Annotated in this window: 54 protein-coding genes, 3 tRNA genes, 1 pseudogene and 1 riboswitch (2 of these 59 cut by a window edge); of the genes and pseudogenes, 33 read left to right on the top strand and 25 right to left on the bottom strand. The window is 72.3% G+C overall.

What is annotated here, in order from left to right:
* Positions 1 to 745, top strand: partial view of a transglycosylase domain-containing protein gene (locus N8I86_RS15810; protein ID WP_404830811.1) — the final stretch only. It extends 1,556 nt beyond the left edge of the window; only the last 745 of its 2,301 coding nucleotides appear in the window; its start codon lies beyond the left edge, outside the window; the stop codon is at positions 743 to 745.
* 15 nt (positions 746 to 760) lie between these two features.
* Here N8I86_RS15810 and N8I86_RS15805 read toward each other — a convergent pair whose 3' ends face one another.
* The 3 genes from N8I86_RS15805 to N8I86_RS15795 all read right to left on the bottom strand — a co-directional run bounded on the left by N8I86_RS15805 (position 761) and on the right by N8I86_RS15795 (position 2,008).
* On the bottom strand, positions 761 to 1,081 hold the full coding sequence (locus N8I86_RS15805; RefSeq protein WP_073900323.1) for a DMT family transporter: 321 nt from the start codon (positions 1,079 to 1,081) through the stop codon (positions 761 to 763).
* 37 nt (positions 1,082 to 1,118) lie between these two features.
* Positions 1,119 to 1,187: riboswitch (guanidine-III (ykkC-III) riboswitch) on the bottom strand.
* 88 nt (positions 1,188 to 1,275) lie between these two features.
* On the bottom strand, positions 1,276 to 1,578 hold the full coding sequence (locus N8I86_RS15800) for a GroES family chaperonin (RefSeq protein ID WP_143638545.1): 303 nt from the start codon (positions 1,576 to 1,578) through the stop codon (positions 1,276 to 1,278).
* Positions 1,579 to 1,678: 100 nt separating this feature from the next.
* Positions 1,679 to 2,008 carry a DUF3618 domain-containing protein gene (locus N8I86_RS15795; protein WP_073900328.1) on the bottom strand — a complete coding sequence of 110 codons (330 nt, stop codon included), beginning with the start codon at positions 2,006 to 2,008 and terminating at the stop codon, positions 1,679 to 1,681.
* Positions 2,009 to 2,101: 93 nt separating this feature from the next.
* On the opposite strand from N8I86_RS15795, the gene bcp reads away from it, so the two are divergent.
* The 4 genes and pseudogenes from bcp (at position 2,102) to N8I86_RS15775 (ending at position 3,719) form a co-directional block, all read left to right on the top strand.
* Positions 2,102 to 2,569 (top strand): thioredoxin-dependent thiol peroxidase, encoded by a 468-nt coding sequence (gene bcp / locus N8I86_RS15790; protein WP_073900331.1) that lies wholly within the window; start codon positions 2,102 to 2,104, stop codon positions 2,567 to 2,569.
* A gap of 123 nt (positions 2,570 to 2,692) precedes the next feature.
* A pseudogene (locus N8I86_RS15785) lies at positions 2,693 to 2,971 on the top strand (HNH endonuclease); the annotation flags it as partial.
* On the top strand, positions 2,968 to 3,630 hold the full coding sequence (locus N8I86_RS15780; RefSeq protein WP_263278056.1) for an HNH endonuclease: 663 nt from the start codon (positions 2,968 to 2,970) through the stop codon (positions 3,628 to 3,630). The pseudogene N8I86_RS15785 and the gene N8I86_RS15780, both read left to right, overlap by 4 nt.
* A 15-nt stretch (positions 3,631 to 3,645) precedes the next feature.
* Positions 3,646 to 3,719 (top strand) — tRNA-Leu (locus N8I86_RS15775).
* A 57-nt stretch (positions 3,720 to 3,776) separates the two neighbouring features.
* On the opposite strand, the gene rdgB is transcribed toward N8I86_RS15775, so the two are convergent.
* Together rdgB and N8I86_RS15765 are read right to left on the bottom strand one after the other, a co-directional pair.
* Positions 3,777 to 4,379, bottom strand: coding sequence for an RdgB/HAM1 family non-canonical purine NTP pyrophosphatase (rdgB, locus tag N8I86_RS15770; protein ID WP_073900334.1), 603 nt, complete (start codon positions 4,377 to 4,379; stop codon positions 3,777 to 3,779).
* A gap of 87 nt (positions 4,380 to 4,466) precedes the next feature.
* Entirely contained in the window at positions 4,467 to 5,855 is a 1,389-nt protein-coding gene (locus N8I86_RS15765; RefSeq protein WP_263278055.1) for an SGNH/GDSL hydrolase family protein, read from the bottom strand.
* 166 nt (positions 5,856 to 6,021) lie between these two features.
* On the opposite strand from N8I86_RS15765, the gene N8I86_RS15760 reads away from it, so the two are divergent.
* Positions 6,022 to 7,401, top strand: coding sequence for a DUF445 domain-containing protein (locus N8I86_RS15760; RefSeq protein ID WP_073900336.1), 1,380 nt, complete (start codon positions 6,022 to 6,024; stop codon positions 7,399 to 7,401).
* A 635-nt stretch (positions 7,402 to 8,036) separates the two neighbouring features.
* Positions 8,037 to 9,584 carry an MFS transporter gene (locus N8I86_RS15755; protein WP_073900339.1) on the top strand — a complete coding sequence of 516 codons (1,548 nt, stop codon included), beginning with the start codon at positions 8,037 to 8,039 and terminating at the stop codon, positions 9,582 to 9,584.
* Between the two features lie 78 nt (positions 9,585 to 9,662).
* On the opposite strand, the gene N8I86_RS15750 is transcribed toward N8I86_RS15755, so the two are convergent.
* Positions 9,663 to 10,187: a hypothetical protein gene (locus tag N8I86_RS15750; RefSeq protein ID WP_263278054.1), complete on the bottom strand. Its 525-nt coding sequence runs from the start codon at positions 10,185 to 10,187 to the stop codon at positions 9,663 to 9,665.
* A 152-nt stretch (positions 10,188 to 10,339) separates the two neighbouring features.
* On the opposite strand from N8I86_RS15750, the gene N8I86_RS15745 reads away from it, so the two are divergent.
* A complete protein-coding gene (locus tag N8I86_RS15745) occupies positions 10,340 to 11,296 on the top strand; it encodes a GlxA family transcriptional regulator (protein WP_123437693.1) in 957 nt (318 codons plus the stop codon).
* Positions 11,297 to 11,506: 210 nt separating this feature from the next.
* On the opposite strand, the gene N8I86_RS15740 is transcribed toward N8I86_RS15745, so the two are convergent.
* Entirely contained in the window at positions 11,507 to 11,809 is a 303-nt protein-coding gene (locus tag N8I86_RS15740; RefSeq protein WP_093477380.1) for a hypothetical protein, read from the bottom strand.
* A gap of 227 nt (positions 11,810 to 12,036) precedes the next feature.
* Here N8I86_RS15740 and N8I86_RS15735 point away from each other — a divergent pair, with 227 nt between their 5' ends.
* The gene (locus N8I86_RS15735; protein ID WP_073900349.1) at positions 12,037 to 12,522 is read left to right on the top strand and encodes a DUF2267 domain-containing protein; all 486 of its coding nucleotides are present in this window, start codon (positions 12,037 to 12,039) and stop codon (positions 12,520 to 12,522) included.
* A 134-nt stretch (positions 12,523 to 12,656) separates the two neighbouring features.
* On the opposite strand, the gene N8I86_RS15730 is transcribed toward N8I86_RS15735, so the two are convergent.
* The 4 genes from N8I86_RS15730 to N8I86_RS15715 form a co-directional block, all read right to left on the bottom strand.
* Positions 12,657 to 13,316: a lamin tail domain-containing protein gene (locus N8I86_RS15730; protein ID WP_317633607.1), complete on the bottom strand. Its 660-nt coding sequence runs from the start codon at positions 13,314 to 13,316 to the stop codon at positions 12,657 to 12,659.
* Between the two features lie 384 nt (positions 13,317 to 13,700).
* Positions 13,701 to 14,243: an MOSC domain-containing protein gene (locus tag N8I86_RS15725; protein ID WP_073900354.1), complete on the bottom strand. Its 543-nt coding sequence runs from the start codon at positions 14,241 to 14,243 to the stop codon at positions 13,701 to 13,703.
* Between the two features lie 76 nt (positions 14,244 to 14,319).
* Positions 14,320 to 17,469: a DEAD/DEAH box helicase gene (locus N8I86_RS15720; RefSeq protein ID WP_263278053.1), complete on the bottom strand. Its 3,150-nt coding sequence runs from the start codon at positions 17,467 to 17,469 to the stop codon at positions 14,320 to 14,322.
* Between the two features lie 234 nt (positions 17,470 to 17,703).
* Entirely contained in the window at positions 17,704 to 18,714 is a 1,011-nt protein-coding gene (locus N8I86_RS15715; RefSeq protein WP_263278052.1) for a hypothetical protein, read from the bottom strand.
* Positions 18,715 to 18,832: 118 nt separating this feature from the next.
* Between N8I86_RS15715 and N8I86_RS15710 the strand changes: the two genes are divergently transcribed.
* A complete protein-coding gene (locus tag N8I86_RS15710) occupies positions 18,833 to 19,645 on the top strand; it encodes a class E sortase (RefSeq protein ID WP_263278051.1) in 813 nt (270 codons plus the stop codon).
* Positions 19,646 to 19,684: 39 nt separating this feature from the next.
* Here the strand turns inward: N8I86_RS15710 and N8I86_RS15705 are convergent, their stop codons facing one another.
* Positions 19,685 to 21,079, bottom strand: a complete 1,395-nt coding sequence (locus N8I86_RS15705) for an MFS transporter (protein WP_263278050.1) — start codon at positions 21,077 to 21,079, stop codon at positions 19,685 to 19,687.
* A 182-nt stretch (positions 21,080 to 21,261) separates the two neighbouring features.
* Between N8I86_RS15705 and N8I86_RS15700 the strand changes: the two genes are divergently transcribed.
* On the top strand, positions 21,262 to 21,789 hold the full coding sequence (locus tag N8I86_RS15700; protein WP_263278049.1) for a winged helix-turn-helix transcriptional regulator: 528 nt from the start codon (positions 21,262 to 21,264) through the stop codon (positions 21,787 to 21,789).
* A gap of 309 nt (positions 21,790 to 22,098) precedes the next feature.
* Here N8I86_RS15700 and N8I86_RS15695 read toward each other — a convergent pair whose 3' ends face one another.
* Entirely contained in the window at positions 22,099 to 22,929 is an 831-nt protein-coding gene (locus N8I86_RS15695; RefSeq protein WP_263278048.1) for a serine hydrolase domain-containing protein, read from the bottom strand.
* Between the two features lie 160 nt (positions 22,930 to 23,089).
* Here N8I86_RS15695 and N8I86_RS15690 point away from each other — a divergent pair, with 160 nt between their 5' ends.
* The 3 genes from N8I86_RS15690 to N8I86_RS15680 all read left to right on the top strand — a co-directional run bounded on the left by N8I86_RS15690 (position 23,090) and on the right by N8I86_RS15680 (position 25,183).
* A complete protein-coding gene (locus N8I86_RS15690; RefSeq protein WP_073900367.1) occupies positions 23,090 to 23,401 on the top strand; it encodes a DUF6412 domain-containing protein in 312 nt (103 codons plus the stop codon).
* 87 nt (positions 23,402 to 23,488) lie between these two features.
* Entirely contained in the window at positions 23,489 to 24,196 is a 708-nt protein-coding gene (gene yidC / locus N8I86_RS15685; RefSeq protein WP_263278047.1) for a membrane protein insertase YidC, read from the top strand.
* Between the two features lie 129 nt (positions 24,197 to 24,325).
* Positions 24,326 to 25,183: a fumarylacetoacetate hydrolase family protein gene (locus N8I86_RS15680; RefSeq protein WP_123439682.1), complete on the top strand. Its 858-nt coding sequence runs from the start codon at positions 24,326 to 24,328 to the stop codon at positions 25,181 to 25,183.
* Between the two features lie 93 nt (positions 25,184 to 25,276).
* On the opposite strand, the gene N8I86_RS15675 is transcribed toward N8I86_RS15680, so the two are convergent.
* The 3 genes from N8I86_RS15675 to N8I86_RS15665 form a co-directional block, all read right to left on the bottom strand.
* Positions 25,277 to 26,140 (bottom strand): LLM class F420-dependent oxidoreductase, encoded by an 864-nt coding sequence (locus tag N8I86_RS15675; protein ID WP_263278046.1) that lies wholly within the window; start codon positions 26,138 to 26,140, stop codon positions 25,277 to 25,279.
* 108 nt (positions 26,141 to 26,248) lie between these two features.
* Positions 26,249 to 26,743, bottom strand: a complete 495-nt coding sequence (locus N8I86_RS15670; protein ID WP_263278045.1) for a heme-degrading domain-containing protein — start codon at positions 26,741 to 26,743, stop codon at positions 26,249 to 26,251.
* Positions 26,743 to 27,816: a Gfo/Idh/MocA family oxidoreductase gene (locus N8I86_RS15665; protein ID WP_073900375.1), complete on the bottom strand. Its 1,074-nt coding sequence runs from the start codon at positions 27,814 to 27,816 to the stop codon at positions 26,743 to 26,745. Before N8I86_RS15665 ends, N8I86_RS15670 begins: the two co-directional genes overlap by 1 nt.
* Positions 27,817 to 27,864: 48 nt before the next feature.
* Here N8I86_RS15665 and N8I86_RS15660 point away from each other — a divergent pair, with 48 nt between their 5' ends.
* The 14 genes from N8I86_RS15660 (at position 27,865) to N8I86_RS15590 (ending at position 41,547) form a co-directional block, all read left to right on the top strand.
* Positions 27,865 to 29,529, top strand: coding sequence for an ROK family transcriptional regulator (locus tag N8I86_RS15660; RefSeq protein ID WP_404830810.1), 1,665 nt, complete (start codon positions 27,865 to 27,867; stop codon positions 29,527 to 29,529).
* A gap of 149 nt (positions 29,530 to 29,678) precedes the next feature.
* Positions 29,679 to 30,545, top strand: a complete 867-nt coding sequence (locus N8I86_RS15650; protein WP_263278044.1) for a hypothetical protein — start codon at positions 29,679 to 29,681, stop codon at positions 30,543 to 30,545.
* A gap of 795 nt (positions 30,546 to 31,340) precedes the next feature.
* Positions 31,341 to 32,096 (top strand): GntR family transcriptional regulator, encoded by a 756-nt coding sequence (locus N8I86_RS15645; protein ID WP_263278043.1) that lies wholly within the window; start codon positions 31,341 to 31,343, stop codon positions 32,094 to 32,096.
* Between the two features lie 132 nt (positions 32,097 to 32,228).
* Positions 32,229 to 33,353, top strand: coding sequence for a TIGR03364 family FAD-dependent oxidoreductase (locus tag N8I86_RS15640; protein WP_263278042.1), 1,125 nt, complete (start codon positions 32,229 to 32,231; stop codon positions 33,351 to 33,353).
* Positions 33,354 to 33,358: 5 nt separating this feature from the next.
* Positions 33,359 to 34,057, top strand: coding sequence for a phosphonatase-like hydrolase (locus N8I86_RS15635; protein ID WP_073900386.1), 699 nt, complete (start codon positions 33,359 to 33,361; stop codon positions 34,055 to 34,057).
* Between the two features lies 1 nt (position 34,058).
* Positions 34,059 to 35,123 (top strand): ABC transporter ATP-binding protein, encoded by a 1,065-nt coding sequence (locus tag N8I86_RS15630; RefSeq protein WP_263278041.1) that lies wholly within the window; start codon positions 34,059 to 34,061, stop codon positions 35,121 to 35,123.
* Between the two features lie 91 nt (positions 35,124 to 35,214).
* Positions 35,215 to 35,985, top strand: coding sequence for a 2-aminoethylphosphonate ABC transporter permease subunit (locus N8I86_RS15625; RefSeq protein WP_263280111.1), 771 nt, complete (start codon positions 35,215 to 35,217; stop codon positions 35,983 to 35,985).
* A complete protein-coding gene (locus N8I86_RS15620; RefSeq protein ID WP_263278040.1) occupies positions 35,972 to 36,769 on the top strand; it encodes an ABC transporter permease in 798 nt (265 codons plus the stop codon). Before N8I86_RS15625 ends, N8I86_RS15620 begins: the two co-directional genes overlap by 14 nt.
* A gap of 43 nt (positions 36,770 to 36,812) precedes the next feature.
* Positions 36,813 to 37,874, top strand: coding sequence for a 2-aminoethylphosphonate ABC transporter substrate-binding protein (locus N8I86_RS15615; RefSeq protein ID WP_263278039.1), 1,062 nt, complete (start codon positions 36,813 to 36,815; stop codon positions 37,872 to 37,874).
* A gap of 183 nt (positions 37,875 to 38,057) precedes the next feature.
* A complete protein-coding gene (locus N8I86_RS15610; RefSeq protein ID WP_256339883.1) occupies positions 38,058 to 38,216 on the top strand; it encodes a hypothetical protein in 159 nt (52 codons plus the stop codon).
* Positions 38,217 to 38,293: 77 nt separating this feature from the next.
* Positions 38,294 to 39,073, top strand: coding sequence for an HAD-IIA family hydrolase (locus N8I86_RS15605; protein ID WP_073900388.1), 780 nt, complete (start codon positions 38,294 to 38,296; stop codon positions 39,071 to 39,073).
* A 118-nt stretch (positions 39,074 to 39,191) separates the two neighbouring features.
* A complete protein-coding gene (locus N8I86_RS15600) occupies positions 39,192 to 39,758 on the top strand; it encodes a hypothetical protein (RefSeq protein ID WP_263278038.1) in 567 nt (188 codons plus the stop codon).
* A gap of 7 nt (positions 39,759 to 39,765) precedes the next feature.
* Positions 39,766 to 40,434: a class F sortase gene (locus N8I86_RS15595; protein ID WP_073900392.1), complete on the top strand. Its 669-nt coding sequence runs from the start codon at positions 39,766 to 39,768 to the stop codon at positions 40,432 to 40,434.
* 81 nt (positions 40,435 to 40,515) lie between these two features.
* Positions 40,516 to 41,547, top strand: a complete 1,032-nt coding sequence (locus N8I86_RS15590; protein WP_263278037.1) for a glycoside hydrolase family 6 protein — start codon at positions 40,516 to 40,518, stop codon at positions 41,545 to 41,547.
* Between the two features lie 49 nt (positions 41,548 to 41,596).
* On the opposite strand, the gene N8I86_RS15585 is transcribed toward N8I86_RS15590, so the two are convergent.
* From N8I86_RS15585 to N8I86_RS15570, 4 genes are all read right to left on the bottom strand, one after another.
* A complete protein-coding gene (locus N8I86_RS15585) occupies positions 41,597 to 43,534 on the bottom strand; it encodes a radical copper oxidase GlxA (RefSeq protein WP_263278036.1) in 1,938 nt (645 codons plus the stop codon).
* Complete coding sequence (locus N8I86_RS15580) at positions 43,531 to 45,534, bottom strand: glycosyltransferase family 2 protein (protein WP_263278035.1); 2,004 nt, start codon at positions 45,532 to 45,534, stop codon at positions 43,531 to 43,533. Before N8I86_RS15580 ends, N8I86_RS15585 begins: the two co-directional genes overlap by 4 nt.
* Before the next feature lie 311 nt (positions 45,535 to 45,845).
* Positions 45,846 to 46,568, bottom strand: a complete 723-nt coding sequence (locus N8I86_RS15575; protein ID WP_073900401.1) for a FadR/GntR family transcriptional regulator — start codon at positions 46,566 to 46,568, stop codon at positions 45,846 to 45,848.
* 104 nt (positions 46,569 to 46,672) lie between these two features.
* Positions 46,673 to 46,746 (bottom strand) — tRNA-Lys (locus tag N8I86_RS15570).
* A gap of 185 nt (positions 46,747 to 46,931) precedes the next feature.
* Between N8I86_RS15570 and N8I86_RS15565 the strand changes: the two genes are divergently transcribed.
* The 5 genes from N8I86_RS15565 (at position 46,932) to N8I86_RS15545 (ending at position 52,446) form a co-directional block, all read left to right on the top strand.
* The gene (locus tag N8I86_RS15565; RefSeq protein ID WP_123437714.1) at positions 46,932 to 48,230 is read left to right on the top strand and encodes a peptidoglycan-binding protein; all 1,299 of its coding nucleotides are present in this window, start codon (positions 46,932 to 46,934) and stop codon (positions 48,228 to 48,230) included.
* An 80-nt stretch (positions 48,231 to 48,310) separates the two neighbouring features.
* Positions 48,311 to 49,444, top strand: a complete 1,134-nt coding sequence (locus tag N8I86_RS15560) for an SPFH domain-containing protein (protein ID WP_073900405.1) — start codon at positions 48,311 to 48,313, stop codon at positions 49,442 to 49,444.
* A 114-nt stretch (positions 49,445 to 49,558) separates the two neighbouring features.
* Positions 49,559 to 50,164 (top strand): lytic polysaccharide monooxygenase auxiliary activity family 9 protein, encoded by a 606-nt coding sequence (locus N8I86_RS15555; RefSeq protein WP_073900408.1) that lies wholly within the window; start codon positions 49,559 to 49,561, stop codon positions 50,162 to 50,164.
* A gap of 118 nt (positions 50,165 to 50,282) precedes the next feature.
* On the top strand, positions 50,283 to 50,750 hold the full coding sequence (locus N8I86_RS15550; protein WP_263278034.1) for a DUF3592 domain-containing protein: 468 nt from the start codon (positions 50,283 to 50,285) through the stop codon (positions 50,748 to 50,750).
* A 40-nt stretch (positions 50,751 to 50,790) separates the two neighbouring features.
* Positions 50,791 to 52,446 (top strand): AMP-binding protein, encoded by a 1,656-nt coding sequence (locus N8I86_RS15545; protein WP_263278033.1) that lies wholly within the window; start codon positions 50,791 to 50,793, stop codon positions 52,444 to 52,446.
* Here the strand turns inward: N8I86_RS15545 and N8I86_RS15540 are convergent.
* From N8I86_RS15540 to ehuC, 5 genes are all read right to left on the bottom strand, one after another.
* Positions 52,412 to 52,485, bottom strand: a tRNA-Lys gene (locus tag N8I86_RS15540). The two genes, N8I86_RS15545 and N8I86_RS15540, sit on opposite strands and share 35 nt — an antisense overlap.
* Before the next feature lie 96 nt (positions 52,486 to 52,581).
* Positions 52,582 to 53,334 carry an IclR family transcriptional regulator gene (locus N8I86_RS15535; protein ID WP_073900414.1) on the bottom strand — a complete coding sequence of 251 codons (753 nt, stop codon included), beginning with the start codon at positions 53,332 to 53,334 and terminating at the stop codon, positions 52,582 to 52,584.
* Between the two features lie 309 nt (positions 53,335 to 53,643).
* Complete coding sequence (gene ehuA / locus N8I86_RS15530) at positions 53,644 to 54,423, bottom strand: ectoine/hydroxyectoine ABC transporter ATP-binding protein EhuA (RefSeq protein WP_107423843.1); 780 nt, start codon at positions 54,421 to 54,423, stop codon at positions 53,644 to 53,646.
* A 7-nt stretch (positions 54,424 to 54,430) separates the two neighbouring features.
* Positions 54,431 to 55,081 (bottom strand): ectoine/hydroxyectoine ABC transporter permease subunit EhuD, encoded by a 651-nt coding sequence (gene ehuD, locus N8I86_RS15525; RefSeq protein ID WP_073900418.1) that lies wholly within the window; start codon positions 55,079 to 55,081, stop codon positions 54,431 to 54,433.
* A protein-coding gene (ehuC, locus tag N8I86_RS15520; protein ID WP_073900419.1) for an ectoine/hydroxyectoine ABC transporter permease subunit EhuC crosses the window boundary here: on the bottom strand, positions 55,078 to 55,403 show its 3' end. It continues 394 nt past the right edge of the window; 326 of the gene's 720 nt are visible here — the last part of the coding sequence; its start codon lies beyond the right edge, outside the window; it ends in the stop codon at positions 55,078 to 55,080. Before ehuC ends, ehuD begins: the two co-directional genes overlap by 4 nt.

Here is a 55,403-nt window from a genome sequence, read left to right as displayed (position 1 = left end):
GGCCGCCGACACCACCACCTCCATCCTGCAGAGCGTGGTCGACAGCGGTACCGCCACCGCCGCCCAGGCCGCCGGCCGCCCGGCGGCCGGCAAGACCGGTACCGCGGAGGAGGACACCGCCGCCTGGTTCGCCGGCTACACCCCGGACCTGGCCACGGTCGTCTCCGTCATGGGCCAGGACCCGGTGACCGCCAAGCACCGGCCGCTGTACGGCGCCCTCGGCCAGGCCCGCATGAACGGCGGGGGCCCGCCCACCCAGATCTGGGCCCAGTACACGGGCGCGGCGCTGAAGGGCAAACCGGCCGCCGAGTTCGACCTCCGGCTGGAGCCGGGCGCCGACCGGACCGAGGAGCCCAGCGCCACCGGCTCCGCCACGCCGGGCACCGGCGGCCAGGACGGCGGCGGCACCACCGACGGCGGACAGAACGACGGCGGGCCGACCACCACCCCGACCGACGGCGGCACCACCGGCACCCCCACCGACGGCGGCCCGACCACCGACGGAGGCACCACCACCGACGGCGGCACCACGGCCGACGGAGGCACCACCACGGGCGGCGACACCACCGGCGGGGACACGGCGACCGGCGGCAACACCACGGGCGGAGACACCACCGGCGGAGGCACCACGACCGGCGGCGGCACCCCGGCGGCGGAACCGACGGGGCGGCACCCCGGGCGGCGGCACCACCGCCGGCACCGGCGGCCAGCCACTGACCGCCCGGCGGCCGTGAGGCACCTGTGAGCAGCGGCTGAGACGTCAGTGACCGCCGGTCGCCTTCAGCCCCACCACGGCGACCAGCAGCAGACACACGAAGAACACCCGGGCGGCGGTGACCGGCTCACCCAGCAGCACCATGCCGAGCACCGCCGCCCCGGCCGCCCCGATACCCACCCACACGCCGTAGGCGGTACCGATGGGCAGCGACTTCGCGGCGTACGACAGCAGCACCATGCTCGCGACGATCCCCGCACCGGTGAGCACACTGGGCAGCGGCCGGGTGAAACCGTCGGTGTACTTCATCCCGACCGACCAGCCGACTTCCAGCAGACCGGCGACGACAAGCAGAACCCAGGCCATGACAGGCACCTCCGAGACGGGCGACGACTCTTCCTCCGGTGCGTCGTCTTTGCCTTCGACCCGGTACGGCGCGTCTCGTCGGGCTCGCTTTCGAACATAGCAAAAGAACGGCGGAGGGGGCCGGTGACCATGGTCACCGGCCCCCTCCGCCGTCGAATCAAAGGTGGGACAGGGGGATCGAGGAGCGAGGGGGCTCAGAGATACAGCCCCGTGGAGTCCTCCGACCCCTCGAAACGGTCCGCGGCGACGGCGTGCAGATCACGCTCCCGCATGAGCACGTACGCCACGCCCCGCACCTCCACCTCGGCCCGGTCCTCCGGGTCGAACAGGACCCGGTCACCCGGCTCCACGGTGCGCACGTTCTGGCCGACCGCGACGACCTCGGCCCACGCCAGCCGCCGCCCGACCGCCGCGGTCGCGGGAATCAGGATGCCCCCGCCCGACCGCCGCTCGCCCTCACCGGTCTCCTGCTTGACCAGGACCCGGTCGTGCAGCATCCGGATCGGCAGCTTGTCGTGGTGGGGGGTGCTCTGCTGGTTTCTGTTGGCGCTCACGCCTCGAACCTACCTGCCTTCGACACGTCCGTACCGGGCCGGGTCAGCCCTTGCGCCGCCGGGCGCCCAGAGTGAGCAGCCCCACGACGCCGACCGCGAGCAGCGCCACCGGCACGACCCGCTCCAGTCTGGGTGCCCCGTCCTCGTCGACGAACTGCGCCCTGACCTCGCTCACCACCCGATTGACCTGAACATAGGCCCGCCCGACCGTGTGATCGATGTTGGCAGCGACCTTGGCCCTGGCATCCCCGACGATCGTCTTCGGATGCACCCGCATCCCGATCTCGTCGAGCGTCTCGGCCAGCACTTCGCGGCGGCGCCTGATGTCCGCCTCGATCTGCGCCGGTGTTCTCGTGTCCGACGTGTCCGCCACCGTACGGCCTCCGAAGTCTTCTGATGCTGTTCCGAACAGTCTGTCAGCTCATCCCCGCGCCGCATCGCAAGGCCCCCCGGTTACGCTGGCCCGATGAGCGAGCGACTCCAGCCGGGGGACGTGGCCCCCGCCTTCACCCTCCCCGACGCCGACGGCAACGAGGTCTCCCTGTCGGACCACAAGGGCCGCAAGGTCATCGTCTACTTCTACCCCGCCGCCCTCACTCCCGGCTGCACCAAGCAGGCCTGCGACTTCACCGACAACCTCGACGTCCTCGCGGGCGCCGGCTACGACGTCATCGGTATCTCTCCGGATGCCCCGGAGAAGCTGGCCAAATTCCGTGAGAAGGAGTCCCTGAAGGTCACCCTCCTCGCCGACCCGGACAAGAAGGCCACCGAGGCCTACGGCGCCTACGGCGAGAAGAAGAACTACGGCAAGACCTACATGGGCGTGATCCGCTCCACGATCGTCGTCGACGAGCAGGGCAAGGTGGAACGCGCCCTCTACAACGTCCGCGCGACGGGCCACGTAGCCAAGATCATCAAGGACCTCGGCATCTGAGGCCCAGCTTCCCCCCACGGCCCGCCCCGGCCCCCCGGCGCGGGCCGTCCGCCGTCCCTCCGGACGTGACTGTCCGATAACCGGTGCGTTACTCCGTACGGGCGGGAACGCCTGCCCGTCAGGGAGACACTCGATGGCGGCCAGTACGTATACCGGCCTCGGCGCGTTCCCGGTCGGCGACTCGAGCGGGCGATGTGTGAACTCGGCATCGAGGAGCGCTGCGCCGGCTGCGGCACGGAGCCGGTCTGGCGGGGGCGTCCGCTCCCGCTGGAGGTCGATCACATCGACGGCGACTGGCGTGACAACCGCATCGGCGGCCTTCGGTTGCTCTGCCCCAACTGCCATCCGACCACGGACGATTACCGCGGTCGGGCCAAGAGGCCCCGAGGCGGCGCCCGATGAGCGGTGGCGTGCGGTACACACGTGAACGGCTGGCCGAAGCCGCCGAGCGGTGCGCGAGCCTCGACGAGGTTGTTGCGTACTTCGGTACGCGTCCCTACGGCAAGGTGCGTCGCTACCTCGCGCGGCGATTCGCTCACTTCGGGATCGACATCTCGCACTTCGCCCGATCCGGCGGGCGCGCCCGCCCCGGACCCGACGAGTTGTGCAGGGCCGTCACCGAGTCGGTCTCCGTCGCCGAGACCCTGCGCCGCCTCGGCCGCCCGGACAACGGCACCCAACGCGCCCTGCTCCGCACATGGATCGCCGAGCACCGCCTTTCCACCGAGCACTTCCTCGGACAGGCCCACCAGCGCGGCAGGCGGCGCCCGGACCGGGTCAGGCGTCCGGAGGGCATCCTGGTGCAGCACGAGGGCCGGCGTCGGACGCGCACCTGTCTGCTCCGCCGTGCACTCCACGAGGTGGGGGTGCCGGAGGCGTGCGCCGAGTGCGGCCTCGGGCCCGAGTGGCGGCGAAGGCCGATGACGCTGGGGGTCGACCACATCAACGGCGACTGGAGCGACGACCGTCGCGGCAACCTTCGCCTGCTGTGCCCCAACTGCCACGCGACGACGACCACCTGGTGCCGAGGCGGCCCGCGACGGCGTACTCTCGCCCAGTAAAGTGGGGGGCTACGGGCGCTCGTACTCCAATTGGCAGAGAGGCAGGCCTTAGAAGCCTGATGTTGTCGGTTCAAGTCCGACCGGGCGCACAGGCGGAGAGGGTCCGGCACCTTTGAATCAAAGGTGCCGGGCCCTCTCTGTGATTCTCAGCCCAGCAGTTCCCGGACCGCCGGTACCAGGGCGCGGAACGCCTTGCCGCGGTGGCTGATCGCGTTCTTCTCGGCGGGGCTCAGCTCGGCGCAGGTGCGGGTCTCGCCCTCCGGCTGGAGGACCGGGTCGTAGCCGAAGCCGTTCGTGCCGGCCGGGGCGTGCCGCAGGGAGCCCCGCAGCCGGCCCTCGACCACCCGCTGCGTGCCGTCCGGCAGGGCGAGCGCGGCGGCGCAGGCGAAGTGCGCGGCCCGGTGTTCCTCCGCGATGTCGGAGAGCTGGGCGAGAAGCAGGTCGAGGTTGGCCTTGTCGTCGCCGTGCCGGCCGGCCCAGCGGGCGGAGAAGATGCCGGGGGCGCCGCCCAGGACGTCCACGCAGAGACCGGAGTCGTCGGCGACGGCGGGAAGGCCGGTCGCCCGGGCCAGGGCGTGGGCCTTCAGCAGGGCGTTCTCGGCGAAGGTGACGCCGGTCTCCTTGACGTCGGGGATCTCGGGGAAGGCGTCGGCGCCGACCAGTTCGTGGGGGAGCCCGGCGTCGGCGAGGATCGCCCTCAGCTCGGTGATCTTTCCGGCGTTTCGGGTGGCGAGGATCAGGCGGGTCATGCGGCCAGTATTCCTGGCCGCCCGTGCCCGGCGCCGCCCGCCCCGCCCCCGTCGGTTACCGCTCCCGTCGGCTGCAGCCCCCGTCGGTTACAGCTCCGCCTGGCCCGCGCCCCTGAGCGCGTACAGGTCGAACGTCTCGGCCATCTTGGCGAAGCCCAGGTCGCTGGGGTGCAGATGGTCGCCGGAGTCGTACACGGGGAGCAGGCGGTGGGGGGCGTAGGGGTCGCGCAGGGCCTGGTCGAAGTCGACGACGGCGTCGTACACCCCGCCGGCCCGGATCTGCGCGTTGACCTGCTGCCGTACCGCCTCCCGGGCCGCGGTGAAGCCGCGGTGGCCCTCGAACGGCATCAGGGTGGCGCCGACGACCTTGAGGCCGCGTGCGTGTGCCTGGCGGACGAGGGTGCGCAGGCCGGCGGTGATGCGGTCGGGGTCGGCGAGCCGGGGGTTGCGCAGGATGTCGTTGATGCCGAGGTCGACGACGACGACCTTGACGTTGGTGCGGGAGAGCGCGTCGCGGCCGAAGCGGCCCAGTCCGCTCTGGTTCTCCGCGGGCCGGCCGAATCCGTCGGCGAGGACCTGGTTGCCGCTGATGCCCTCGTTCACGACGCTGTAGCGCGGGAGTTGGCGTCCGCCGCCGAGCGCGGTGCGCAGCCGTCCGGCGAGGACGTCGGGCCAGCGGCGGTTGGCGCCGATGGTCGAGGTGACGCCGTCGGTGATGGAGTCACCGAAGACGACGACGGTTCCGTCGGCCTCGTTGCTGAGGACGTCCACGGCCGTCAGATAGCGCCAGTACGGCGTCTGTTGGGTGTACGGGGCTGCGGTCGGGTCCTCGGTGCGGTCACCGTCGGCCACGTAGGAGATCTGCCGGGCGTGCGGGTGGTAGGTGACCGGGCCGGACGCGGTGGGGGAGTACGTGGTGACCAGGAGGTCGCCGCCGTGCGGAACGGCGATGCGCACGGCGTCGCTGACGATCTGTCCGCCGGCGGGTATGACGACACCGGCGCTGCCGTTGAAGGTCAGGCGGCGCATCGTTTCCGCGGCGGCCGCGGCGGTTCCGTCGCCGGCCGCGAGGGCGAGCGAGGCGTGGCTGATGGTCAGCGGGGACTGTCCGTAGAGATTGGACAGGGTGATCCGGGCACCCGTACCTCCGGCGTCGGCGTGCACGACGTTGCGGACGGAACGGCCCGCCAGGCCGGTGCCCTCGGTGCCGGGTTCGCCGCCCACGGGCGCGGCGGCCCAGGAGCCGACCCAGGTGCCGGTGGAGGCGGGGGCGGCGGCGGAGTCGCGGTGGGTGCGGTTGCCGGCGAGGGCGCTGCCGGGGGTGCCGTCGTCGGCGGCGACGGTGAGGTAGATGACGGTGGACAGTGCGACGACGAGGGCGACGAGCGCGCCCAGGATCACACCGTGTCGGGCGGGGACGGCGGCTTCCGGCTGCTCCGCGGCGGGCCCCGCGCCCCCCTCATGACGCTTGGTCACGCTTGCGTTGTTCTCCTTGATAGATGGGAGCCCGAGGCTCCGATCCGATGGATCCATGATGCGTCATGGGCCAGGCCGGTCTGACAGGGCCCTGCCCAAAATCCCCTTCCCGAGAGACGCCGGGAACTCCTGTTTCGTTCCGGGAGTCGGTCAGGAAGGGACAATTGTGTGCGGGATCACCGAGCGGGTGGAGCTGATGGAACCTACGGAGACGGGAACACCGGGAGCGCGGGCACCGGAGGGTGCGCCTGCCGCGCCGGGACGGGCGGCGTCGTACCGGACCATGACGGCGTTCACCCCCGCGGACGAGGAGCGCCGGGCCGGGGTGCGGCGCATGAAACTCACGGCCACTGGGATGCTGCTGTTCGTGGCGCTGGTCTACGTCCTCGCGAAGCTGGCCGAGCACGAGGGCGCCGGGGCGTGGGCGGGCTATGTGGCCGCCGCCGCCGAGGCGGGCATGGTGGGTGCAATGGCGGACTGGTTCGCGGTGACGGCGCTGTTCCGGCATCCGCTGGGCCTGCCCATCCCGCACACCGCGATCATCCCCACGAAGAAGGACCAGCTGGGCGTCTCACTGGGTGAGTTCGTGGGGGAGAACTTCCTGTCGGGGGACGTCGTACGGCAGCGGCTGCGCGCGGTCGGCATCGGCAGCCGGCTCGGGGCGTGGCTGGCGGAGCCGGAGCACGCGGACCGGGTGACGGCCGAGCTGGCGACGGCCCTGCGGGGCGCGCTGACGGTGCTGCGGGACTCCGATGTGCAGGCGGTCGTCGGGGAGGCGATCACCCGGCGGGCGAACGCGCAGGAGATCGCGCCGGGCATCGGGAAGATGCTGGAGAAGGTCGTCGCCGACGGTGGTCACCGGCGGGTGGTGGACCTGGTGGTGGCCCGCGCCCACGACTGGCTGGTGCTGCACCGGGGTGACGTGATGGTCGCCGTGGAGGGCGGCGCGCCCGGCTGGACCCCGCGGTTCGTCGACAAGAAGGTCGGCGAGCGGGTCTACAAGGAGCTGCTGCGGTTCGTGACCGAGATGCGGGACATGCCGTCGCATCCGGCGCGGGGCGCGCTGGACCGGTTCCTCACGGACTTCGCCTCCGACCTGCAGTCCGACACGGACACCCGGGCGCGGGTGGAGCGGCTGAAGGGGGAGGTGCTGGGCCGCGGCGAGGTGCAGGACCTGATCGCGTCGGCGTGGACGGCCGTGCGGTCGATGATCGTTGCGGCGGCCGACGACGAGCGGAGCGAGCTGCGGCTGCGGGTGCGGGCCGCGCTGCTGTCGCTGGGCCGGCGGATGGCGACCGAGCCGAAGGTGCAGGGGAAGGTCGACAGCTGGGTGGAGGGTGCGGCGGTGCACGTCGTGACGACGTACCGCAAGGAGATCACCTCGCTGATCACGGACACGGTGGCGGGCTGGGACGCGGAGCACACCACCCGCAAGATCGAGGCCCACATCGGCCGCGACCTGCAGTTCATCCGCATCAACGGCACGGTGGTGGGATCGCTGGCGGGCCTGCTGATCTATGTGGTGTCACGGGCACTGGGAGCGTGAACCCTGCCGGGGGCTCGGCGGGGTGGGTGAGCTCGGCTCCGGGTGCGAGTTCGGCGGGGGTACGGTGCGGTGGTTCGCCGGGCCTTGTAGCCGGCTCGGTGTGGTGGCTTGCCCCGCCTGGCGGCCGGCTCGCCCGGTGACATGCCCCGCCTGGCGGCTTGCCCGGTGTGGTGGCTTGCCTGGCCTGGTGGCTGACCCCGCCATGGCTCGCTCCGCTTGTCGGCTCGCCACGGCGGGCCGGTTGCTTGCGCCACTGACCTGCCCGCCGCCTCGCCGGCCTGCCCGACCCAGTGGCCTGCTGGACCCGTCGGCCCGGGTGGGCCGTGCCCGCGCCGGCCTCTCGGCCGGGGTGGGGCGTCGACTGGGCCGCTGGGAGCCGCGGTGGGCTCCTGCCCCCATGCTGCCCCCCGGCGGGTCCCCGGGCCGCGGTACGGTCCGTCGCCGTACCGCCCGTGCTGCCGAATCGCTCGTGCCGCCGTACTGCCCGTGCCGCCGTACCGCCGTACCGCTCGCACCGCCGTACCGCCCGTGCCGCCGTACCGCCGTACCACCCGCACCGCCGCCGGAGGCCCGGGCGGCCTATATCGGCAGGGGCCGGGCACCCGGTATCCGTCCTTCGAGGAGGAAGGGAGCCCATGAGCACAGCTGAGGCCGAGTCCGGCCGGACCATCACCACCAACATTCCCGCACGGCTGGACCGACTGCCCTGGTCCCGGTGGCACTGGACGATCGTGATCGGCCTGGGCACCGTATGGATCCTGGACGGCCTGGAAGTCACGGTCGTCGGCAACATCGCGAGCCGGCTGGCCGAGCCGGGCAGCGGTCTGGCGATCTCCTCCGGGCAGATCACCGGTGTCGCCGCGGCGCTCTACGTGGCGGGAGCCTGCGTGGGCGCCCTGTTCTGGGGCCGCCTGACCGACCGCTTCGGCCGCAAGAAGCTCTTCATGATCACCCTGGCGGTGTATCTGGCGGCGACGGCCCTGACGGCCGTGTCCTGGGAAGCCTGGTGGTTCTTCCTGTTCCGCTTCCTGACCGGTTTCGGCATCGGCGGCGAGTACGCGGCGATCAACTCCGCGATCGACGAGCTGATCCCGGCCAACTACCGCGGCCGGGTCGACCTGATCATCAACGGCAGCTTCTGGCTGGGCGCGGTCGGCGGTTCCCTGCTCTCGATCGTCGCGCTCAACACCGGCCTGCTGGCGGCGAACGTCGGCTGGCGCCTGACCTTCGCCCTCGGCGCGGTCCTGGCCCTGGTCATCCTGCTCGTGCGACGGCACGTCCCCGAGAGTCCGCGCTGGCTGCTCATCCACGGCCGGGACCGGGAGGCGGAGGAGATCGTCTCCGGCATCGAACGGCAGGTGCGGGAGGAGAAGGGCGCGGCGCTGCCCGAGCCGCAGGGCGAGCTGGAGATCCACCAGCGCAAGAACGTGACCTTCCTGGAGATCGCCCGCACGGTGTTCGGCCAGTACCGCAAGCGCGCGGTGCTCGGCTTCTCCCTCTTCATCGGCCAGGCGTTCCTGTACAACGCGATCACCTTCGGCTTCGGCGCGATCCTGACCAAGTTCTTCGACGTGCCGTCCGACCACACCGGCTACTACTTCGCGGTGATCGCGGTCGGCAACTTCTGCGGCCCGCTGCTGCTGGGCAAGCTGTTCGACACGGTCGGCCGCCGGGTGATGATCTCCGGGACGTACCTGCTCTCCGGTCTGCTGCTGTTCGGCACGGCCTGGCTGTTCGACCGCGGCTCGCTGAGCGCGGGCACGCTGACGGCCTGCTGGTGCGCGGTGCTGTTCTTCGCGTCGGCGGGTGCGTCCAGCGCGTACCTGACGGTGTCGGAGATCTTCCCGATGGAGACGCGGGCGATGTCGATCGCCTTCTTCTACGCCCTCGGTACGGCGGCCGGCGGGATCAGCGGACCGCTGCTGTTCGCCGACCTCACGAGCACCGGCAAGGTCGGTGACACCGTCCTCGCCTTCTCGATCGGCGCGGCCCTGATGTGCCTGGCCGGTCTGGTCGCGGCGTTCCTCGCGGTGAAGGCCGAGCGCCGGTCCCTGGAGGACATCGCCCGCCCGCTGACGGCCGTGGCGGGCCGGGCCAGGGAGGCGACGAAGAACGCCCGGCCGTCCCGGCGTTCACCGGGCACGCAGGGCCCGACGGCCCCGCCGGCGGCGAGCCGGCCGTAACGCGCGACAAGGGAGCCGGACGGCCCCGATTCCTGGGCAGCGACGCCCGGGAATCGGGGCCGTCTCCGTTCGGGGCCGTCACGCGCCGGTCGTGGAGCCCGGCCGGACGATCATCAGGACCGTCACGGTGGCCCACAGCAGGTTGAACACCCCGGTGTACATGGCGAGTCGTGCGGTGTGCCGGACCGTGCCACCGCCCTCGACGAGCGTGGTCTGGGCGGGCAGCACGAGCGCGGCGAGGACCACGGCGGCGAGCGCGGTCAGCGCGATCGAGGTGATCAGCCAGGCGTCGCCGAGCACCCCCATCCGGCTCGCGGTGGCGAACCCGAAGACCGGTACGACGACCCCGACGACGGCGTACACCCGGCAGATCCGGTACAGCAGCCGAAGCGTCCCGGCGGGATCATCGGCGGCACCGGGGTCGTCGCTCGCGGGGATGACGGGCTCGGAGTCGTCGTCCGCGAGGGCTGCGGTGCCGGAGCCGGCGGGCGGCGCGGCGAGGACCCGGCGCGCGACGGGCGGGAACATGCTCGCAGCGACGGTCACGGGGCCGACGGCGACGATCGCGGCGAGGACGTGCACGGCGAGGAGGAACTTGGTCACGGCGGTGACGCTAGGCCCCGCGACGATCTTCGAGAAGTGGCGGAAGTGCCAGGCTCCGACGGATTCCCGCCAGCGACCCGACCACGTCCTCGTGCTGTCGGAACCGTGGGGGCACTGTTGGCGACAATCCGTCGCAGGCCTACGATCCCGCCATGCACACCGTGGCCGTACTGGCGCTGGACGGGGTCGTCCCGTTCGACCTCTCCGCTCCCATCGACACCTTCGGCTGGGCACGGCTGCCCGACGGCAGGGCGCCGTACCGGGTGCGGGTCTGCTCGGTGCGGGAGGAGGTGAGCGCGGGCGCCTTCACGGTCCGGGCGCCGTACGGCCTCGACGCGCTCGCCGACGCCGACACGATCATCCTGCCCGGGGTCGCCGAACCGCCCGGGACGCTGCCGCCCGGCGTCGCGGAGGCGCTGCGCGCGGCGGCGGCCGGCGGCACCCGTATCGCCTCGATCTGCGTGGGCGCGTTCCTCTTCGCCGCGACGGGGCTGCTGGACGGGCTGCGCGCGACGACGCACTGGATCGCCGCCCCGGAACTGGCCGCGCGCCACCCGGCGGTGACCGTCGACCCGAACGTCCTCTACGTCGACAACGGCCAGTTCCTCACCTCGGCGGGCGCCGCGGCGGCGATGGACATGTGCCTGCACATGATCCGCAGGGACTTCGGCTCCGCGGTCGCCGCGCACGCGGCCCGCATGTCGGTGATGCCACTGGAACGGGAGGGCGGGCAGGCCCAGTTCATCGTGCACGACCTGCCCCCGGCCCCGGCCGGCGCGACCCTGGAGCCCCTGCTGCACTGGCTGGAGGACCACTGCGACCGCGATCTGACGCTGGACGAGATCGCGGCGCGGGCGGGCATGAGCAGCCGTACCCTCAACCGCCGCTTCCGGGAGCAGACCGGCACGACACCGCTGCAGTGGCTGCACCGGGCGCGGGTACGGCGGGCCCAGTACCTGCTGGAGACGACCCCGTACTCGGTGGAACGCATCGCGGGGCAGGCGGGTTTCGGCTCCCCGACGGCCTTCCGGGAACGGTTCCGGAGGGTGGTGGGGACGAGCCCGCAGGCCTACCGCAGGGCGTTCCGGGCGGGGGAGAGGGTGTCGTAGAAGCGGAAGCCTGCGCCTGCGCCTGCGCCTGCGCCTGCGCCTGCGCCTGCGCCTGAGTCTGAGCCTGCGCTTGAGCTTGCGCCTGAGCGGGGCCGGAGCTGAAGCCGTACCGGAGCGGACCCGGAGTCGGAGCGGACCCGGAGTCGGAGCCGAGCCGGAGTCGGAGCCGAGCCGGAGTCGGAGCCGAGCCGGAGGCGGCCGGCCCGGCGCTCAGGCCTTGCGGTCGGCGACGGCCCAGGAGGCCAGGGCCACGGCGCCGGCGACACCGAGCACGGACGGCCAGGCGCCGACCTTCTTGGCCAGCGGATGGGAGCCGGCGAACCCGGCGACGTACGCGGCGGTCAGCGCGCCCGCCGCCTTCCCGCCGGCCCGCGCGCGCCACTGCTGGGCGGCGGTGGCGCCGGCCACGGCCAGGACGACCCCGCCCAGCTGCCGCTTCTTCGTCCAGCGGGCGACGCCGTAACCGCCGACGAGCCCGGTCGCGGCGACGACCGCACTGGGAACCCTGGCCATGACTGCCTCCTGTGTCCCTGAATCAACCCCGAGGTCTGCCCCGAGGCTAACGCGCGGACAGCGCACCGCCCGGACCCGGGTCCAGGTCCGACGAGTGTGCCGTTTTTCGCCACACAGGCCGCATCGCGCCACATGCCGCGCATGGGCCGAACTCTCGCCCATGACCACCGCGTTACGGGGTACCGGGCTTGCGGTGTCCCGACGTGTCCCGAGGAGGAGCCACCACGATGACCGTGACGACCCCGCAGCCGAGAGCGACCATTCCCGCCCCGTCCGCGTCCCTGCGCCCCGCGGCCCACGAGACGCCCGAGGGCGCCGGCTGGGTGAAGCTGGCGGATGCGGTGCGCGAGGCGGGCCAGTACGCGACGAGAGCCGAGGCCGAACGCGTCACCCGCGTCGTCCTGCGCGCCCTGGGCGCCCACGTCACCGGCGACGAGCGGGTGGCGCTGGCGCAGGCCCTGCCGCGTGAGGCGGCCCAGGTGATGGTGTCCCAGATCCCGGCCGCGCACGCCGTGTCGGCCCGCGAGTTCGTCGAGTCGGTGGCGACCCGGATCGAGGGCTCGACCCCGGCGACGGCCCGCTGGGACGCCGGTTCGGTCCTGAGCGTGCTGGCGGACCGGATCGGCGAGCCGCTGACGACGCGCGTGCTGGCCCAGCTCCCGCAGGGCTTCGCCCTCCTGTTCGGCCGGGCGGATCTCGCGGCGACGGCGTAGCGCCCGCGGCCCAGGGTCTCTCCGTGGGGCGCACAGGCCGACGGCGTACCGGTCGGGAGGATGACCGGTACGCCGTCTGACCAGGGGAAGAGGCGTGCCGGGTCACTGGTCACCGGCGCGCCGAGGGGTGAGGCTCAGCGGTGGTCGCCGTGCCGCCGGCCGTCGTGGCCCGGGCCCCGGCGGTCGCCGTCACGGTGGTCACGGTTGTCGCCCCGGTGGTCGCGGTTGTCGTGTCCCCAGCGGTCGTGGTCGCGGTTGTCGTGGCCCCAGCGGTCGTGGTCGCCGTTGTCGTGGCCCCAGCGGTCGTCGCCCCGGTGGCCACGGTCGTCGTGGCCCCAGGAGACGGAGTCGACGAGCCGTCCGCGGTCGTTGCGCAGGGTGGCTGTGCCGCTGCGGTCGTCCAGAACGTCCCGGCGGCGGTCCTGGTACAGGTCGTTGCCGCCGTCCCGGCCGATGCCGGTGTGGACGCGGACGGTCGAGCGGCCGTCCAGGCGGTAGTGGCGGAAGGTGTAGATCCGGCCGTTCTCGGTGGACAGGGTCCAGCCGTCGAGGTTCACGGCGCGGCGGTCCTGGTTGGTGAGCTGCACCCACTCGCGGTTCAGGACGAGGTTGGAGCGGTTGTCGCGGCCCGGGGAGCGGTACTGCACGTCACTGATGACCACGTGCTCGCCGAACGAGCGGCCGTGGTCGTGGTCGGCGGCCGACGCCGGCAGCGCCGCCGCGCCCACGAGAGCGGCCGCCGCGGCAGCACCGGCGGCGACACGGCGCGCGATCACAGAAACAGAAACGGACACGAGGTCCCCCTTTGCAGGGTCGTGCACACCCCGTCGGCCACGGCCCAGAACCGTGACCAGGGGTGCGGTGTACGGGTGGCGGCCGGTCGGCCGCACAGCCACACCCTGGGCCCGGGCCGCGCCGTGCGCCGGGCGCCACGCGGCGCCTGTTACATTCCCTGGACAAATTCACAACTCTCGCCTGTACGACACATTCATCCCGTAAACGGACGAATAGTGACGCGGCGTCATCTGCGGCGAGCGCGTGAACAAGGGGAACGGCGGAGCCAGGCGCCCCCGGTCCCGACCGCCGCCGGTACGGCACCCCTCACCCGAAAGTGAGTAACAGCCGCAGCCGTCGCACGAGGCGGCGAGCCCAGCCGAACCGGACCCGCGAGGGCGGCGCTAGACCCGTTCGAGCGGCCGAAGCGGCCCGTCGGGAAGCTCGATGCCGATCCCGTCCCCGGGACGCACGCGGCCCCCCACCCGCACGACCCCCATGACGCCGGCCTTGTACGACACGCGCCCGTCCTCCCCCCGCCCCACGACCTGCTTCATCAACCCGCGCTGGAAGGCGTCGATCTGCGCACAGGGGTTCCGCAGCCCTGTCACCTCTACGACGGCCTCGTCCCCGATCCGCAGCAGCGCCCCCGTGGGCAGCCCGAGCAGATCGATCCCCCGGGTGGTGATGTTCTCCCCGAGCTCCCCGGGCCCCACCTCGAACCCGGCCTCCGCGACCTCCGCGAAGAGCTCCTCATGCATGAGGTGCACCTGGCGCAGGTTCGGCTGAGTCGGATCCTGCCGCACCCGAAACCGATGCCGGACGGTCACCCCGGCATGCACGTCCCCCTCCACCCCGAGCCCGGCGAGCAACGTGACGCTCTCCCGACTGGGCTTGGTGAAGGAGTACTCCTCGTTACAGCTGACCGCGACGACTGTCCCACTCATGCCTGACCCCGCTCGACCTCTTACGACGAAGACCCGCAGCGACCCTATGTGGATGTGACCTGCGCGGGTAGCCGTGCTAGCCCGCGGCGATGGCTGCGTACGTCCACACATCGGCGGGCAGCTCGTGCTTCAGGCGCCATGTGATCGCCATCGGTTTGCTGCCGGTGTGACCCTCGTAGGTGGCCGGACCGAGAAGTATCCACGGCTGGGACTTGCCTATGTCGGTGCTCTTGTAGCGCCGCATGAACAGCAGGGCTCGGCTGTCACGATCATTGTGTCGCCGGTAGCGCAGGCCGGTGGGGGAGTCGGCGGCCGTCGCATTCTGCGATTCCCAGTGGAAGAGGGTCGGGCTCAGCGCGTAGTCCTTGTACCGGATCGTGGGGGAGAAGTCCTTTTCGTTCTTGTCCAACGTGATGAGGAGGGCATCGGTTTCCAGTTCCTCGACCCACTGCACACCCTGCGCGAAGGAGCGGGGCATCTGCCCGCCGAAACGCGCTACGCCGAGGGCCGCCAGGATTTCGGAGCGGTTGTAGGAGCTGTGGACCTTCAACGGCACCTGGCTGAGGCGGCCGGAGAGAGGGATGGGGATGTGGTCGGCCTGCTCGACGACATGCGCAATCACCTGACGCAGTTCGTCTCTGAGAACGTGTTGGGAACGCAGCGACTCCAGGCCCTCCTGGAAGCTGTGGAAGCCACCCGCGTTGTCCCACAGGTTGAAGAACAGCATGCGGGCGTACGACTGGTCGGCGGGCTCCAGCAGTTCATAGGGCGGAGCGTCGTCCTGGAGGAGCCGGAGGTAGGCCTCCGCGCGCTCCGGGTCGTCTACGTGGAGAAATGCATGCACTCTCTTCGAGAGTCCAGCCTCCCCCGCAGAGGCGGGTTCATCGATCAGGTGAGCGCGGCGCAGTACCGTCGTCCAGCTGTTCTCGCTCTTGTACAGCTCCTTGATTTCCCGCCGGCTCTCCCTGAGGTAGTCGGCGAGGCGCGGGGTGCCGTAGGCCTTGACCTCCTTCACCAGCGTCTTCACGGTGGCGCCCACCTGGGTGCGAATGTTGTCGATGACGAGCTTCTTCGACTTGCCCTCCAAGATGATCTGGCAGCCAGAGGGCAGTTGGGGGAAGTCGTGCTCGATGTGATCGAGGAGGCGGTTCCGCGACAGATTGGTCAGGGCGCGGAACTGTTCTTCGAAGCGGAACTCTGCTCTGTGCTGCCCGATGAAGTCGAGCACCGTGAGAACGGGCTTCGTTTCGGTCCGGCGCAGCCCTCTGCCCAATTGCTGAAGGAAGACGGTGGCGCTGTTCGTGGGGCGGAGAAGTAGCAAGGTGTCGACGTCGGGGATGTCGAGTCCTTCGTTGAACAAGTCAACGGAGAAGATCACTTGGAGTCTTCCGTCCCGAAGGTCCGACAGGGCTTGCGCGCGGACACCGGCGGGCGAGTCGCTGTCGAGGGCCGCCGCGTGGAAGCCCGCCTGCCGGAAGAAGTCCGCCATGAAGTGGGCGTGTGCCTTGGTCACGCAGAAGCCCAGGGCGCGCATGGCTCCCGGACGGGAGACCTTGTCACGGACCTGCTTCACCACGATCCGGGCGCGGGCGTGGTTTCCCGTGTAGAGGTTCCCCAGGTCCTGATCCGCGTACGCGCCCTTCTGCCAGGCAAGGTTCGTCAGGTCCGTGCCGTCGGGGATGCCGAAATAGTGGAAGGGACACAGCAGGTCGTTGTCCAGGGCCTCCCAGAGTCGCATCTCCGCGGCGATCCGGCCCTCGAAGAACTCGTCCTGGACGTTGAGCCCGTCCATCCGTTCAGGGGTGGCCGTCAGACCGAGCAACTCCGTCGGCGTGAAGTGGTCGATGACCCGTCGATAGGTGACGGCCGTGGCGTGGTGGAACTCGTCGATGACGATGATGTCGAAGTGATCACGGGTCAACTGCTCAAGGCGCTGAACGTTGAGCGACTGGACGCTGGCGAACACGTGGTTCCACTCGAGTGGATCCTGCCCGGCATGCAGGAGTTCACCGAACGACGCATCGTCCAGCACCTCACGGAACGTACGTAGGGACTGCTTCAGGATCTCCTTGCGGTGCGCCACGAACAGCAGCCTCGGCCGATCCCCGTCCGACTGGTTGCACAGACTGCGATAGTCCAGGGCAGCCATCACGGTCTTTCCCGTTCCGGTTGCCGCGACCAGGAGATTCCGGTGCCGTCCGCGCAACTCCCGCTCGACGGTAAGGCGCTCCAGCATGTCGCGCTGATGAGGAAACGGGCGCACCTCCAGGCCGGAGAGACTGATCCTCAGGTCGCTGCCGGCGCTGGCTCCGCTCGCGTGGGTGAGCGCTTCGTCAAGCCGTGTTCCGTCGGTGTCGGGGTCGTACGCCTCGAAGGCAGTGTCGTTCCAGTACGCCTCGAAAGTTGCCTCGAACTTGCTCAGCACCGCGGGAGTCGCCACGGAGGACAGGCGTACGTTCCACTCCAGGCCGTCGAGAAGCGCCGCCTTCGACAGGTTGGAGCTACCTACGTAAGCGGTGTCGAAGCCTGTTCTGCGCTTGAACAGCCAAGCCTTGGCGTGCAGTCGGGTGGAACGGGTCTCGTAGTTCACCTTGACTGTGGCACCGAAATCGCGCACCAGACGGTCGAGCGCATGACGTTCGGTGGCGCCGATGTAGGTGGTCGTGATGACACGGATCGGCACGCCTCTCTCCCTGGCAGCGCGCAGGGAGTCCTCCAGCACGCGAATGCCGTACCACTTCACGAAGGCGCAGAGGAGATCGATACGGTCCGCGGTGGCGAGCTCAGCCCTGAGTTCGGCTCCCAGGCTCAGATCTTCAGGGGAGTTTGTGAGAAGAGACGTCTCGGAGAGGGGTGTCAGAGGGCGCAGAGCGTAGACGCCCGGAGCCTCCTGCCTCGCAAGAGCCAGCAGTTGCCGTGGGCCTTCGAGAAGGGATCCGGACGCTTCGGCGTCGTTCGTCGCTGAAGGATGGGTGGAGGCCAGCGCTCCGAGGATCCGGTTCGCGAACTCGACTCGTTCCCCAGCGGGCAGCTCGGCCAGCTTCTGGCCGACCGCGTCACCGATGTAGCGGCCCAGGACATGGGGGGAAGACTCCGGACTGACCTCGGCGTCAACGGCTTTCCAGCCGGCGGCCTCGAACCGTTCCAGCTCGTCGCGTACGTCTCGGGTGATCAGCTTCTCGTAGACGCCCGCGATCGGCTCCGGCGACCCCACCTGTTCTGCCACAGCTGCTCCCCCTGATCCCTCATGAAGCTCGCCACCGCCTTGCGCGCCGATGTGGATCAGTTCTAACAGCAGCTACCGACAACCGAAGGGCCGGTAGGGAAATCCCGGCCGCTGCGGCGCTCTTGGCGTCTACAGCGGGTTGTGGGGCCGCCTGGCTCTCCGCCTGGTGATGCCTTCGGAGCCCCTTCGAGGGTGCTCCAGGCCAGACACGCGAGCGGGGCGGCCCCCAGGGCACTACCCCCCGTGGCACACCTCATACCCCTCCGCAGACCCGCACCAGCACTCCGCCCCCCGCTGTGGGGGCCAGGTGACCGCTCGGCCCCGGGCCGCGAGGGTCGTCGCGTACTGGGGGAGGAGCGTGGGGTCCGTCGGGGAGGAGCTTTCCGAGGCCGCGAACGCCTCGTACGACGGGACCGTGCCCGTCACGATGCCCAGGTTCCCCGTGCCCGAGGAGGACAGCTCGCGCAGCGAGGACTCTATGGTCGACAGGTGCTCCTCGTGGGAGGGGTACTCCGTGGCGAGGGCCGGGTACGCCGACAGGAGTTCCGCCAGTTCCGCCGCCGGCCAGTGCAGCATCGCCACCGGGAACGGGCGGGACAGCGCCTGCCGGTAGGCGCCCAGTTCGGCGCGGAGGCGGGTGATCTCCGCCGCCAGTTCCGCCGGGTTCTCCGAGCCCAGCGACCAGACCCGCTTCGGGTCGTGGAGTTCGTCCAGCGGGACCGGGGCCGAGTGGAGGGTGTCCGCCAGCGTGTCCCAGTCGTCGTGCTCCAGGCCCTGCATGCGGCGGACGCGGTGGCGGCCGTAGAGCAGGGGGCGGGTCGCGGCCGGGGGTTCCGCCACGTCCGCCAGCAGGAGCCGCGCTCCCTCCGTGAACGTCTCCGCCGCCGCCTCCAGCTCGTCGTGCGACTCCAGGGCCTCGGCGACGATCACCCAGGGGGCCGGGTCGCGCGGGGCGGTCAGCCGGATGCCGTCGATGATCGCCCTCGCCTCCGCCTCGTGGCCGTACTCCCACAGGTTGGCGGCCTTCAGGGCGCGGACCAGGGCGGGGTCGGCCAGGGCGTCGGCGGACGACAGCAGGCGGTCGTAGAGCGCGGTGGCCGCGGGGCGGTCGCCGGACAGCTCCAGATGGGCCGCTGCCCGCAGGAGCAGGGCCTCCGCGTCCTCGGGGGACAGTCCGGCGGTCCGCTCCAGGCGTGCCGCCTCGGCGGTGTGGTCGACGTTCTCGGCAGGCGTGTCGGGGCGCATGGGGGACACCGTACTGCCGAGCGGTGACAGGAGGGAGTACACCCCTCGTCGGCCGGCTCTCTGGTCAGTTCGGCGCGGTGCGCCTATCGTGCGGGCGGCTCCGGGGGAGGTGGCGCTGATGCGGGGTTCGCCGCGCGTACGGGTCGTGGGGCACGGCGAGCGGCGCAGGCGTGCCCGGCGCAGGCGGGCCCTGTGGGGCGGGGCCGAGGTGCTGGTCACCGTCGGGGTGCTGCTCCTGCTGCTGGTCGTGCACCAGTTGTGGTGGACCAACCGGGAGGCGCGGCGCGGTGCCGAACGGAAGGTGGAGGCGCTGGAGCGGGAGTGGCGGGACGGCCCCGGCGACGCGGGCGCCGGCACGGGAGCGGACAGCGGCACCGGTTCCGGTCCGGGCCCCGGTTCCGGTACGGCCTCCCCGTCCGCGTCCGCCTCCGGGGCACCGGCGCGGCAGCGGCCGTACACCACCGTCGTGCTGCCCCGGCGGTCCCAGGCCTACGCCGTCCTCGCCGTGCCGCGGCTGCGCCTGCGCGTCCCCGTCGCCGAGGGCGTCGGCAAGGCGGACGTCCTGAACAAGGGGTATGTCGGCCACTACCCCGGCACCCAGCAGCCGGGGCAGGCCGGGAACTTCGCGGTCGCGGGGCACCGGAACACGCACGGCGAGCCGTTCCGGTACCTGCCCCGGCTGCGGCGCGGGGACGTCGTGGAGGTGGAGACGCGGTCGGCGACGTACACGTACGACGTCGACCAGGTGCTGCCGCAGACCACGGCGAGGGATTCGGGGGTCGTCCGGCCCGTGCCGCGCTCCCTCGTCCGGCCCGGCCGCGGGTACCGCGAGCCCGGCTACTACATCACGCTGACCACCTGCACCCCCGAGTTCACCTCGCGGTACCGGATGGTGGTGTGGGGGAGACTCGTGTCCATGCGGCCGAGGTGAGCGAGTGCCGGGCGGACGCCGTGAGCACCGCCCGTCGGTCTACTCCCCCCGCTCCCGCAGCACCAGCACCGCCCCCGCACCCACCGCCGCTAGGACCGCCGACACCAGCAGGGCGGTGTTCGTGCCGTGGGCCAGGCTGCCGGAGGAAGTGGCGAGGGCGATGGTCAGGGCCACGCCCGCGCAGGAGCCGATGTAGCGGAAGGTCTGCTGGGCGCCCGAGCCCATCGCGGCCCGCTCGCGAGGCACCGATTCGACGGCGAGCAGCGGCAGCGCGCCGTTGAGCAGGCCGCTGCCCACGCCGCCGAGGATCAGTCCGGGCAGCAGGCGGGTCCAGGAGCCGGAGCCGATCGCGCCGAGCATCGTGATCACGGCGATCGTGTGCAGGGCGAAGCCGAGGGCCAGTTGGGCGCGCGGGGAGACGCGGCCGGCCAGGTGCCTGACCTGGAGTGCCACCGCGAAGCTCAGTCCGGACCACAGCAGGAACAGCCAGGCCGTGGCGAGCGGGGACAGCCGCAGCGTCTGCTGGAGCAGGGCCGGCAGGAAGCTGAACATGCCGATCACCGCGAGGCCCGTGAACAGGCCGCCCGCCGACGACGCCAGGAAACGGGGCCGGCGCAGCAGACCGAGGTCGATCATCGGGGTGCCGGCCCAGCGCTCGATGGCGACGAAGGCGGCCACCAGCACTACGGCCGCCCCGATCAGCAGGGCCACCGGCGCGCGCAGCCAGCCGTCCCGGCCGAGGGTCAGGGCCGCAATGAGGGAGACCAGCGCCGGCCCGAAGGTCAGCGCGCCGAGTATGTCGGGGCGTCCGCCGCGGGCCGCGCGGGACTCGGCGAGCGCACGGGTGCCGAGCGCGGCCACCGCGAGGGCGGCGGCGCCCAGGACGGCGTACGCCACCCGCCAGTTCGGCAGGGCGCCCGCGACCAGGGGACCGACCGCGATGCCGCCGCTGACGAAGGCGCCCCACACCCCCGTGGCGTGCAGCCGGCCGCGCGGGCTCGGGAAGGCGTGCACGATCAGGCCGAGGCTGCTCGCGAGGATCGCCGCGCTCGCCGCGCCCTGTGCGATACGGGCGAGGGTGAACTGCCAGGTCGTCGTGGTGAACGCGCCGAGTGCGGTGGTCAGGCCGAGCGCCAGGGTGCCGGCGAGGAAGATCCGGCGGCGGCCGTAGTCGTCGGCGAGGCTGCCGGCCACCAGCAGCAGGGCGGCGAGGCCCAGCGGGGTGCCGTTCAGCAGCCACGCCTGCGCGGAGAGCGGGGTGTGCAGGGCGGCCGCGGTGTCCGGCAGCGTGACCATCGGGGCCGTGTAGGTCATCAGGGTCACGGCGGTCGCGGCGCTGGTCAGGGCGAGGGTGGCGCGGGGGCGCCCGGGTGCGTCCCGGGCCGCGCCGGTCGTCCTGACGGCGGATGCGGTGTGGGAGCGGAGCCCGGTCATGGCCTGTCCTGTCCTTCCAGGGCCGGCGGCTCGCGGTCCGGTCGTGGGACCGGCCCGTCCGGCCGCCGCGGTGTCGTGGAGCGACTTACAGGTTCGTTCATTGAACCTACCTGCTCCGGCCACCGTAGCACCGTTGGTTCGGTCACTGAACCCACGAGCGGAAAGTGGTTACAGTGGACGGCATGGCACTGGGCAAGGACTACGCGACACAGGAGTGCTCGATCGCCCGCGCGCTCGAGATCGTCGGCGAGCGCTGGACACTGCTCGTCGTCCGGGACGCGCTGTACGGCGTGCGGCGGTACAACGACTTCCTGGTCCACCTCGGCATTCCGCGCGCCGTCCTGGCCGCCCGGCTTCAGACACTCACCGCCGAGGGCATCCTGGAGAAGCGCCGCTACCAGCAGTCGCCGCCGCGCGACGAGTACGTCCCCACCGGGCGCGCCCTCGCCCTCTGGCCCACCCTGCGCGCCCTCGGCCTGTGGGGGCGCGAGCACTTCGACGAGCCCCGGCTGCGCTGGTTCCGGCACGCGGACTGCGGCACGGAGCTCGGGCCGAACGGCGAATGCCCCGCCTGCGGGGTCGTCGTACCCGTCGCGGACGTGCTCATGGAGCCGGGGCCCGGGCTCGACCCCGACCCGGCCGACCCGGTCAGCCGGGCGTTGCTCAGGCCGAAGCGGCTGCTGGAGCCGCTGGACGTGGAAGCGGCGTGATCGCCCCGGCGGCAGCCGCCGCGTGCGCGTGCCCGTGCCCGTGTCCGTGCCCGTGCGCGTCCCGCGCCGCCGCGCTCGCCCCGGCGCCGGCCTTGCACGCCTGAGCCGCCGCGCTCTCCGACGGCGCCGCGCTCTCCGACGGCGCCGCGCTCTCCGACGGCGCCGCGCCCGCCGCGGCGCCGGCCGTGCATGTCTGCGCGTCGCCCGCCCCCGCGCCCACCCGCGCCCCTGCGCCCGCCCGCGCCCCCGCGCCCACCCGCGCCCCTGCGCCCGCCCGTGCTGACGACCCCGCCCCCGCCCGGCCCCGCATCACCGCGAGCCGGTGTCCCGGAGTGCGTCGATGCCGGCCCGGTCCGTCCGCTCCGGGTCCCCGCCCAGCCGGTGGACGACCGCCCATCCGCCGTCCGGCGCGGCCCCGGCGAACACGGAGGCGTGGCGGGTCGCGCCGTTGTGCCAGTACAGCCGCCCGGACCGCTGCCAGGACGGGGCGGGCGTACCCAGCCGGCGCTCGACGACGAGCCGGACGAGCAGGTCGGCGACCGCGCGCGGGGTCGCCCACAGGCCGCCCGCCGGAAGGATCGCCCCGGTCATGGTCCAGGGCCTGCGGGGGCGGCCGAGGAGCCCGGGAGCGAGCAGCCGGTCCGCCGCCGCCGGGCGCGCGCTGACCTCATGGACGTCCAGCGGGCGCAGGACGTGTGTGGCGAGCAGCTCCTCGTACGAGGTGCGGGCCGCGCGGGACAGTGCCTCGCCGAGCACGGCGTAGCCGAGGTTCGAGTACTCCTCCTCGCGCCCCGGGGGCCGTACCCGTACCGCGTCCAGGCGGCCGAGCAGCCGGTGCAGGGCCGCGCGGTCGAACGCCGCGTACGGATCCCGGCCGGTGGTGCCGGGCGGCAGGCGCGGCAGGCCGGAGGTGTGCTCGGCCAGGTGCCGCAGGGTGATGCCGGTGCCGGGCGCCGCGGGCAGCCAGCGCTCGACGGGATCGTCGGCGTCCAGCACTCCCGCGGCGGCCAGGCGCATGAGCGCGGTGCCGGTGAGCACCTTGGTGAACGAGCCGATCTCGACGAAACGGTCCACCGCGTGCCCGTCCAGGAGCCGGGGCGCGGCCGCGTCGGTCAGCACGCAGGTCGGTACACGGTGCACGGGGAAGTCCTTCGGCCGGAACGGGACGGATGGCGGCGGGGCGGGGCAGCGGCGGGGGCGGGCGCCGGCCGGTGGACCGGCGGCCGCCCGCCGGGTGTACATTCTCGCAGGTCAGGTATAAATGGGTAAGCACACATGGGCAGTTGAGGGGAGGGGACCGGTGATCCGCAGACTCGCGAGCTCCCGTCGCCTCGCTCCGCTGCTGCTCCTGCTGCTGCCGCTGTTCCTGCTCGACACCGGCAGCCTCGTCACGACCGTGGCGCTCGCCGCGACCACCGCGGCCGGTTCCGCGCTCGTCGTCTGCGCCCTGCTCGCCGCACGCTCCGCGCCCGCCGTGCCGCCCACCCGGGTGCGTACGGCCCTGCGCGACCGGGCCCGGCGTACGGCCTTCCTGCCCCAGCGCGATCCCGACGCGTCCGGCCGCCGGCGGCCCAGGGCACCCGGGCACGCCCTCCCGGCGACCGCCGCGTAGGGCACGCACCCCACGCGTGACCCCGCGCGGGTCGTCATGCCGAACTTTCCTGTCTCCGGCACGACGAGACCCCCGGAGGGCTCACCCATGTCCGTCTTCACCGTCTTCGCCCACCTGGTCGAGCGGCTCGCCGACCTGCTCGCCCCGCTCTTCCACGGCTCCGCGACCGCCGCCGCGATCGTGGTGTTCACCGCGCTCGTACGACTCCTCGTCCACCCCCTGTCCCGGGCGGCGGCGCGCGGCCAGCGGGCCCGCGCGGCACTCCAGCCCAAGATCGCCGCGCTGCGCGAGAAGTACGGCAAGGACCCGCAGCGGCTGCGGCAGGCGGTGCTCGAACTGCACGCCGAGGAACAGGTGTCGCCGCTGTCCGGCCTCCTGCCCGGACTGCTCCAGCTGCCCGCCTTCTTCCTGCTCTACCGCCTCTTCTCCGGCGGCGGCGCGAGCGACGGACTGCTCGCGCACCGGCTGCTCTCGGCACCGCTCGGCGGCCGGTGGGCCGACGCGCTGGGCGACGGCGGGGTGTTCGGGCCGGCCGGACTCGTCTACCTGGGGATCTTCGCCCTCGTCGCGGCCGTCGCCGCCGTCAACGTCCGGCGCGCGAAGCGGACGACGGCCACCGGCCCCGCCGCCACCGGCGACGAGCAGCTGCCGGGGCTGGGCGCCGTCAACCGCGTGATGCCGTTCCTGTCGTTCCTCACCCTCGTCACCGTCGCGGTCGTCCCCCTCGCGGCGGCGCTGTACGTCGTCACCAGCACGACGTGGAGCGCCCTGGAACGGGCCGCTCTTTACCGGTAGGGGCGACGGTTACGGTCCAGTACGTGAACAGGGTCTTGCCGAGTGGACGGGGGGATTGGAGGATCAGCCAAGTCCGCCGGTGGCTGCACCCATCGGCCGGACGCCCCGCGATCCAGGGAGATGGTGACCATGAAGCTGCTGCGAGTCGGCACGGCAGGGGCGGAGCGGCCCGCGCTGCTCGACGCCGAGGGGACCCTGCGCGACCTGTCGGGCCTCGTGGACGACGTCGACGGCGCGCTCCTCGCCGACGACGTGGCGCTCGGCCGGGTACGGGCGGCGGCCGAGGCCGGTGCGCTGCCCGTGCTGGACGCGGCGGGGCTGCGGATCGGCCCGCCGGTCGCCCGCATCGGCAAGATCGTGTGCATCGGGCTCAACTACCACGACCACGCCCGGGAGACGGGCGCCGAACCCCCCTCCGAGCCGGTCGTGTTCTTCAAGGCGCCGGACACGGTCGTCGGGCCGCACGACACCGTGCTGGTGCCGCGCGGCTCGGTGAAGACCGACTGGGAGGTCGAACTCGCCGTCGTCATCGGGCGTACGGCCCGCTATCTCGCGTCGGCCGAGGAGGGGCTCGCGCATGTCGCCGGGTACACCGTCGCGCACGACGTCTCCGAGCGGGAGTTCCAGATCGAGCGGGGCGGCACCTGGGACAAGGGCAAGAACTGCGAGACGTTCAACCCGCTCGGCCCGTGGCTGGTGACCGCGGACGAGGTGGCGGACCCGCAGCGGCTGCCGCTGAGGCTGTGGGTCAACGGCGAACTCAAGCAGGACGGGACGACGGCGGAGCAGATCTTCCCGGTGGGCGAAGTCGTCCGGTACGTCAGCCACTTCATGACCCTGTACCCCGGCGACGTCATCAACACGGGGACGCCGGCCGGCGTGGCCATGGGGCAGCCCGAGCCGAAGCCGTACCTGCGCTCCGGCGACGTGGTCGAGCTGGAGATCGAGGGCCTCGGCCGCCAGCGCCAGGAACTGAAGGACGCCTGACCGGAGTACGGGGGCGCCCGCGGGAGGGGGGCGGGCGCCGGTCCGCCGTGCTCCGCCGCCCGCCCCGTCCCGCGTTCCGCGGGAGGCCCCGGGTCACTCCAGGAGATCGGCCAGGCGGCGCCATTCCGCTCGCGGGAGGGAGTCGCGGGGGCTGTCCGTGATGACCTGGAGGGCCAGGTGGTCGGCGCCCGCAGACCGGAAGGTGTCGATGCGGTCGCGGACGCGGTTCTCGTCGCCCCAGGCGAAGACCGCGTCGACCAGCCGGTCGCTGCCGCCGCCGGAGATGTCCTCCTCGGTGAAGCCGAGGCGCAGGAAGTTGCCGGTGTAGTTCGGCAGGGCGAGGTACGTCGACAGGGCCTCGCGGGCGAGGGCGCGGGCGCGTGCCGGGTCGGTCTCCAGGACGACCATCAACTCCGGTGCGAGCAGCGCGTCTTCGCCGAGGATCCCGCGGGCCTGCGCGGTGTGCTCGGCGGTGACCAGGTACGGCACCGCACCCGCCGCCCGGTCCCGGGACAGCTCCAGGGTCTTCGGGCCGAGCGCGGCCAGCACCCGGCGTTCGGCGGGCACCCCGGCCTCGTCCAGCGCGTCCAGGTAGGCGACCAGCGCCGAGTACGGACGGCGGTACTGGTCGGCGAACTTGGCGTGGCTCACGCCCAGACCCAGCAGGAAGCGGCCGGGGTGAGCCGCCTCGACCTCCGCGAAGGCCGCCGCGCTCTCCCTGGCCTCGTACTGCCAGATGCTCTGGATGCTGGTGCCCACCACGAGCGTGCTGGTCGCCCGGAGCAGCGGAACGGCGTGCCGGGCGGCGCTGCTGCCGCCCAGCCACGCGGCTCCGTAACCGAGTTCCTGGAGCTCGGCCGCCGCCTCCACCAGTTCGCCGTGCCGGGAGGGGTCCTCCGCGCGCAGGCCGACGCTCCAGACGCCGTAGCGGCCGATCCTGTCCTTCAAGGTGCTCATGGGGTGATCCCTCCGGGTGGGGCCGTGATCATCGTGTCCACAGCCTTTCCCAACCGGCGGGGCCCCCGGCGTAATCCCGGCGAACTCCCCCGATCGCACCGGCGGGTGTCACCCCTTCAGGAACCGCTCCAGCGCCTCCACGACGAGCCTGTGGTCCTCAATTTGCGGCAGGCCCGAGACCGTCACCGCTCCGACGACCCCCACGTTCTCGACATGGACGGGGAACGATCCGCCGTGGGCCGCGTAGGTGTCCGGGTCGAGCCGGGAGGAGTCCTCGAAGGTCGTGCCCTTGGCGCGGAAGCGGGCACCGACCAGGTAGGAGGAGGCGCCGTAACGCTCCACCACCCGGCGCTTGCGGGCGATCCACGCGTCGTTGTCCGGGGTGGAGCCCGGCAGTGCCGCGTGGAAGAGCTGCTGGCCGGCGCGGTGGATGTCGACGGCGACCGGTGCCCGGCGCTCCCGGGCCAGTTCCACCAGCAGGGAACCGAGGGCCCACGCGTCGTCGTGCGTGAACCGCCGGAAGACCAGACGGCGTTCCTGCTCCTGGAGGTCCTCCACCGACGGGGCGGGCTCGGGCGTGGGCGTGGGGCTGTTCCGGGGCATCAGAGGGTCACCGTCACCTTGTCCCGGGCGGACCTGCGGGCCGCTTCCAGTACGTCGAGGGCGGCGGCCGCCTCCAGGGCGGTCACCGGGTTGGGGCCGGCGCCGGTCAGGGCGCGGGCGACGGCCGTGTAGTAGGCGGGGTAGTCGCCCGGGACGGTCGGCACGGGCGTACCGCCGCCGGTGAGCGGGGACTCGCCGGAGCCGATGCGGCCCCACAGGGACTGGTCCTCCGCACCCCATTCGGCGGCGGTGCCGGGGCGGCTGCCTTCGCGCAGGGCCGCCTCCTGCGGGTCCAGGCCGTACTTCACGTAGCCCGCGCGCGATCCCAGTACCCGGAACCGCGGGCCGAGCTGGGCGGTCGTCGCGGAGACGTAGAGGTGGGAGCGGACGCCGTTCGCGTGGGTGAGCGCGAGGAAGGTGTCGTCGTCCGCCTCGGCGCCGGGCCGGCGGACGTCCGTCTCCGCGTACACCTCGGTGACCGGGCCGAACAGGTCCAGCGCCTGGTCCACGACATGGCTGCCGAGGTCGTAGAGCAGCCCCCCGATCTCCGCCGGGTCGCCGGACTCGCGCCAGCCGCCCTTCGGCTGCGGGCGCCAGCGCTCGAAGCGGGACTCGAAGCGCCACACGTCGCCGAGCCGGCCGTCCGCGAGGAGTCCGCGCAGGGTCAGGAAGTCGTTGTCCCAGCGGCGGTTCTGGAAGACCGACAGCAGCAGGCCGCGCTTCTCGGCGAGGGCGGCGAGGCCGCGTGCCTCGGCCGCGGTGCCGGCGACCGGCTTGTCCACGACCACCGGCAGACCCGCCTCGAGGGCGGCCGTCGCCAGCGGGACGTGCGTCCTGTTCGGGGAGGCGATCACCACCAGGTCCAGCTCGGCCGCGCGCGCGAACAGCTCCTCGGGGGTGGCGGCGACCCGCACGTCCGGGAACTCGGCGCGGGCCTGTCCCTGCCGGTCGGGGTTGGACGTCACCACGGTGTCCAGGGCGAGGCCCTCGGTGGCGGCGATCAGCGGGGCGTGGAAGACGGATCCTGCGAGGCCGTAGCCGATCAGGCCGACGCGGAGGGGGGTAGCAGTCATGCCTCCTACTTTCGCAACGCTGTTGCCAAAGTGCAAGCGGCGGGGACAATGGGGGGCGTGAACAGGACGAGGACGACCAGCGGCGGGCCGGCCGGGGCGAATCTGGGCGTGGTGCGCAGCCACAACACCGCGCTCGTGCTGGGGCTGCTCCGGGCCGCCGGCGCGGAGGGGATCAGCCGTCTCGAACTGGCCGAGCGCACCGGGCTGACCCCGCAGGCGGTCAGCAAGATCACCGCGCGGCTGCGGGAGTCGGGGCTCGCGGCGGAGGCCGGTCGGCGGGCGTCGACCGGCGGGAAGCCGCGGACCGTGCTGCGGCTGGTGCCGGAGGCGGGGCACGCGGTGGGCGTGCACCTGGACCGGGACGAGCTGCGGGTGGTCCTGGTCGACCTGGACGGCACGGTGGTGGGGGAGCGGCGCGGCGAACTGGACCTGGGCGCGGGGGCGGAGGCCGTGCTCGGGGCGGTCGGGGACGTGGCCGAAGGGCTGGTGACGGCGGTCCTCGGGCGGGCCGGGGGCGAGTCGACGGCCGGTGTCGGGGGTGAGTCGTCCGCCGGTGCGGGGGGTGAGTCGTCCGCCCGTGTCGGGGGTGAGCCGCCCGCTGGTGCCGGTGCCGGTGCCGGTGCCGGTGCCGGGGGTGAGGTGGGCGCGCGCGGTCTGCCCCGGATTCCGTCGCTGCTGGGTGTGGGGGTCGCGCTTCCGGGGCCGCTGGACCATGCGCGGGGAGTGCTGCACCGGGTCACCGGGTTCCCCGAGTGGGACGGGTTCCCGCTGCGGGACGCGCTCGCCGAGCGGCTGGGCGTGCCGGTCGTGGTCGACAAGGACACGAACGCCGCCGCTCTCGGGCTGTCGGTCGCCGGCGCCGAGGGCGGTGCGGGCGGGTCCTTCGCGTATCTGCACCTCGGCACCGGACTCGGCGCCGGACTGGTGCTCGGCGGCGGTGTCCACCGGGGGGCGCGGACCGGGGCGGGGGAGTTCGGGCACCAGGTGCTTCAGCTGGACGGTCCCCGGTGCGAGTGCGGGAACCGGGGGTGCGTGGAGGTGCTGTGCCTGGCGGCCGTGGCGGCCGGGGAGACGGCGGAGGCCGCGCGGGTCCTCGGGGTCGCCGCCGGGAACCTGGTCGGGCTGCTCGACATCGACGTGGTGCTGCTCGGCGGGCGGACGGTGGCCGGCGCGCCCGAGGCGTACGCGCGCGGGGTCGGCGAGGTGCTGGACGCGCGGGCCCGGCGGGAGGGGACGGCCGGGGGCCGGTGCCCGTGCGGGTCGCCGAGCGGGGTGAGCGGGTCGTCGCGGAGGGCGCGGCCCAGTTGCTGCTGGCGCCGCTGTTCGGGCGGGCGGACGGGTGATTGCCGCCCGGGTCGCGTGCGGGGCGGACGGCGCACGGGTACGGCGTCTGCGCACAGGTGCCGCCGATCCGTGAGGAGAGCAGCCGTGTACGCAGTCGTCAGACGGTACGAAGGAGTGACCGACCCGGCCGAGGCGGGCCGCCGGGTGAACGAGGGGTTCGTGCCGCTCATCCGTGAGATTCCGGGGCTGCGGGCCTACTACTGGGTCGACGCCGGCAACGGGGTGATGATCTCCACGAGCGTCTTCGACGACGAGGCGGGTGCGGGGGAGTCGGTCAGGCGGGCGGCGGTGTTCGTACGGGACCATCTCGCGTCGCTGCTGCCCAAGCCTCCGCAGGTGATGTCCGGCCAGGTAGTGGCCTCTCTGTAGCGATGCTGCGGGGACGGGGGCCGGGGGCGGGGTGCGTCCGGCGGGCCGGCCCGTCGACCGGGGCTCGTACGGCTGATCGAGCGGACTTCCCGCCGCCGTGGGAGTGGCGTGCGCCGTCCGCTCCCGCGGACCGGCATGGTCATGTGTTCATGCGACTGTGCCTGTCCACGTCCCTCTGCGTCGCCGCAGCCGCCGCTCTCGTGTCCGTGTCGCCGGCCGCCGCCCACGCGGCCGCGAGCCCCTCCTGCGCGGCGCCCGGCGACCGCGCCTTTCCGCTGACCACCCGCATCCACGGCGGGCCGGGCTCCTACGAGGCGGGCGGAGACTTCGGCACCTGGTACCTCGACCTCACCAACACCACCGGCCGGACCTGCGCCGACATCCACCCCGTGGTCGTCCTCACCGACCAGGAGCGCCGCCTGAAGCCGTCCCAGCCCCGGCTGGAGTTCTACGACGGCGGCCGGGCCCTGCCCGTCACGTTCGAGAGCACCGACGAGCAGGAACTGGTCGGGGTGATGGACGCGGCCGGGTTCAAGGGGTTCACCGTGGCGCCGGGCCGGACCGTGACCGTCAAGGTCAGACTCTCGCTTGCCTCCGACGCCGTACCCGACCAGGTCACCGCCAACGCGGCCGTGATCCAGCGCCGGGGCGAGGACGGCGACTGGGTCGGGCAGTCCAACGACTACCGCTTCGGGATCGACGAGGACACCGAGGAGCCGGGGCAAGGGGAGGACGAGGACGGCACTCGCGAAGAAGGGGGCGGGGACGAGGGCGGGCACGACGGGAGCGCCGAGCCCTCGCCCGCCGCGCCCTCCGGCACCGCACGGGCCACCCCGTCCGGCACCGCGGTGCCGGGCACCTCCCTGCCCGTCGCCGTCGAGGCCGAGGAGGCCGGCGAGCGGGCCCGCGAGCTCGCCCGCACCGGACCCGGTCTCGCCCACGGACTGTTCGCGGCCGTCACCGCGCTCCTCGCCGTCACCGGCGGCGCCGTCCTCCTCTCCCGCCGCCGCCGCTGACCTCCGCCCGGCTCGTCCCGGCCCTGCGAGCCCGGCACACCCGGGGCCTCGGCCGCCGCGAGGTGGCCCGGCGTGCGGGGCCACTGCCCGCCCCGGCGCCCCGTCCTCCGTATCGCGCGGTGTCGCGCCCGGCCCGCCCCGCGCATGCCCCGGCCCCGGAGACCGCCGCCCGCGTCCCCGTGTCCGTGCCGGGCGCGCCCCGACCCCCGCGGTCGGTGGCCTCCCGCCTTGCGGCCTCCCCCTGCGCTCGGTTGCCGTCCCCTGCGCCCTCCGCCCCCGCGGTGGCCGGTGGCTTCCCCGGTACGACTCCCGGCCCGCGGCGGGCGCCCCGGGATTCCGGCCGGCGCCCCGTACCCTGTGGCCTCCGCCCCTGCGGTGGTCGGTGGCCTCCCGGTACGACTCCCGGCCCGCGGCGGGCGCCCCGGGATTCCGGCCGGCGCCCCGTACCCTGTGGCCTCCGCCCCTGCGGTGGTCGGTGGCTTCCCCGGTACGACTCCCGGCCCGCGGCGGGCGTCCCAGGCTTCCGGTCGGCGCTCCCGTTTCCTGTGGCCTCCGCCCCCTCGGCTCCCCTCCCTCACTGGGCACCCCCGCCACCGGCCGACGCCCCCCGCCCTCCGGCCCACGGCCTGACCCCGATCCCGCCGCCCCGCAGCCCCGCCCCCGCCCCGCCCCGCTTCCCGTCGCCCGTGAAGATCCAAGTCCGTGTCTCCCGGACCTGCCCGGGCCACGGGGCGTCGGGCGGGTGGTGGGGGCACCCCGTGAAGGGTGGGGGGTTTCGTCTGCGACCATCCCTGCGTGGACTACCCGAACGACCAGTCACCCGGTGCGCCCGTCAGGTCCGGCATTCCGGAGCACGGGCGCATTCCCAAGTACTACGCCGTCAAGGCGCGGATCGCGGCCCTGCTGGAGGAGCTGGGGGAGGACAGCGTCATCCCCACCGAGCGGGATCTCGCCGAGCGCTACGACGTCGCCCGCGAGACCGTGCGGCAGGCCGTACGGGAGCTGGTGCTGGAGGGGCGGCTCAGGCGCAAGGGCCGCGGGACCGTGGTGGCCGGGCCCAAGCTGGCCCAGCCGCTGTCCCTCGCCAGCTACACCGAGGGCGTGCGCCGCCAGGGCCGTACGCCCGGCCGTACGCTCGTGACCCTGGACCGGTTCCCGTGCCCGGAGCCCCTGGCCGCCGAGACGGGGCTCACCCGGGGCGAACCGGTCTGGCACCTGGAGCGCGTGCTGCTCGCCGACGACGAGCGCGTCGGCCTGGAGAGCACCTACGTCGCGGTGGGGCGGGTGCCGGGTCTGGCGGCCGACTTCGATCCCGACTCCTCCTTCTACGCCTATCTGGAGGCCCAGGGCATCACCTTCGGCGACGCGGACGAGCGCATCGAGACCGTGCTCGCCACCCCCCGGGAGGCCCTGCTCATCGGCACCCCGCCCGCCCTGCCGATGCTGCTGATCCACCGTGTGTCCCGGGACACCGAGGGGCGGCCGCTGGAGCGGGTCCGGTCCCTGTACCGGGGCGACCGGTTCTCCTTCACCGCCCACCTCAGAGGCTGAGAACGACCCCGACCGCGGCACGATGCAGTATCACGAAAAGATAACGGGTCTAGCCCAAACGTGATGGGTCGTTCACGCTCTCGTTGTGGGCCGGATGTCTCCGGTTACCCGTTCGAAAGGAGCGTTGCCGCCGTGAGAGTGACAGTCGTCGGAGCCGGCGTGGTGGGCACCATGCACGCCTGGCAAGCAGTGGAGCGCGGCCACCAGGTCGTCCAGATCGAGCGCGAGAGCGAGGCGCGCGGCGCCTCGCTGCGCAACTTCGGACAGATCTGGGTCAGCGGTCGCGCCGGTGGAGAAGAGCTGGAGGCCGCCCTGCGGGCGCGGGAACTGTGGGAGGAGATCGGCGCCCGCGTCCCGGCGCTCGGCTTCCGGGCCATCGGGTCCCTGACCCCGGTCCGCGGCCCCCTGGAACTCGCCGTCGCCGAGGCCGCCGTGGCCCGCGCGGACGCCCCCGCCCGCGGCTACAAGCTGCTCACCCCGGGCGAGGCCCGCGCGGTCAACCCCGCCCTGCGCGGCGAGTTCACCGCCGCGCTGTACTGCGAGCGGGACGCGGCCGTCGAACCGCGCACCGCCCAGCTCGCCCTGCGCGAGGAACTGCTGAAGAACCCGGCCTACACCTTCCTGCCCGGCCGCGAGGTCCGCGAGGTCGTCGGCGCCGGAACCGTGCGGGACGACCACGGAGACGTGCACCACGCCGAAGCGGTCGTCCTGTGCACCGGCGCCTGGCTGGGCGGCCTGGTCCGCGAGCTCGCCGGCCCCGGCCTGCCCGTGCGCCGCGTCCGGCTCCAGATGATGCAGACCGACCCGCTCGGCGAACCGCTGACCACCTCGGTCGCCGACGCCGACAGCTTCCGCTACTACCCCGCCTACGCCTCCCCGGCGCTGGACGAGCTCAACGCCCGGCAGCCGCAGGCCGAGACCGCCGCCGCCCACCGCATGCAGCTGCTCATGGTGCAGCGCGCCGACGGCGGACTGACCATCGGCGACACCCACGAGTACGAACACCCCTTCGCCTTCGACACCGTCGAGGAGCCGTACGAGCACCTCACGGGCGTCGTCGAGTCCCTGCTCGGCCGGCCGCTGCCGCGCGTCCGGCACCGCTGGGCCGGCGTGTACGCGCAGTGCACCGAACCCGGCCGCGTGGTGCACCGCCAGCAGGTGCGCGACGGGGTGTGGCTGGTCACCGGGCCCGGCGGGCGCGGCATGACCTGCTCCCCCGCGATAGCCGAGACCACCGCGAACGAATTGGGCTGGTGACGAGAATGACCACGGAAACCCGAGACATCCGGCTCGTCGTCCTCGACATGGCCGGCACGACCGTCGCCGACGGCGGCCTCGTCGAGCGGGCCTTCGCCGCGGCCGCCGACGAACTGGGCGTCGAGCCCGGCTCGGCGGAGCACGCCGAGCACCTCTCCTACGTCCGCGCCACCATGGGCGAGTCCAAGATCTCCGTCTTCCGGCACCTGTTCGGCGCCGAGGACCGCGCCCAGCGGGCCAACACCGCCTTCGAGAAGGCGTACGGCGAACTGGTCGAGGACGGCCTGATCGCCGCCGTCCCCGGCGCCCGCGAGACCATCGGGGAACTGGCGGACAGCGGCCGGACCGTCGTCCTGACCACCGGGTTCGCCCGCGTCACCCAGGACGCCGTCCTCGCCGCCCTGGGCTGGCAGGACCTCGTACCGCTCACCCTGTGCCCGGCCGACGCCGGCGGGCGCGGACGGCCCTACCCGGACATGGTGCTGGAGGCCTTCCTCCGGACGAAGGCGGCCGAGGACGTCACCCAGGTCGCCGTCGTCGGGGACACCTCCTACGACGTGCTCAGCGGCGTCCGGGCCGGCGCCGGCCTGGTGGCGGGCGTACGCACCGGGGCGCACGGCGACGACGCGTTCCGTGCCGCGGGCGCCACCCACGTCCTGGACTCCGTCGCCGCCCTGCCCGCGCTGCTCGCCGGAGACCGGTGAGATGGGCATCCGCTTCGACTCCGTCACCGTTGCCTACGACGGGAACGTCGTCCTCGACTCGCTCGACCTGACCGTCGAGCCGGGCGAGGTCATGGCACTGCTCGGGCCGTCCGGCTCCGGGAAGACCACCGCGCTGCGGGCGGTCGCCGGATTCGTACGGCCCGCGTCCGGGCGGGTGTTCCTCGGCGGCCGGGACGTGACGGACCTGCCGCCGTACCGCCGGGGCATCGGGATGGTCGTACAGAGCTACGCCCTCTTCCCGCACCTGCGCGTCGACGAGAACGTGGCCTTCGGGCTGAAGGCCCGCAAGGACCCCGGGACCGCCAGGCCGCCCCGGGACGAGATCCGCCGGCGGGTCGCCGAGGCGCTGGAGATGACCGGCATGGCCGCCTACGCCCGCCGCCACCCGCGCGAGCTGTCCGGCGGCCAGCAGCAGCGCGTCGCCATCGCCCGCGCCCTGGCCGTCCGGCCCGGCGTCCTCCTCCTCGACGAGCCGCTGTCCGCGCTGGACGCCCGGCTGCGCTCCGGGATGCTGGCCGAACTGGCCCGGCTGCACCGGGAACTGCCGGACGTCTCGATGCTGTACGTCACCCACGACCAGGTCGAAGCGCTGACGCTGGCCGACCGGATCGCCGTGATGGACAGCGCGCGACTGCAGGCCTGCGGCACACCGAGAGAGCTGTACCGCGCGCCGGGCAACGCGTTCACGGCCTCGTTCGTCGGCAACGCGAACCTGCTGCCGGTCGACACGCGCACCGGGGGAGTCGCCTTCGCCGGCGTGGAGCTGAAGGTCGACACCGCCGATGCGGTGCCGGGTGCCCGGGCCACGCTGTGCATACGGCCGCACCTGGTCGGACTCGGCGAGGGACCCAACCGGGTCACCGGCACGGTCACCGAGATCCAGTGGCGGGGCGCCACGCACCGGCTGTACGTCGAGGTCGGCGGGCACACCGTCATGGCGGACGTGCGCGAGCTGAAGGACCCGCCCCGGCACGGGGACGCCGTGCACCTGCACTTCGCCCCCGAGGACGCGGTGCTGCTCCCCGCGGGAGTGAGCCGTGGCTGAGGCCCTGACGAAGGCGCGGCCCGCCCGGAACCGCTCGCGCCCACGCGACGGCGGCCGCGGACCGCGCCCCGCCCCGCACCCCGCCAGGGCAATGCTGTGGGCCCTCCCGCCGGTGGCGCTGCTCGCCCTCTTCTTCCTCTACCCGCTCGTCCTCGTCGTCCAGCAGTCCTTCCAGCCGGACGGCGGCGGCACCTCGCTCCAGCCGTACGCCGACGTCTTCGCCTCCGCCGCCTTCCGCCACGCCCTGTGGACGACCGTCTGGATCGCGCTGGCCTCCACCGCCGGGTGCCTGGTCCTCGGGTTCCTGCTCGCGCTGGTCATCGCGTTCGTGCCGTTCCCCGGCGCGCGGGCGGTGGCCCGGTTCGTGGACGTGTACCTGTCCTTCCCGTCCTTCCTGATCACGCTGGCAATGCTGTTCATCTACGGCACGACCGGCATCGTCGGGTCCTTCCGGTTCCTGACGACGCCCTGGGGTGTGCTGCTGGCGGAGGTCACCTACTTCACGCCGTTCGTGATGCGGCCGCTGCTCGCCGCGTTCTCACAGCTCGACACCGCACAGTTGGAGGCGGCGAGTTCCCTCGGGGCCCGCGCGCCGAGGATCGTGCGGCAGGTGATCCTGCCGGAGGCGCTGCCCGCGCTCGCGGCCGGCGGAAGCCTCGTCCTCGTGCTCTGCCTCAACGAGTTCGGGATCGTGCTGTTCACCGGGGCGAAAGGGGTCACCACCCTGCCGATGCTCGTCTACAGCAAGGCGATCCTGGAGTCCGACTACCCGGGCGCCTGCGTGGTCGCCGTCGTCAACGTCCTGATCTCCGTGGGGCTCTACGGCCTCTACCGGGTGGTGAGCCGTCGTGCTGGTGCATAGCCGCAAGGCCAGGTGGGCCGTGTGGACGGTGTTCCTCCTCCTCTTCGTACCGCTGTTCGCCCTGCCCCTCCTCGTCGTCCTCGGCGCGTCCTTCGCCACCCACTGGTCCGGTGCCCTGCCCTCGGACCCGACCCTGGCCAACTACCGTGCCGCCACCCGCGGCGAGGCCCTCCGGGCACTCACCACCAGCCTGGTCACGGCCGTCGGCGCCAGCCTGCTGGCCCTTGCCGCCGGTACCTGGGCCGCGCTGGCCGGGGCGGCGCTGGGCAAGCGGTACCGCAGGGTGCTGGACGCCCTGTTCGTCCTGCCGGTCGCCGTGCCGTCGGTCGTGGTCGGACTCTCCGTCCTGGTGGCGTTCTCCCAGCCGCCGATGCTGCTCAACGGCACCCGGTGGATCGTGATCCTCGCCCACACCGTCCTGGTCACCGCCTTCGCCCACCAGTCCGTGTCCGCCGCGATCACCCGCCTCGACCCGGCCTACGAACAGGCCGCCGCCTCCCTCGGCGCCCGGCCCTCCTACGTGCTGTGGCGGGTACGGCTGCCCCTGCTGCTGCCCTCGCTCACCGCCGCCGCCGGCCTCTGCTTCGCCCTCTCCATGGGCGAGCTCAGCGCCACGATGATGCTCTACCCGCCCGACTGGACCCCGCTGCCCGTCCTGATCTACGCGGCGACCGACCGCGGCGCGCTCTTCACCGGCTCCGCCGTCGCCGTGGTGCTCATGGCCGCCACCCTGCTCGTGCTGTTCGCCTTCTCCCGGATCCGCACCCGCGCCTCGTACCGCTGAGCCCTCCCCACATCCCGCCGCAACGCAAGGAGTTCATGCCGTCATGCCCAGAAACCGCGTCACGCTCGCCGTCGCCCTCGCCCTCGCCCTCCTCGCCACCCCGCTGCTGTCCGCCTGCGGCGGCTCCTCCGCCGCCGCCGACGCCAAGGTCGTCACCGTCTACAGCGCCGACGGCCTGAAGGGCGAGAACGGCGACGGCTGGTACGACCAGGTCTTCAAGGACTTCGAGAAGCGGACCGGCATCAAGGTCAAGTACGTCGAGGGCGGTTCGGGCGAGATGGTGCAGCGCGCCGCCCGCGAGAAGTCCAACCCGCAGGCCGACGTGCTCGTCACGCTGCCGCCCTTCATCCAGCAGGCCGACGGCAAGGGCCTGCTGCAGAAGTACACGCCCGAGGGGGCCGGCCAGGTCGGCGGCGCGAGCAAGGCCGCGGACGGCACCTGGACCGCCGTCGTCAACAACTACTTCGGCTTCGTCTACAACAAGAAGGAGTTGAAGCAGGCCCCCCGGACCTGGGACGAACTGCTCGACGGCACCTACAGGAACAGGCTCCAGTACTCCACCCCGGGCGTCGCCGGCGACGGCACCGCCGTACTCGTCAAGGCCATCCACGACTTCGGCGGCAAGGAGCAGGCGCTCGCCTACCTGAAGAAGCTCCAGGCCAACAACGTCGGCCCGTCCGCCTCCACCGGCAAGCTCGCCCCCAAGGTCGACAAGGGCGAACTGCTCGTCGCCAACGGCGATGTGCAGATGAACTACGCCCAGTCCAAGGACATGCCGAACCTCGGCATCTGGTTCCCGGCCGGCAAGGACGGCAGGGCCACCACCTTCGCCCTGCCGTACGCGGCCGGCCTGGTCACCAAGGCCCCGCACGGCGGGAACGGCCGCAAGCTGCTCGACTTCATGCTCTCCCGGCAGGCCCAGCAGCAGGTCAGCTCCGTCGGCGGCGGCTTCTCCGCCCGTCAGGACGTCAAGGCCACCGACGCCGACGCGGCCGCCCTGGCGAAGCTGATGGACGGCGTGGACGTCTTCGAGCCCGACTGGAACGACATCGACACCAATCTCACGGCGTACGTGGAGGACTGGAAGTCGGCTACCGGCAGCTGAGCCCTCCGGGGATTCGGCCGCCCGACAGCTCCGCCCCGCCGTACGGATTCGACCCGCCGTCGTGGCAGGTCGCACAGTTCCCCGCGCCCCTTCAGGGCATGCACGTTCTCCCCTCTTCCCGGAGGTCTCCGTGAGGCCCCGCAGAAGGGCGAGGTCCTCGTCTCCTACGACGGCGGCACCCCGGTGAGCGTGCGGACGTACACCGCCGACGTGCCCTCCCGCACCGAGACCGTCACCCTCCAGGTCCCGCCGGGCGCGACCGGTGTCCGCGTCCGCTTCCGGTACACCGGCGGCAACAACTGGTACTGGGTGATCGACGGGGTACGAATCACGCAGGCCTGATTAGGCTGGGGGCGTCGGTACGCCGTGGTTCCGGCGCCCCCGCTTCTCGCCCGTACGTACGCCAGGAGACGCACAACATGGCAGACCGCAAGCCCATCGAGTCATGGCTCACCGACATGGACGGCGTGCTGATCCACGAAGGGGTGCCGATCCCCGGCGCCGAGGCCTTCCTGAAGAAGCTGCGCGACTCCGGGCGGCCCTTCCTGGTGCTCACCAACAACTCCATCTACACCGCCCGCGACCTGCACGCCAGGCTGCGCCGGATGGGTCTGGACGTGCCGGTCGACAACATCTGGACGTCCGCACTGGCCACCGCCCAGTTCCTCGACGACCAGCGGCCCGGCGGCAGCGCCTACGTCATCGGCGAGGCGGGCCTGACCACCGCTCTGCACGACATCGGCTACATCCTGACCGACCACGAGCCCGACTTCGTGATCCTCGGCGAGACCCGCACGTACTCCTTCGAGGCCCTGACCAAGGCCGTACGGCTGATCAACGACGGCGCCCGGTTCATCGCGACCAACCCCGACAACGTCGGCCCGTCGACCGACGGCGACCTGCCCGCGACCGGCTCCGTCGCCGCCCTGATCACCGCGGCGACCGGCAAGAAGCCGTACTTCGTCGGCAAGCCGAACCCGCTGATGATGCGGGCCGGCCTCAACGCGATCGGCGCCCACTCCGAGACCTCCGCGATGATCGGCGACCGCATGGACACCGACGTCCTCGCGGGCCTGGAGGCCGGCATGCGCACCTTCCTCGTGCTCAGCGGTGTCACCCAGCCCAAGGACGTCGACCGCTACCCCTTCCGCCCCTCCCAGGTCGTCGACTCCATCGCGGACCTAGTCGACCTCGTCTGACCCGGCGGCCGGGCCCTCCGGCCCGAAACCCCGTGTCACCCGTTCGGAGCAGCACCGGCGCCCCCGGGGATGCGGGGGCGCCCCCGCCGGGGGAACCTCCTCGTACTGGAGGTTCACGATGGGCTCACTACGTATCACTCTCTGTGCAACCGTCCTGGCCGTGGCCGCGCTCACCCCGGCGGCGCACGCGGCGGACGCCGCCGGCGGGGTCAGCCTGACCCCCGCGGTCCCGACGCCGGGCTCCGACGTCACCCTGCGGGTCAGCGGCTGCACGGGCACGCAGGGCACCGCCTCCTCGTCGGCCTTCGTCGCCGACGCCGCCCTGACCGGCGGCGAGGGCGGCCTGACGGGCGAGACCCGGGTCCGGTCGTCCGTCCAGCCGGGCGCCTACGAGGTGCGGGTCGCCTGCGGCGGCTCCTCGATCACCGGCCGGGTCACGGTCGCCCAGCAGGATGCCGGCGGGCTGGGCGCGGGCGGCCTGCAACAGCTCCTGCGGCCGCCCTCCGACTCCGCCACGCCCGTCGCCCCGGTCCAGGCGGGCGGCGGCGGCACCGCGCACTTCGCCACCGTGGCCACCAGCGGGTCCGGTCCGGGCAGCCTCCAGGCGGTGACCGGTCTGCTGCTCGCGGGACTCGCCGCGGCCGGACTCGGGCTCCGCGCCCACCGGAGCCGGGGCACGCGCTGACGCCTCCATGACCGACGACCGCGAGCGCTCCGCCGGCACCGGGCGGCTCATCACCGCCCTCGCCTGGACCGTGCTGCTTCTCGGACTGTGGCTCTGGGGACGCGGCGTGAGCGGCGTACCGCAGGGCACGGGCACCGACCGCGGCGACGTGTTCGCCATCGGGAGCCCCGTCGACCCGGCGTCGCTGCCCCGCCCGGCGAAACCGCTGGGCGACGCACGGCCGCAGCGTGTCGACATCCCGCAACTCGGCGTCCAGGCACCCGTGGTGTCCCGCGGTCTCGACTCCCAGGGAGCCGTCGACCCGCCGCCCTTCGACCAGCCGGGCGTGGTCGGCTGGTACGGCTCCGGCACCGCGCCCGGCGCGGTGGGGGCGGCCCTGATGGTCGGTCACGTCGACACCGCGACCCGGCCCGCCGTCTTCTACAAGCTCAGCACCCTTCAGCCCGGCGAGACGGTCCGGGTGGTGCGTTCCGACGGCAAGGTGGCCGAGTTCACCATCGACGACGTCCGGGTCCTGCCCCGCGACGACTTCGACGCCGGACAGGCCTACGGCCCCCACGAGGCGGGCCGCGCCGAACTCCGGCTGATCACCTGCGGCGGCACCTTCGACCACGCCGCCGGCCGGTACACGGCGAACGTCGTCGTCTCCGCGTACCTCACCGGCAGCGGCCCCTGACCGCACGGCGCGACCTCGTGACGCCACGACGGGATATGCCAGGATTGGCACCCGGACCAGTGCGCGCCCAGGGGGAATCGCATGTACGACAGCAGCAGCGCCCGGACTCCGGCACGGGCACGGGCGGCGACCGCGGTGCTGCTGGGGGCGGCACTGCTGGCGGCGGGCTGCTCGTCCGGCGGCGGGGACGGCGACCAGGACCCGGCGGCCCGGATCACCCAGCAGCCCAAGTCCGCCGACCCGTTCTGGGTCAACCCGGACGGCAGCGCGGCCCGCCAGGTCGCCGCCTACGTGAAGGACGGCCGGAAGACCGAGGCCGAGCAGATACGGAAGATCGCCGAGCAGCCGGTGGGGGAGTGGATCGGCCCGGAGAATCCGGAGCAGGAGGCCCGAGGCTTCACCGAGGCGGCCGAGAAGTCCGACCGCACCGCGCTTCTCGTCCTCTACAACATCCCGCACCGCGACTGCGGTCAGTACTCCCAGGGCGGCGCCGCCGACGGCAACGCCTACCGCGGCTGGATCGACGGGGTCGCCCGGGGCATCGGCGACCGCCCCGCCACGGTCGTCCTCGAACCCGACGCCGTGCTCCACCTCGTGGACGGCTGCACCCCGGACGAGTTCCACGAGGAGCGCTACGACCTCCTCAAGAACGCCATAGCCAAGCTCAAGTCCCTGAAGAACACCAAGGTCTACCTGGACGCCGGGAACGCCGGCTGGGGCCATCCCGACCAGATCTTCGAGCCCCTTAAGTGGGCGGGCGTCGAGCAGGCGGACGGCTTCTCCGTCAACGTCTCCAACTTCTACTCCACCAAGGACTCCGTCGCCTACGGCAGGCAGCTGTCGGCGAAGGTGGGCGGCAAGCACTTCGTCCTCGACACCAGCCGGAACGGCAACGGCCCCTACGCACAGGGCGATCCGGCCGAGCGGTGGTGCAACCCGCCGGGCCGGGCGCTCGGCGAGACCCCGACGACGAAGACGGCGGACCCCCTGGTCGACGCCTACCTGTGGGTCAAGCGCCCCGGGGAGTCCGACGGCACCTGCAAGGGCGGCCCCAAGGCCGGCCAGTGGTGGCCGGCCTACGCCCTGAAGCTGGCCGAGGCCTCCCACTCCTAGGCGCGCGGGCGCGGCCGGCCACCGGCCGCCGCGCCCACGCCGGTGAGGGCTACGGCACCTTCACCCACTGCGCCTTGCTCGGGGTGCCCCGACCGTCGTCGACGAACAGCATGTACCACCCCGACTGCACGAGGTTCCGGCTCTTCGGCACCGTCACGGTGACCTTGTTCCCGGACGTCTTGAAGTCCAGCGCGATGGACCGCTGGTCGACGTCCGTCACATGCGTCGACGCGCTCGGCCGGATCAGCCGCGCCTTCCTGATGTCCGACGCGTGCCGTGAGGTGAACGTCCCGGAGGCGCCGCGGGCGATGGTCCGCGGCCCGCCACCGAGCGTCGGCCGGGAGTCCCGGTACAGGTAGGGCGGGGTGTACATCTCGATCCGCTGCTCGAACTTCCCCGGCTTGGTGTTCGCCGCGTCCGCGTACAGGGAGTCGGACCCGAAGAACATCACCCGCCCGTCGGGCAGCAGCAGTGATCCGGAGTGGTAGTTGCGGCCCACCAGAGGATCGGCGACCTGCGTGAAGCTGTTGCTGTCCGGGTGGTACAGCCGCGCCTGGTGGATGTTGGAGTCGCCGCGTCCCCGGTAGTCCTCCGAACCGCCGGACACCAGCACGGTGTCGTCGGGCAGGATCGAGGACTGCGGGTACCGGGTGCCCTTCTCCAGTTCGGGACCGTCGACGAAGCGCGGGTTCTTCGCCTGGAGGTCGATCAGGCGCGTCTTCCTGCTCGACAGCTTCGACTCGCCGACCCCGCCGCCGCCGATCACCATGAACTTCTCGTTCTGGGCCGGCGGCAGCAGCACCGTGCCGGACGTCTCCAGCAGACCGGGGTCGGAGAGCCCCGGCAGCTTGGTGAACTTGTTGGTGCCGACGTCCCAGACGCCGGGCTTGCGGCCCACGTCGTCCGGGCCGTAGCCCGCGTTGGACCCCGAGTAGAAGACCTTCCCGTTCTGCATCAGGAACAGCGCCGGGTACGTCGGGAACTGCCGGAGCTTCGAGGTGTACGACCACTTCTTGGTGCTGGGGTCGAAGATCTCGTTCTTGCCCGGCACCAGCTGCCCGATGTCGTCGAGCCCCGAGACGCTGAGCACCTTGCCGTCCGACAGGGTCGTCAGCGTGGGGTACCAGCGGGCCTCGTTCATCGGGTCGACCTTGATGTACCGCTCGGCGACCGGATCGAACTCGTAGGCGTCGCGGATGCCCTGGAAGTCCTTCTTGTCGAGGGCGAGTTTCTGCGCGATGCCGTAGGTGTTGCGGGCGTCGACGCCGGTCAGGCCCTGGATCCGGTAGTTGTCCTGGGTGCCGGTCTCGTACTTGGAGCCGCTCGACTGGGCCTCGACGTAGATCCGGCCGAGGCCCGGGTCGTTGCGCTGGAAGACGCCGGTGTCCGGGTCGAACACCTTCTTCGCGCGGGGCACCAGCACGGGGTCCTTGGAGACGAACGTCTTGCCGTTGGTCTTGCCGCTGAACTTGGTGCCCGCGGGCAGCGTGATCGGCTTGTCCGGATTCTCGTTGTGGACGATCATCAGGCCGCCGGCCTTGGTGACGTCACCCTTGAGCTTCTCGTACCGCTTGGTGCCGCCCGCGATGAGCAGGTTGCCGTTGGCCAGCTGGGTGTGGCCGGTGCAGAACAGGTCGGCGGGCGTGGGGATCTTCTTGATCGTGCCCTTGACCGGGTCCCAGATCCGGGTGTCGAACTTCTTCTGGTCGAAGTTGTCCTGGTTGTTGCCGGAGCCCGCGACCAGCAGCACCTTGCCGGTGTGCAGGAGCGCCGCGTGGATGGTGTCCTGGCGGTACTCCTCGGGGAACTCGACGATGTCCCAGTGGCCGTTCTCGGCCTTGTACTCGGGCTTGTTGATCTTGTACTGGTGGTAGCGCTCGGTGCCGAAGCGGTAGAGCCACGGCCCGTTCATCCCGGCCAGCGCGATGACCACCGCCGTGCCTATCGCGAGTCGACGGGCGCGGCGGCGGCCGGCCTGGTCCTTCATTCCTTACGTCCCCCAAGTCCACCAAGGGCGGTCTGCATGTTCTCGTCGTGCCCCCCGTTCGGGCCGGCGTCCGGGCCCCCGTGCGGGGCGGCCCAGCCGGGGCGCCGCTGCGGCGCGTGCGGGGCACGGGGCGAGCCCTGCGCGGGCACCGTGTCCTGCGCTCCCGTGCCGGCTCCCGCGGGGGCGTCCGCGACGGGCCGGGGCCTCTTCCTCGCCTGCCGCAGCTCGTGGCGCCAGACGAAGATCGGGAAGCCCGTGATGAGCATGGCGAACGCGGCCCAGGTCACCATCGCCGGGTGGGAGTGCCCGAGGACGAAACCGGCGACCACGGACGCGGCGAAGATGCCGATGAAGTACCAGTGGTACCGGAAGGTGCCGAACCAGGTGTCGGGGCTCGCCGAGTCGCCCTTCGGGGTGACCACGAACTTGCTCTTGCGCCGCAGCAGGGAGTCGATCAGCGCCTTCGCGTAGAGCGGCGCGGACAGGGCCGACATCACCATGCCGGCCACACCGCCGGAGCCCTCCGGCTCGTGCGGGGAGACGTTGTGCCGGCGGTTCCAGATGTACAGGCCGATCTGGAGCGCGGAGGCGTTGCCGTACAGCATCAGCCACACGGTCGGGTCGATGTTCACGCCCGAGGCGCCGAGCCCCAGGAACAGGGCGCAGCTCAGGGCCGCGAGGATCCAGTTCAGGGCGGACATCGGGTAGAAGATGATCATCATCGTGTAGTTGAAGAGCTTGCCCGGCGGCAGCGAGAACCAGCCCTTCCAGTACTGCTTGAGGATCGTCTCGTACGTACCCCGCGACCAGCGCATCTGCTGGGTGAAGAAGTCCGTCCAGGCGGCGGGTCCCTCACCGACCGCGAGCACGTCGGGGGTGTACACCGACTTCCACTTGCGGCCGGTGACCGGGTTCTTCGCCCGGTGGATCTCGAAGCCGGTCGCCATGTCCTCGGTGATCGAGTCGTACAGACCGCCGATCTGCTTGAGCGTCCTGATCCGCACCGCGTTCGACGTGCCGACGAACATAGGGGCGCCGTAGCGGTTGCCGGCGCGCTGGATCAGGGCGTGGAAGAGGAACTGCTGCGACTCGGCGGCCTTGGTGACGAAGTTGTCGTAGTTGCCGTACACCTGCGGGCCGATGACGAAGCCGACGTCGGGGTCGCGGAAGAAACCGAGCATCCGCTCCAGGTAGTTGGGCAGCGGGACGTGGTCGGTGTCGACCGAGGCGAAGAAGTCGTAGTCGTCGCCGTGCGCCGCCAGCCAGGCGTTGTAGTTGCCGTGCTTGGTCTTGGCGCGGTGCGGGCCCGTGGGCTGGTTCCACTGTGCGACGCCCTTGCGGGAGAAGTGGTGCACGCCGAGCCGGGCGCACACCTCCTTCACGGCCGGGTCGTCGCCCTCGTCCAGCAGCCACACGTGCATCAGGCCCCGGTGCCGCAGCTTCACGGCCGCCTCCAGGGTCTTCGTCACCATCTCCAGCGGCTCCTTGCCGGGCACGAAGGAGGTGAGGAAGGCGACCCGGGTGCCGGTCTCGGGCACCACCGGGACCGGGTCCCGGGCGACGAGGGTGGCGTGCGCGTTGGACAGCACGTTCATGCAGCGGAAGAACTCGATCAGGCCGATCGCGACGAGCATGACGATGTCGAGGGCCGGCAGGAAGTCGTAGGCCGGGTAGTCGCGTTCGGTCCAGTGCTCCGGCTGGAGCAGCCAGAACAGCAGCACCAGCGAGAGCACCGGCGCGGCGCCCAGCATGAGCGCGGCGCGTATGCGGTGCGGCTCCTGCGAGAGCAGCGAGCGGTACTGCACCGTGTACGGCTTCGTCGGATCGGGCTGGGTGAGGGGCCCCGAGAGCCGGCTGTAGTGCTCGTAGTCGTATCTGGGCAGCGTCTTCTTTATTCGGCGGAGCTGCCCCGTCCGCTGGCTGACCGCCCTCAGCTGTGTGGTCTGTGACGGGTCGTCGTGAGCGTGGCTCTGTCCGGCGCCCGTCGGCGTCGACGTCATGAGTCATTCCCCCCACACGCAGGTCACCGCGTGTTTCGTCGGTCCTTACCGCCCGCCCGGGTCCCCTCGGTCCGTGCGTGCGGAGTCAGTGATGGGTCGTATCACCACGTCCTGCCCACCCTATAGACACGGGACGGCGACCCTCCGGTTGCATGATGCCGCCCTCGGCACCGATTCGTGAACGGGGCCCCCTCCCCGCCGACGGGCGACCGGCCGCTCCACGTCAACTGCCGTCGATCGGAGCGGGCTCGGGCCACCAGGGTTCTACGGTGGTCAGCAGATCGCAAGACGCGAAACGCCGTGTTTACCCCTCAAACCCGTTCATTGCGGCGTGCATGGGGCTCGGGTGGCTCGGATGCGCCGGTGGTGGACAGACGGGTGCGGATGTTGCCGAAGTGGTCCCTTATGGCCTCCTCCGCCCGCAGCGAATCACCGGACCGGACCGCGTCCAGGATCTCCCGGTGCTGGCGGCAGGTGACGCGCGGATCCTGCGGCACGTCCACCAGGTCCCGCTGCACCCGGTGGAAGGCGTCCCAGAACGCCTCCAGCACCTCGCTCAGCAGTACGTTGTCCAGCCCCCGGTAGAGGGTGGCGTGAAAGGCGCGGTCGGTCTCGGCGAGGCCGGTCCCTTCCGCGGCCTCTTGTTCCATACGGTCCACGAGCGCGTTCAGTTCAACGAGGTCCGCCTCCGGCAGCCGTCCGGCCAGCCGGGACACCAGTCCGGTCTCCACGGCCTCGCGCAGCTCCAGCAGCTGGAGCAGGGAGTCCTCGCCCCGGTAGTGCCCGGCGACGGTGCGGAAGGCGAGGCCCTCGATCATCGGTGCGAAGGACATCGAGCCCACGTAGGTGCCGAAGCCGTGCCGGATCTCCACGATCCCCATGGCCTGGAGCGCCTTCAGGGCCTCGCGCACCGAGTTCCGGCTGGCCCCGAGGTACTCCATCAGCTCGGGCTCGGTCGGCAGCGGGGCGCCCGAGGGCAGCCGCCGGTCGACGATCAGCTTCTTGATCCGCTCCTGAAGGTCCCGGGCTGCCATGGCCAGAGGGTATCCGGCCAATCGGGGGGAGGGCCCTCTTCCGGTCGCGGTGGATCCCGGGCATGCGAAAGGCCCCCCGCTGCTGCGAGGGGCCTTTCGGTCGGTGCGCCGCCAGGGACTCGAACCCCGGACCCGCTGATTAAGAGTCAGCTGCTCTAACCAACTGAGCTAGCGGCGCCTGCTGACGAGAAAACTCTACATGACCTCCACGGGTGCTCCTGACCACCCCGCGGTGACCCGGAGGGCGTCCCGGGGGACGCGTACATCATTCGGACCGTCAACATGCGCGCCCCGATGACAGTTGTGAAACTGATCAACGTGCACACTCGCGGACAAATCCACCCCGAATGTGAGGCAGATCGCATGACCGTTCCGGTGTTCGAGGAAGTCGACCCCGCGAGCGACTGCGACTGCCCCGGCTGTGTCCACTGGCGGCAGCTGAGTCCCCGCCTGTCCCCCGGCCGCCTCGGCGGCCACCCGGCGGCCCGCGGGGTCGTCGTCCTGGCCGCCGCGTCCGCCGTCCTCGGCGCGGTCCACCCGGCCGCGGCCCTCGCCCCCGGCCACTCCCCGCACCGCGAAGCCGTCCCCGGCGACGGCGAGCCCGCCACCCCGCAGGGCGCCAAGGCGCCGCTGCACGGCCCGGCGGGCAAGCCCGTCGACCCCACCACGGCCCCCCTGCCCACCACCACCCGGACCGAGATCATCAACCGGGCCAAGATCTGGGTGGCGGCGCAGGTGCCGTACAGCATGACCTCCTACTGGTCCGACGGGTACCGGCAGGACTGCTCGGGTTACGTCTCCATGGCCTGGGGACTGCCGAACAACGAGTGGACGGGCAGCCTCGGCTCGTTCGGGGTGAAGATCAAGAAGGAGGAGCTGCAGCCCGGCGACATGCTCCTCTACCACAACCCGGACAACCCCGAGAGCGGCTCCCACGTGGTGCTCTTCGGCGGCTGGACCGACCACACGCACACCTACTACACGGTCTACGAGCAGACGCCCCCGCACGCCCGCCGGCAGACCACCCCGTACCCCTACTGGAGCCACACCGACAAATACGTCCCCTACCGCTACAAGGGCGTCACCGCCGGCACCGCGGGCTCGGAACCGGCCGGCGGCAAGACGGTGACGGCCTACCCGGGGGCCGCCTACTTCGGTCCCGGCGCCGACAACAAGTACGTCACCCGGCTCGGCGAGATGCTCATCGCCCGGGGCGCCGGCTCCTACTACGCCCAGGGCGCGGGGCCGGTGTGGGGCGAGACGGACCGCCGGGCGACCCAGGCGTTCCAGCAGGCCCAGGGCTGGACGGGCGCGGACGCCGACGGGCTGCCCGGCCCGCGCACCTGGGACCTGCTCGTCACCGGCAAGGGCAAGGACATCGCGCCGGGCACGGCCGGTCCGGGGCGGCCCGGCTCGCACGGGGTCCCCGGCTATCCCGGCCGCAACTTCTTCCGGCCGGGGGCGAACAACGACTACGTCACCCGGCTGGGCGTCCAGCTGGTGAAGAAGGGGTTCGGCAGGTTCTACGCCCTCGGTCCGGGTCCGCACTGGGGCGAGGCGGACCGGCGCGCCGTGGAGGCCTTCCAGCGCGCCCAGGGCTGGCGGGGCGGCGCGGCGGACGGCTACCCGGGCCCGGAGACCTGGCGCCGGCTGTTCGCCTAGCCGGCGCAGGCCGCCGGGCGGTCCTCGTCCATCCCCTACTCCTGTTCATGACGCATCTGGCGCGGAGGCTGGAGGCACGCATGAGTACGACCACGTCACACACCCCACCCGAGTCCGAGGGACAGCCGGAGAAGGCCGCGGGCGCGGGCACCCGCCCGGTCCGGCTGATCCACAACGAGGCGACCACCGAGATCCCCGTCCACCTGCTGTTCCGGGACGATCCCGACCCGGTGAAGGTGCCCCTCAAGCCGGCCGTGGTGGGCCGCCGGCAGGGCACCGGCGAGCAGCCGCGGCTCCGGCGGCCGGTCGCGGTGCGCAGACGGCCCGTGGTGGAGGCCGATCCGGAGCTGGTGGAGCGCCCGGCGCGGGTCCTGCCGGGGACGGCCGGCGTCCTCGCCGGGACCTGCGGGCTCACCGGATGCCTCGCCACCTCCTGGTGGGCGGGGCTGCTGCCGTCCTCGGTGGCGGAGGCGCTGCGGCTGCCCGTGCAGGCCGGGACGGGTCTGGGGCCGGCACAGTGGGCGGCGTACGCCGGGGCCGGCGCGCTCGGGCTGCTCGGCTTCGGCGGGCTGGCCCGGGGGAAGACCGGCCGGGCCTGGGTGCTCGGCCTGTTCGGCCGTTACCGCGGCACCGTCCGGCGCACCGGGCTGCTGTGGGTGAACCCGCTGGTGCTGCGCCGCCGGGTGGACGTGCGGCTGCGGCACTGGCGCAGCGAGGCGATGCCCGCGACGGACCCCGACGGCCTGGCGCTGCGGGTGGTCGTGCTGGTGGTGTGGCGGGTGCGGGACACCGCGCGGGCCGTGCTCGGCATCGAGGACCACGAGACGTATCTGCGCGAGTGCGTGGAGGCGGCCCTCGCCCGGGTGCCGGTGGAACCGGCGGGCGGCAACCGGGGCGGGGTGACGGCGGCCGGGGACGCGCTGACGCGGCTGGTGGCGACGGAGACCGCCGGGGTCGGCATGGAGGTGTTCGCGGTGCAGCCGGTGCGGGTGGAGTACGCGCCCGAGGTCGCCCCCGTGATGCACCGGCGCCGGATCGCCGCGCTGGACGCCCGCCAGCGGGCCAGCATGCTCACCTCGGTCGTCGACTCGGTGGAGGACACGGTGACCCGGCTGACCATGCGCGGGCTGGTCGAACTGGACGACTACGAGCGCAAGGTGCTGGTCCGCGACCTGACGGTGGCCTTCTGCTCGGGACGCTCGGAGCCGGTGTAGTCCGCTCCGCGATTGGTATGGACATGTTCAACTACCGGTAATAGCCTGAGGCTTGGTCTAGACCTACCCTCTGCACAGCTCACTGAACTCCCCACGTTCTCCAGGAGCGGCAGCATGCGCACCAAGACCAAGTTGTCCGCAGTCGTGCTGGGTGCGGTGACCGCCGGAGCCTTCGCGCTCTCCACCGGCGGTGCCAGCGGGCACGGCTACACCGACCTCCCCATCAGCAGGCAGAAGCTCTGCCAGAACGGCACCGTGACGAACTGCGGCTCCATCCAGTGGGAGCCGCAGAGCGTCGAGGGCCCCAAGGGCTTCCCGGCTGCCGGTCCCGCCGACGGCCAGCTCTGCAACGGCGGACTCAGTCAGTTCGCCCAGCTCAGCGCACCGAAAACGCCGAACGGCGCGGCCTGGCCCACCACCCGGGTGACAGGAGGCCAGTCGTACACCTTCCGGTGGCAGTTCACCGCCATGCACGCGACGACGGACTTCAAGTACTACGTCACCAAGCCCGGCTGGAACCAGAACCACAACCTCGCCCGCTCGGACCTCAACCTCACCCCGTTCCTGACGGTGCCGTACAACGGGCAGCGCCCGCCGGCCACGCTCAGCCACAGCGGCACCCTGCCGGGCGGGCTGAGCGGACACCACGTCATCCTCGCGGTGTGGACGATCGCCGACACGGGCAACGCGTTCTACGCCTGTTCGGACGTCACCTTCTGACCGACGGACCGTCACAGCACGGAAACTGAGGTTCCCTTGAGGACCGTGGCCCGCCCCGCCGGATAGGTTCCCGCCACGCCGGTCATCCGGAGCGGCGCACCGACCTCGGGGGACCCTCATGTTCGAACTGTTCTTCTACCTCGTGCCCACCCTCATGATCGCGGGTGCCGGATGGGGCGCGTACCTGCTGATCCGCCGCGCCCGGCGGATCCGCAGGACGTGGGAGCACGGGCTGACGGCCGAGGCGCGCTGCCTGCGCATGTACACCACGACCAGCGGGGGCGGCGGGGACACGTCCGTGAGCACGACCCTGCACCACGTCTACGAGTACACCACCCGGGACAGCCGCGCGGTCCGGTTCGAGGAGCGGGGCGGTCCCGCGACCGTCCTGGAGGGCGACGTCGTCACCGTGCACTACCTCCCGGAGCGGCCCGATCTGGCCACCGCGCTCCCGCCGTCCCGCGGCAGGCTCGCCGCCGAGTCCGGCTGCCTGCTGACCTTCCTCGGCGTGATCATCGTCTTCTGCCTGGGCTTCATGGCCGTGGCGCACACGATGTTCGAGGAGGCCGGCAGCCTGATGCCGTGACCCTCCACTTCTGACGCTGCGTCAGCTACCGTGCGCGGCCATGGAGTCCACGACGGGTACGGTCGCCGAGCTGGTGGCGGCGCGGTGGGGGGACCACCGGCCGGGGCTGTGGTGCGAGGACCGGGCGCTGACGCACCACGAGACGGCCGCGGGGGCGGCCGCCCGGGCCGCACTGCTGGCCGACCTGCTGCCCTCCGGCGCCGCACCGCATCTCGGCGTGCTGCTCGACAACCGTGAGGAGTTCCCGCTGTGGCTCGCCGCCGCGGCCCTCGCCGGGGCGGCCGTCGCCGGGATCAATCCCACCCGCCGGGGTCCCGAACTCGCCCGGGACATCCTCCACACCGAGTGCCCGGTCCTGGTCACCGAGCGGGCCCGGCTGCCGCTGCTGGCGGACCTGGAGCTGCCGGGCGTACGGATCCTCGTGACGGACGACGAGGAGTACGCCACCCTCCTCGCCGCCTACGCCGGAGCCGTGCCGGACCCGTCCCGGGCCGCACCCGCCGACCGGCTGCTGCTGTACTTCACCTCCGGTTCGACCGGCGCCCCCAAGGCCGCGATCTGCTCCCAGGGACGGCTCGCGGCCGCGGGGCAGGCCCTGGTCCGGCAGTTCGGGGTCCGCGCCGACGACGTGCACTACGTCTGCATGCCGATGTTCCACGGCAACGCGGTGATCGCCGACTGGGCGCCCGCGCTGGCCGCCGGCGCCGGGGTGGCGCTGCGCCCCCGGTTCTCGGCCTCCCGGTTCCTGGCCGACGTGCGCCGCCACCGCGCCACCTACTTCACCTACGTCGGCCGGGCGATCCAGTACCTCCTGGCCACCGAGCCCCGGCCCGACGACCGGGACAACCCGCTGCGGCTCGGCTTCGGCACCGAGGCAGGGGCGGTGGACGCGGCGGCCTTCGAGCGGAGGTTCGGCGTACGGCTGGTGGAGGGCTACGGCTCCTCCGAGGGCGGGGCGGCGATCCAGTGGGCCCCGGGCACCCCGGCCGGTGCCGTGGGGCCGGCCGGACCGGGCCTCGTGGTGCTCGACCGGGCCACGGGCGAGGAGTGCCCGCCGGCCGTCTTCGACTCCGCCGGGCTGCTGCTCAACGGGGACGAGGCGATGGGCGAACTGGTCAACCGGGCGCCGAACCCCTTCGAGGGCTACTGGCGCAACCCGGCCGCCGAGGCCGAGCGCCGCCGGGGCGGGGCGTACTGGACCGGTGACCTCTTCTACCGGGACGCCGAGGGCTACCTCTACTTCGCCGGCCGCACCGACGACCGGATCAGGGTCGACGGGGAGAACCTCGCCGCCGCCGCGATCGAGAACATCGTCGCCCGCTACGAGGGCGCCGAGGCCGTCGCCGTGTACGGGGTGCCGGACCCGGTGACCGGCGACCAGGTGATGGCGACCGTCGCCGGGACCTTCGACCCGGCGGGTTTCGCGGAGTTCCTGCGGGCCCAGCCGGACCTCGGGACGAAGATGGCGCCCCGGTTCGTGCGGGTGGTGGAGCGGATGCCGGTGACGGCGACGAACAAGATCCAGCGGGCGCGCCTGCGCGGGGAGGGCTTCCGGTGCGCCGACCCGGTGTGGTGGCGGCCGCCGGGGGAGGAGTCGTACCGGCCGCTGACCGCGGAGGACGCCGAAGGGCCCCTCGCTTCCGCGAAGGGCCCTTCATCTGTGCGCCGCCAGGGACTCGAACCCCGGACCCGCTGATTAAGAGTCAGCTGCTCTAACCAACTGAGCTAGCGGCGCATGACTCCCGCCTTCCGCGGATCTCTGCTCCCGCGGCCGGCGACGAAGAAAATACTACCTGGTCCGACGGGGTGCTCCTGACCACCCCGGAGCGGACTAGATCGTCAGGGACAGCAGCACCGGCGCCGCGCTGCGGTTGAGCGCGTCCGCGGCCTCCTTCAGGCGGTGCGCGTGCTCCACCGGGAGGGAGAGCGCGAGGCAGCCCACCGCGGCGCCCGCCGTGATCGGGACGGCCGCGCAGACCGTGCCGACGGCGTACTCCTGGAGGTCGAGGACCGGCACCGTCGGCGGCTGGGACTCCAGCCGGGACAGCAGCAGCTTGTCGCTGGTGATGGTCCGCGAGGTCAGGCGGGCCATCTTGTGCCGGGAGAGGTGGTCGCGGCGGGCGTTGTGGTCCAGCTGGGTCAGCAGGCTCTTGCCGACCGCGGTGGCGTGGGCGGAGTAGCGGAAGTCGACCCACTCGTTGACCGCCGGGGTGGCCGGCCCGGCCGCGTACTGGGTGACCTTCACCTCGCCGTCGACGTAGCGGCTGAGGTAGACGGCCGCGCCGACCGAGTCCCGCAGCTCGTCCAGGGTGCGCTGGAGCTTGTCGCGCAGGGCACGCTCGCGGTCGTGCGCCGAGGTGAGGCGGCGCAGGGTGTCGCCGGTCACGTACGCGCCGTCGGTGATCTGCTCCACGTAGCCCTCGCGGCGCAGCATGCGCAGCAGGGCGGTGAGCCGCTCGGCGCCCAGGCCGGTGCCGTGGGCCAGCTCGGTCTCGGTGACGCCGGCGGAGTGGCCCGCCACGATCTCCAGCACACGCAGGGCGTCCTGGGCGGAGTGGTACGGGGCGGTCGGCTCGATCCTCATGACGGTCCCCCTCGCCTCGAAGTCCTGGGGTCGAGCAGGTGCGGCCGGGAGGCCGGGGGCCGGCCCCCGGCCAGGCACGGTGGCGCCACGACGGGTCCCCCCCTGCGCTCGCGCTCCGGGCCTGAAGCCACGGATCCGGTCGGCGGATCGTCTCCACGATAGCCGCCAAAGGCCCGGCGAGGAGAGGGGGTTGGCGAGATTGTGTCCCGCGCGCCCTCCCGCTCAACTGCGCCGCAGGCCCTCTGGCATATGCCAAAGTCATGACCCAGCGACCGGACCTCGGGGGTTTTCGCTCCTCACACCTCGTAGTCAGAGGACAGCGCTGAGGAATTCCCGGGTGCGCTCCTGCTCCGGATCACCGAAGATCTGCTCCGGCGGACCCGCCTCGATCACCCGACCCGAGTCGAACATCAGGACCTGGTCGGAGATGTCGCGGGCGAAACCCATCTCGTGGGTCACGCACAGCATGGTGATGTCGGTGCTGCGGGCGATGTCCCTGAGCAGATCGAGGACCCCCGCGACCAGCTCCGGGTCCAGCGCCGAGGTCACCTCGTCCAGCAGCAGCACCCGGGGCCGCATCGCCAGCGCCCGGGCGATCGCCACCCGCTGCTGCTGGCCGCCGGAGAGCCGGGTGGGCCGGGCGTCGCACTTGTCGGCGAGCCCCACCAGGTCCAGCAGCTCCCGGGCCCGCGCCTCGGCCTCGTCCTTGGACATGCCGAGCACCCGGACCGGCGCCTCGGTGATGTTCCGCAGCACGGACATGTTCGGGAACAGGTTGAACTGCTGGAACACCATCCCGATCTTCTTGCGCACCTCCCGGATCTGCTTCTCCGGCGCGGGGAACAGACGCTCCCCGTCGACGGTGATCGTGCCCTCGTCCGGCTTCGTGAGGGTCATCAGCAGCCGGAGGATCGTCGTCTTGCCGGAACCGGACGGACCGATCAGGGTCACGTGCTTGCCGGGATCGACGGAGAAGTTCAGGTCGTCGAGGACGGTGTTGGTCCCGAAGCGCTTGGTGACGCCCTCCAGCCGGACCAGCTCACCGCCGGCGAGGGCCGTGCCGGCGCTCGCGTCGGATTCTTTCGTCAAAGGCGTGTCAGCGGACAAGGCGTCGCTCCAGGGCTCGCATCAGAAGGGAGGCCAGATAGGAGATGAGGATGAAGGCCACCCCGATCACGGTCAGGGGCTCGGTGAACTGGAAGTGCTCCTGGGAGAAGAGCCGGGCGTGCCCGAGCATCTCCAGCACGGTGATCACCATCAGCAGGGGCGTGTCCTTCAGCATGGAGATCACGTAGTTGCCCAGCGCGGGCACCACCCTGCGGATCGCCTGCGGCAGGATCACCGCGGTCCAGGTCCGCGCCCGCGGCAGGTTCAGCGCCGTGGCCGCCTCCCACTGGCCGGCCGGCACCGCCTCGATGCCGGCCCGGTAGACCTGCATCGTGTACGTCGAGTAGTGCAGGCCGATCGCGAACACCCCGGTGGCCAGCGCCGAGAAGGTCAGGCCCCACTCGGGCAGCACGTAGAACAGGAAGAACAGCTGGACCAGCAGCGGGGTGTTGCGCACGAACTCGGTGACCACCCCGACCGGCCAGCGCACCCACCGCGTCGGCGTCCGCATCAGCAGCGCCCACACCAGACCGAGGGAGAAGGACAGCAGTGACCCCAGGGCCAGGGCCTGAAGAGTGACCAGCAGTCCCTTCCAGAAGTCCGGCATGAAGTCGCTCACGGCGTTCCAGTCCCACTTCATGCGACCCGACCCCCCACTCCGGTCGTCTGCGCCCGCTTCAGCTCACGGGCGGCCGAGAACGTCCCGGCGTCCTTGCCGACCCCGGCCTTCAGCCGCTTCTCCAGGGAGCGCATCAGCCGGGTCAGCACGAAGGCGATCGCGAAGTAGATGAGCAGCACGTACGTGTAGATCTCCGCGCTCTGCTGCAGCGCGAGCCGCACCAGGTTGGCGCTGAAGGTCAGATCGCCCATGCCCATGACCGACACCAGCGCGGTGCCCTTGAGCAGTTCGACGAGCAGGTTGCAGAAGGAGGGGATCATCTCCGGCACCGCCTGCGGCAGCA

Origin of the sequence: Streptomyces albidicamelliae, assembly GCF_025642175.1 — a bacterium.
In the GTDB taxonomy this organism is placed as follows: domain Bacteria; phylum Actinomycetota; class Actinomycetes; order Streptomycetales; family Streptomycetaceae; genus Streptomyces; species Streptomyces albidocamelliae.
Note: the sequence above shows the minus strand (reverse complement) of the source record. Positions and strands in the feature narration are given on the sequence as shown.

Coding starts and splice junctions, on each gene's coding strand:
- N8I86_RS15670 (WP_263278045.1), bottom strand. CDS start 26,743: ATGCCCCGGAACAGCCCCACGCCCACGCCCGAGCCCGCCCCGTCGGTG.
- N8I86_RS15715 (WP_263278052.1), bottom strand. CDS start 18,714: ATGCGCCCCGACACGCCTGCCGAGAACGTCGACCACACCGCCGAGGCG.
- N8I86_RS15755 (WP_073900339.1), top strand. CDS start 8,037: ATGAGCACAGCTGAGGCCGAGTCCGGCCGGACCATCACCACCAACATT.
- N8I86_RS15575 (WP_073900401.1), bottom strand. CDS start 46,568: ATGGCAGCCCGGGACCTTCAGGAGCGGATCAAGAAGCTGATCGTCGAC.
- N8I86_RS15605 (WP_073900388.1), top strand. CDS start 38,294: ATGGCAGACCGCAAGCCCATCGAGTCATGGCTCACCGACATGGACGGC.
- N8I86_RS15585 (WP_263278036.1), bottom strand. CDS start 43,534: ATGAAGGACCAGGCCGGCCGCCGCCGCGCCCGTCGACTCGCGATAGGC.
- N8I86_RS15800 (WP_143638545.1), bottom strand. CDS start 1,578: ATGCTGCACGACCGGGTCCTGGTCAAGCAGGAGACCGGTGAGGGCGAG.
- N8I86_RS15665 (WP_073900375.1), bottom strand. CDS start 27,816: ATGACTGCTACCCCCCTCCGCGTCGGCCTGATCGGCTACGGCCTCGCA.
- N8I86_RS15630 (WP_263278041.1), top strand. CDS start 34,059: ATGGGCATCCGCTTCGACTCCGTCACCGTTGCCTACGACGGGAACGTC.
- N8I86_RS15535 (WP_073900414.1), bottom strand. CDS start 53,334: ATGAGGATCGAGCCGACCGCCCCGTACCACTCCGCCCAGGACGCCCTG.
- N8I86_RS15705 (WP_263278050.1), bottom strand. CDS start 21,079: ATGACCGGGCTCCGCTCCCACACCGCATCCGCCGTCAGGACGACCGGC.
- N8I86_RS15710 (WP_263278051.1), top strand. CDS start 18,833: ATGCGGGGTTCGCCGCGCGTACGGGTCGTGGGGCACGGCGAGCGGCGC.
- N8I86_RS15660 (WP_404830810.1), top strand. CDS start 27,865: ATGGGGGGCGTGAACAGGACGAGGACGACCAGCGGCGGGCCGGCCGGG.
- N8I86_RS15560 (WP_073900405.1), top strand. CDS start 48,311: ATGAGTACGACCACGTCACACACCCCACCCGAGTCCGAGGGACAGCCG.
- N8I86_RS15600 (WP_263278038.1), top strand. CDS start 39,192: ATGGGCTCACTACGTATCACTCTCTGTGCAACCGTCCTGGCCGTGGCC.
- N8I86_RS15545 (WP_263278033.1), top strand. CDS start 50,791: ATGGAGTCCACGACGGGTACGGTCGCCGAGCTGGTGGCGGCGCGGTGG.
- N8I86_RS15565 (WP_123437714.1), top strand. CDS start 46,932: ATGACCGTTCCGGTGTTCGAGGAAGTCGACCCCGCGAGCGACTGCGAC.
- N8I86_RS15550 (WP_263278034.1), top strand. CDS start 50,283: ATGTTCGAACTGTTCTTCTACCTCGTGCCCACCCTCATGATCGCGGGT.
- N8I86_RS15675 (WP_263278046.1), bottom strand. CDS start 26,140: ATGAGCACCTTGAAGGACAGGATCGGCCGCTACGGCGTCTGGAGCGTC.
- N8I86_RS15615 (WP_263278039.1), top strand. CDS start 36,813: ATGCCCAGAAACCGCGTCACGCTCGCCGTCGCCCTCGCCCTCGCCCTC.
- N8I86_RS15680 (WP_123439682.1), top strand. CDS start 24,326: ATGAAGCTGCTGCGAGTCGGCACGGCAGGGGCGGAGCGGCCCGCGCTG.
- N8I86_RS15555 (WP_073900408.1), top strand. CDS start 49,559: ATGCGCACCAAGACCAAGTTGTCCGCAGTCGTGCTGGGTGCGGTGACC.
- N8I86_RS15580 (WP_263278035.1), bottom strand. CDS start 45,534: ATGACGTCGACGCCGACGGGCGCCGGACAGAGCCACGCTCACGACGAC.
- N8I86_RS15650 (WP_263278044.1), top strand. CDS start 29,679: ATGCGACTGTGCCTGTCCACGTCCCTCTGCGTCGCCGCAGCCGCCGCT.
- N8I86_RS15740 (WP_093477380.1), bottom strand. CDS start 11,809: ATGGCCAGGGTTCCCAGTGCGGTCGTCGCCGCGACCGGGCTCGTCGGC.
- N8I86_RS15595 (WP_073900392.1), top strand. CDS start 39,766: ATGACCGACGACCGCGAGCGCTCCGCCGGCACCGGGCGGCTCATCACC.
- N8I86_RS15700 (WP_263278049.1), top strand. CDS start 21,262: ATGGCACTGGGCAAGGACTACGCGACACAGGAGTGCTCGATCGCCCGC.
- N8I86_RS15625 (WP_263280111.1), top strand. CDS start 35,215: ATGCTGTGGGCCCTCCCGCCGGTGGCGCTGCTCGCCCTCTTCTTCCTC.
- N8I86_RS15745 (WP_123437693.1), top strand. CDS start 10,340: ATGCACACCGTGGCCGTACTGGCGCTGGACGGGGTCGTCCCGTTCGAC.
- N8I86_RS15780 (WP_263278056.1), top strand. CDS start 2,968: ATGAGCGGTGGCGTGCGGTACACACGTGAACGGCTGGCCGAAGCCGCC.
- N8I86_RS15805 (WP_073900323.1), bottom strand. CDS start 1,081: ATGGCCTGGGTTCTGCTTGTCGTCGCCGGTCTGCTGGAAGTCGGCTGG.
- N8I86_RS15735 (WP_073900349.1), top strand. CDS start 12,037: ATGACCGTGACGACCCCGCAGCCGAGAGCGACCATTCCCGCCCCGTCC.
- N8I86_RS15725 (WP_073900354.1), bottom strand. CDS start 14,243: ATGAGTGGGACAGTCGTCGCGGTCAGCTGTAACGAGGAGTACTCCTTC.
- ehuD (WP_073900418.1), bottom strand. CDS start 55,081: ATGAAGTGGGACTGGAACGCCGTGAGCGACTTCATGCCGGACTTCTGG.
- N8I86_RS15635 (WP_073900386.1), top strand. CDS start 33,359: ATGACCACGGAAACCCGAGACATCCGGCTCGTCGTCCTCGACATGGCC.
- bcp (WP_073900331.1), top strand. CDS start 2,102: ATGAGCGAGCGACTCCAGCCGGGGGACGTGGCCCCCGCCTTCACCCTC.
- yidC (WP_263278047.1), top strand. CDS start 23,489: ATGTCCGTCTTCACCGTCTTCGCCCACCTGGTCGAGCGGCTCGCCGAC.
- rdgB (WP_073900334.1), bottom strand. CDS start 4,379: ATGACCCGCCTGATCCTCGCCACCCGAAACGCCGGAAAGATCACCGAG.
- N8I86_RS15590 (WP_263278037.1), top strand. CDS start 40,516: ATGTACGACAGCAGCAGCGCCCGGACTCCGGCACGGGCACGGGCGGCG.